At 68.9% G+C, this 40732-nt stretch carries 34 protein-coding genes; 22 read left to right on the forward strand and 12 right to left on the reverse strand.

Features of this window, described 5'->3' with window-relative positions; all coding sequences use genetic code 11:
• A partial coding sequence (locus tag VGV60_15880; GenBank protein HEV8702750.1) for a hypothetical protein occupies positions 1-788 on the forward strand: 788 nt, incomplete at its 5' end.
• Between the two features lie 44 nt (positions 789-832).
• Positions 833-2026: an FAD-dependent oxidoreductase gene (locus VGV60_15885; protein ID HEV8702751.1), complete on the forward strand. Its 1194-nt coding sequence runs from the start codon at positions 833-835 to the stop codon at positions 2024-2026.
• Here VGV60_15885 and VGV60_15890 read toward each other — a convergent pair whose 3' ends face one another.
• Both VGV60_15890 and VGV60_15895 read right to left on the reverse strand, forming a co-directional pair.
• Positions 2027-4084 carry a cation:proton antiporter gene (locus VGV60_15890; protein ID HEV8702752.1) on the reverse strand — a complete coding sequence of 686 codons (2058 nt, stop codon included), beginning with the start codon at positions 4082-4084 and terminating at the stop codon, positions 2027-2029. It abuts the gene before it with no gap.
• A 240-nt stretch (positions 4085-4324) separates the two neighbouring features.
• Positions 4325-7789 carry a kelch repeat-containing protein gene (locus VGV60_15895; GenBank protein ID HEV8702753.1) on the reverse strand — a complete coding sequence of 1155 codons (3465 nt, stop codon included), beginning with the start codon at positions 7787-7789 and terminating at the stop codon, positions 4325-4327.
• Between the two features lie 242 nt (positions 7790-8031).
• Between VGV60_15895 and VGV60_15900 the strand changes: the two genes are divergently transcribed.
• The 5 genes from VGV60_15900 (at position 8032) to VGV60_15920 (ending at position 12313) form a co-directional block, all read left to right on the forward strand.
• A complete protein-coding gene (locus VGV60_15900; GenBank protein HEV8702754.1) occupies positions 8032-8181 on the forward strand; it encodes a hypothetical protein in 150 nt (49 codons plus the stop codon).
• 61 nt (positions 8182-8242) lie between these two features.
• The gene (locus VGV60_15905) at positions 8243-8404 is read left to right on the forward strand and encodes a hypothetical protein (protein ID HEV8702755.1); all 162 of its coding nucleotides are present in this window, start codon (positions 8243-8245) and stop codon (positions 8402-8404) included.
• Positions 8405-8504: 100 nt separating this feature from the next.
• Complete coding sequence (locus VGV60_15910; protein HEV8702756.1) at positions 8505-8669, forward strand: hypothetical protein; 165 nt, start codon at positions 8505-8507, stop codon at positions 8667-8669.
• A 51-nt stretch (positions 8670-8720) separates the two neighbouring features.
• The gene (locus VGV60_15915) at positions 8721-10967 is read left to right on the forward strand and encodes an efflux RND transporter periplasmic adaptor subunit (GenBank protein ID HEV8702757.1); all 2247 of its coding nucleotides are present in this window, start codon (positions 8721-8723) and stop codon (positions 10965-10967) included.
• Between the two features lie 251 nt (positions 10968-11218).
• Positions 11219-12313, forward strand: coding sequence for a hypothetical protein (locus VGV60_15920; GenBank protein HEV8702758.1), 1095 nt, complete (start codon positions 11219-11221; stop codon positions 12311-12313).
• A 32-nt stretch (positions 12314-12345) separates the two neighbouring features.
• On the opposite strand, the gene VGV60_15925 is transcribed toward VGV60_15920, so the two are convergent.
• On the reverse strand, positions 12346-14046 hold the full coding sequence (locus tag VGV60_15925) for a hypothetical protein (GenBank protein ID HEV8702759.1): 1701 nt from the start codon (positions 14044-14046) through the stop codon (positions 12346-12348).
• A 473-nt stretch (positions 14047-14519) separates the two neighbouring features.
• Between VGV60_15925 and VGV60_15930 the strand changes: the two genes are divergently transcribed.
• On the forward strand, positions 14520-16424 hold the full coding sequence (locus VGV60_15930; protein ID HEV8702760.1) for a PQQ-binding-like beta-propeller repeat protein: 1905 nt from the start codon (positions 14520-14522) through the stop codon (positions 16422-16424).
• Between the two features lie 552 nt (positions 16425-16976).
• On the opposite strand, the gene VGV60_15935 is transcribed toward VGV60_15930, so the two are convergent.
• The gene (locus VGV60_15935) at positions 16977-19052 is read right to left on the reverse strand and encodes an alkaline phosphatase D family protein (GenBank protein ID HEV8702761.1); all 2076 of its coding nucleotides are present in this window, start codon (positions 19050-19052) and stop codon (positions 16977-16979) included.
• A gap of 120 nt (positions 19053-19172) precedes the next feature.
• Complete coding sequence (locus VGV60_15940) at positions 19173-22499, reverse strand: amidohydrolase family protein (GenBank protein HEV8702762.1); 3327 nt, start codon at positions 22497-22499, stop codon at positions 19173-19175.
• Between the two features lie 491 nt (positions 22500-22990).
• On the opposite strand from VGV60_15940, the gene VGV60_15945 reads away from it, so the two are divergent.
• From VGV60_15945 to VGV60_15960, 4 genes are all read left to right on the forward strand, one after another.
• Positions 22991-24346 carry a GDSL-type esterase/lipase family protein gene (locus tag VGV60_15945; GenBank protein ID HEV8702763.1) on the forward strand — a complete coding sequence of 452 codons (1356 nt, stop codon included), beginning with the start codon at positions 22991-22993 and terminating at the stop codon, positions 24344-24346.
• Between the two features lie 115 nt (positions 24347-24461).
• Positions 24462-24689: a hypothetical protein gene (locus VGV60_15950; GenBank protein ID HEV8702764.1), complete on the forward strand. Its 228-nt coding sequence runs from the start codon at positions 24462-24464 to the stop codon at positions 24687-24689.
• Complete coding sequence (locus tag VGV60_15955) at positions 24686-25768, forward strand: PAS domain S-box protein (protein HEV8702765.1); 1083 nt, start codon at positions 24686-24688, stop codon at positions 25766-25768. The genes VGV60_15950 and VGV60_15955 overlap by 4 nt, the downstream gene beginning before the upstream one ends.
• A gap of 82 nt (positions 25769-25850) precedes the next feature.
• The gene (locus VGV60_15960) at positions 25851-26516 is read left to right on the forward strand and encodes an NYN domain-containing protein (protein HEV8702766.1); all 666 of its coding nucleotides are present in this window, start codon (positions 25851-25853) and stop codon (positions 26514-26516) included.
• 23 nt (positions 26517-26539) lie between these two features.
• Here the strand turns inward: VGV60_15960 and VGV60_15965 are convergent, their stop codons facing one another.
• On the reverse strand, positions 26540-27553 hold the full coding sequence (locus tag VGV60_15965; GenBank protein ID HEV8702767.1) for a fatty acid desaturase: 1014 nt from the start codon (positions 27551-27553) through the stop codon (positions 26540-26542).
• A 156-nt stretch (positions 27554-27709) separates the two neighbouring features.
• On the opposite strand from VGV60_15965, the gene VGV60_15970 reads away from it, so the two are divergent.
• Positions 27710-28138 carry a hypothetical protein gene (locus VGV60_15970; GenBank protein ID HEV8702768.1) on the forward strand — a complete coding sequence of 143 codons (429 nt, stop codon included), beginning with the start codon at positions 27710-27712 and terminating at the stop codon, positions 28136-28138.
• Positions 28139-28146: 8 nt separating this feature from the next.
• Here VGV60_15970 and VGV60_15975 read toward each other — a convergent pair whose 3' ends face one another.
• From VGV60_15975 to VGV60_15990, 4 genes are all read right to left on the reverse strand, one after another.
• Positions 28147-28743, reverse strand: coding sequence for a hypothetical protein (locus VGV60_15975; GenBank protein ID HEV8702769.1), 597 nt, complete (start codon positions 28741-28743; stop codon positions 28147-28149).
• Positions 28743-29585: a zf-HC2 domain-containing protein gene (locus tag VGV60_15980; GenBank protein HEV8702770.1), complete on the reverse strand. Its 843-nt coding sequence runs from the start codon at positions 29583-29585 to the stop codon at positions 28743-28745. Before VGV60_15980 ends, VGV60_15975 begins: the two co-directional genes overlap by 1 nt.
• A 30-nt stretch (positions 29586-29615) precedes the next feature.
• Positions 29616-30179, reverse strand: coding sequence for a sigma-70 family RNA polymerase sigma factor (locus VGV60_15985; protein HEV8702771.1), 564 nt, complete (start codon positions 30177-30179; stop codon positions 29616-29618).
• Positions 30180-30328: 149 nt separating this feature from the next.
• The gene (locus VGV60_15990; GenBank protein ID HEV8702772.1) at positions 30329-30781 is read right to left on the reverse strand and encodes a hypothetical protein; all 453 of its coding nucleotides are present in this window, start codon (positions 30779-30781) and stop codon (positions 30329-30331) included.
• A 263-nt stretch (positions 30782-31044) separates the two neighbouring features.
• Between VGV60_15990 and VGV60_15995 the strand changes: the two genes are divergently transcribed.
• From VGV60_15995 to VGV60_16015, 5 genes are all read left to right on the forward strand, one after another.
• A complete protein-coding gene (locus VGV60_15995; GenBank protein ID HEV8702773.1) occupies positions 31045-31704 on the forward strand; it encodes a peroxiredoxin in 660 nt (219 codons plus the stop codon).
• Positions 31705-31782: 78 nt separating this feature from the next.
• The gene (locus VGV60_16000) at positions 31783-32436 is read left to right on the forward strand and encodes a TlpA disulfide reductase family protein (protein HEV8702774.1); all 654 of its coding nucleotides are present in this window, start codon (positions 31783-31785) and stop codon (positions 32434-32436) included.
• A 156-nt stretch (positions 32437-32592) separates the two neighbouring features.
• Positions 32593-32991, forward strand: coding sequence for a hypothetical protein (locus VGV60_16005; GenBank protein ID HEV8702775.1), 399 nt, complete (start codon positions 32593-32595; stop codon positions 32989-32991).
• A gap of 314 nt (positions 32992-33305) precedes the next feature.
• Positions 33306-33653: a hypothetical protein gene (locus VGV60_16010; GenBank protein HEV8702776.1), complete on the forward strand. Its 348-nt coding sequence runs from the start codon at positions 33306-33308 to the stop codon at positions 33651-33653.
• A 7-nt stretch (positions 33654-33660) separates the two neighbouring features.
• The gene (locus tag VGV60_16015; protein HEV8702777.1) at positions 33661-34896 is read left to right on the forward strand and encodes an FAD-dependent monooxygenase; all 1236 of its coding nucleotides are present in this window, start codon (positions 33661-33663) and stop codon (positions 34894-34896) included.
• A gap of 6 nt (positions 34897-34902) precedes the next feature.
• On the opposite strand, the gene VGV60_16020 is transcribed toward VGV60_16015, so the two are convergent.
• A complete protein-coding gene (locus tag VGV60_16020; protein HEV8702778.1) occupies positions 34903-35688 on the reverse strand; it encodes a dienelactone hydrolase family protein in 786 nt (261 codons plus the stop codon).
• A 135-nt stretch (positions 35689-35823) separates the two neighbouring features.
• On the opposite strand from VGV60_16020, the gene VGV60_16025 reads away from it, so the two are divergent.
• The 3 genes from VGV60_16025 to VGV60_16035 all read left to right on the forward strand — a co-directional run bounded on the left by VGV60_16025 (position 35824) and on the right by VGV60_16035 (position 37782).
• Positions 35824-36156, forward strand: coding sequence for an arsenosugar biosynthesis-associated peroxidase-like protein (locus tag VGV60_16025; protein ID HEV8702779.1), 333 nt, complete (start codon positions 35824-35826; stop codon positions 36154-36156).
• Between the two features lie 9 nt (positions 36157-36165).
• Positions 36166-37212 (forward strand): arsenosugar biosynthesis radical SAM (seleno)protein ArsS, encoded by a 1047-nt coding sequence (gene arsS, locus VGV60_16030; GenBank protein HEV8702780.1) that lies wholly within the window; start codon positions 36166-36168, stop codon positions 37210-37212.
• A 63-nt stretch (positions 37213-37275) separates the two neighbouring features.
• Positions 37276-37782: a hypothetical protein gene (locus VGV60_16035; protein HEV8702781.1), complete on the forward strand. Its 507-nt coding sequence runs from the start codon at positions 37276-37278 to the stop codon at positions 37780-37782.
• Positions 37783-37786: 4 nt separating this feature from the next.
• On the opposite strand, the gene VGV60_16040 is transcribed toward VGV60_16035, so the two are convergent.
• Complete coding sequence (locus VGV60_16040; GenBank protein HEV8702782.1) at positions 37787-39763, reverse strand: vanadium-dependent haloperoxidase; 1977 nt, start codon at positions 39761-39763, stop codon at positions 37787-37789.
• Between the two features lie 157 nt (positions 39764-39920).
• Here VGV60_16040 and VGV60_16045 point away from each other — a divergent pair.
• A partial coding sequence (locus VGV60_16045; protein HEV8702783.1) for an MFS transporter occupies positions 39921-40732 on the forward strand: 812 nt, incomplete at its 3' end.

The raw sequence follows: 40732 nt of genomic DNA on the forward strand, positions 1-40732 counted from the left end.
TCAATGTGGGCGCCATCGTAGGTCTCTCACCGAACCTGAAGCCCGTGGCCGATCTCCTGGGAGTGGACGAGGCGACTGTCCAGACGGTCCTCGCGAGCTGGGGGCCCGGCAAGTTCGACGCCGAGCTGTTTCTCGACGGCAAGGCGTTCCAGCCCGACGGCCGGAGCGCGGCAACGCTGATCCCACCGGCGTTCGGCCTCGCCGGCGTCAATCTGCACACATGGACCGGCTATGGATCGGTCACGTACTGGAACACCTTCGTCGCCAACCTCGAGATGCACGGAAAGGGGACGTTCTACGACCCGCGCCTCGACGACGCGGTTCAGTTCCCCGTCGCGGCGCGGGCGGGATTCGGCAACGTGCGCAACGATCCCGATCTGATCACGCCAAAGCTCGCTCCCCTGCACCTGTACCAACTCGCGATCCCCGCTCCTTCACCTCGCAAGGGCAGCTTTGACCGCGAGGCTGCCACGCGCGGCCGGGTCGTGTTCAACGGCCCGGGTCGGTGCGCTTCGTGCCACGTTCCGCCGTTGTTCACCGAGCCTGGCTGGAACATGCACACCCCGGAAGAGATCGGCATCGATGCGTTCCAGGCCGAGCGGGCGCCCGACCGGCGTTACCGCACCGCCCCGCTCAAGGGACTGTGGACGCATACGAAAGGTGGCTTCTTCCATGACGGCCGTTTCGCGACGCTCGGGGATGTCGTCAATCACTATGACGGATTTCTTCGGCTCGGACTGAGCGACGGGCAGAAGCACGACCTGATCGAATACCTGAAGTCCCTCTAGAGGGCTATGATCTCGCGGTTTCCCGGTCGAGGAGGCAGAGGACCATGCCGAACACCAAATACCTGATCGTCGGGGGCGGCATGGCCGCGGACGCCGCCCTCCACGGAATCCGCGAGCGCGATCGCAGCGGCTCGATCGGTCTGATCGGCTCCGAGCCGCATCCTCCCTACAACCGCCCGCCGCTGTCCAAGGGTCTTTGGAAAGACAGGCCCCTGGAGAGCATCTGGCGCAAGAACGACGATCTGGGTGTGACGTTCCACCTGGGGCGGCGAGCCCGGCAGCTGGATGTCCAGACCAAGGGGGTCACCGATGACCAGGGGACCGTCCATACCTTCGACAAGCTGCTGCTGGCCATGGGCGCCACACCGCGCCGTTTGTCGTTCGGTGCCGAGCAGGTCATCTACTTTCGCACCCTGGACGATTACCGACGGCTGCGCGACCTGACGGAGCAGGGCCGACGGTTCGCGATCATTGGCGGCGGGTTCATCGGCTCCGAGGTGGCGGCCGCGCTGGCGATGAACGGCAAGGAAGTCGTGCTCGCCTTTCCCGGCGAGGGCATCGGCAGCCGTGTGTTTCCGTCCGATCTCGCCAGATTCTTGAACGACTACTACAGCCAGAAGGGGGTCGAGGTCCTGGCCGGGACGTCCGTGGTCGGCATGGAAGCGCGCCAGGAAAGGTCCATGCTGAGAATTCGCAACGCTCAGGACGGGAGCGAGCGGGAAGTCCGGGTCGAGGGCGTAGTGGCCGGGATCGGCGTCCAGCCTAACATCGAGCTCGCCCAGGCGGCCGGGCTGAAGGTTGAAAACGGCATTCGGGTGGATGCTTCCCTGCGCAGCAGCCATCCGGACATCTACGCGGCGGGAGACGTGGCCAGCTTTCATAATCCCGCGCTGGGCCAGTGGCTGCGCGTCGAGCACGAGGATAATGCCAATACGATGGGCGGAATGGCAGGCCGGGCCATGGCGGGCGAGACGGTCTCTTATGACCACCTCCCGTCGTTTTATTCGGATCTCTTCGAGCTCGGATACGAAGCCGTCGGTGAAGTTGACGCGCGTTTGGAGACGGTGGCGGACTGGAAAGAGCCCTACCGTGAGGGCGTGATCTACTATCTGAGAGCCGGCCGGGTGAGAGGCGTGCTCCTGTGGAACGTCTGGGAGCAAGTAGACGCGGCCCGGCGGCTCATCGCAGAGCCTGGCCCGTTCGTGGCCGCGGACCTCAAGGGGCGGCTGCCGGCCTAATCAGCCACCGGTACCCGGGGTCGATCGAGGCGGCGTGCTCGTTGCAAGAAGTTCCCGGGCGCTCTTCCGCTGGAAGGCGTCTCCCAGGAGGAAGACGTCGTCACCGGCCTGCAGCTCTTCGTCGGGAGAGGGGTTCACGACCCGCTGCCCTCCGCGCCCGATGGCGACGACGCTCGCCCCGGTGCGGCTGCGGATCTCGAGCTCGCGGATGCGCCGACCGAGCGCACGCGCCGCGGCCGGGATCGAGACTCTTTCGAGTTCCATCTCGTGTGGCAGGTCGTAAAGCGGTGCGGGCTGGTCTCCATGCTGAGCGGCGATGGAGTCGATGGGGGCATGGAACGCCAGGGCGGCCCGTTCGTAGAGTGCGGCGACGGGTCGCCACGCGAACACCGTGGCTCCCGTGAGCACCAGCAGCAGGGCCACCAGCGCGGGCCAAGGTGGGAGGATGGCGGAGCTGAGCAGCAGGACGACGATCGTGATGCCGATGCTGCCGGCAAGAATCACCGTGGTAGAGATGATCGCCCGGCTCGTGTCGGCCTGCTCGTGGGGCTCGCGCCGGGGAACGCTCATTCCGGCCAGGACCGTGCCCAGGGCCCTCAGGTTGCGGAACGCCACCACCAGAACGGGCAGGCTCAGGACGAGCGCCGATCCCCAGAGGAACGTCCGCTCCCCTCCGAGCCAGTCTGGAAATCGCGCGAGCGAGACACTCATCTTCGGCCAGGCGGCCCGGGCCGAAAGGAACACGGCCATGATGATGCCCATGTTCATGAGCAGTCGCAGGGCGAGGCGGCGGAGCAGACGGGCGCCGGCGGGAGGTTCGGTCGACTCCCCCAGGCGCCGGACGTGTGTGCCATAGAGCTCGATGGCGGCGAGGACGCTCCTCGGGGCGGTGCGTTGGAGCGCTCCGGCGAACGGGTCGGACCAGCGCATCATGTACGGCGTGAGAAACGTCGTGATCGCCGAGACGCAGACCACGATCGGGTAGAGGAACTCTCCCGTCACGCGCAGCGAGATGCCCAGGGCGGCGATGATGAACGAGAACTCGCCGATCTGCGCCAGCCCCATCCCCACACGCAGAGACGTCCGGATGTCGCGCCCGCAGAGCAGGGCGCCCAGGGCGCACGTGAGGACCTTCCCCACCACGATCGCCAGGCTGATGGCCACGATGGGAACGGCGTGGGTGCCGATCAGGCGGGGATCGATCAGCAGCCCGATCGCCACGAAGAACACGGCGCTGAACATGTGACGGATCGGCTCGGTGAGGCCCTGCACCCGGCCGCTCTCCCGGGACTCCGCGATGAGCGCGCCGATGATGAAGGCGCCCAGAGCGACGCTGTAGCCGAGCTTGGCGGAGAGCAGCGACACGCCGAAACAGAGACCGAGCACCGAGATGAGGAGCATCTCATCGCGCCGAAGTCGGGCGATGGCGCTCAGCAGAAGCGGAACGATCAGCAAACCCGGAAGCACCAGGATCCCCACGAAGGCGGCCAGGCGGCCGATGGTCAGCAGGATCTCCGCCGGATCGACGCGCCCCGACGTGGCGAAGCCGGTCAGGAAGGCAATCATGGCGATCCCGACCAGGTCCTCGACGATCAGGATGCCGAAGATGAGCTGGGAGGCCTCTTCCTTCGTCCGGCCGAGCTCCTGAAGGGCCTTGACGATGATCGTCGTGGAGGAAATGGCGATCATGGCCCCCAGGAACATGCTGTCGATCTCGCTCCATCCGAAGGCCCGCCCTATCGCGTACCCGGCGCCCAGCATCATCACGATCTCGAGCAGGGCCGCGAGCAGGGAGGCGACGCCCACGCGCCGCAGGCGACGCAGGCTGAATTCGAGACCGAGGGAGAACATGAGGAAGATGATCCCCAGCTCCGCCAGAGTCTCGATCGCCTTCTGGTCGGTGATCAGCGGAAAGGGAGGCGTGTGGGGCCCGATGATGATGCCGGCGATCATGTAGCCGAGCACCACGGGCTGCCGCAGCTTCTGGAAGACGACCGTCACGACACCCGCGACGATCATGACGACGGCGAGATCTTCCAGGAAGGTCAGCGTGTGCATAGGTCGTGTGCCCCTGTGGCCAGTCAGGTTGGCTGCGAGTCCACTTTAGGGGGCGCCGGCAGGATCCGTCAACGGGCCCTGTCGCGAGCGCATGCGCCGTCAGGGGTCGGGCTTGGCGAGGATGTGGGGGTGCGAGGCTTCAGATGACCCGGGCAGTCTCGCGATTCCGGTTTCCAACCAGTCTCGAGTTCGAGGGATTCGATCACGTGCGGTCGGGACTCTCTCGGTCCCCGCGCCAGGTCAGGGCGGGGTCGGGCACGGCGCCCCGTTCGGGATCGCCACTCCGGACGACGCGAACCCGGGCGGGCTCTCGGCGCAGTCGGACTCTCCGCTGACCAGGTAGAAGAACGCTCTCCCCGGAGCGGGCGCCGCCGGGTCGGTGCTCGTCTGCGCCCCGTCCCCCGCCGCGTCGGCGCTCTCGAAGCAGATCGTGTCGTACACGGCGCCGGGCAACCGGCTGGCGAGCATCTGCGCCGGGATCGTCCCGCGGTAGGTGTTGGAATGGGTGGCGCCCGCACCCCCGCTCCCCGACCACGACAGGACCGCCTGGCTCGTGAACAGGATCGGGTCGGGAGCGCCCGGCACCGGAACGGTGTGGGTGCACCCCAGGGCGCCGCAGAGATCGATCGTGCAGGCGTCGCCGTCGTCGCAGGTCACGGGTGGGAAGCGGCACTGGTGCGTCGCCTCGTCGCACACGTCTTCCGTGCACGGATCGCCGTCGTCGCACGCCCCCGGGCAGCCGCCGCCCGCGGCGGCGGCGAGGTTCCAAAGGCTCGCGCGCGAGGTCAGCACGGCGATGGCGACGTCGCCGGTGCCCCCGACGTAGCCGCGCGACGCGACGCACGGATCGGGCGAGGCGACGCCCGGGACGCCTGAGCAGTCGGGCACGAGCACCGGCGCGCCGCCGTCCTCCGAGCGGAAGACGGCGATCGACGCGGGCGTCAGCCCGGCAACCAGCGACGCGTCGATGGTGAAGGTGATCGCGAGCGGGTTGGCGGCGGTCGTTCCCGCCGTGGCGGTGATCTCCACTTGCTGGCCGAGGAACTGATATCCGGACGGCGCCGACGCCGACGCGGTGCTCTCGGCGATCGTCACCTCGCCGCCGCCCGCGCCGGGTGGCACCGCGACCGTGGTCTCGACGGGATCGGCGGCGGTGGGGCCGGCGGACGCCGGGTCGGTCGTCGCGGTGCCGCCGGCCGGACCCAGGGAGACCGACGTCGCGTCGGGCGCGGCGGCGCCCCCCTGCGGGACGGCGACGTGCGAGGGATACGACCACAGGCCCGCGCCCAGTGCATTCCTCGCCCTCACGGTGAAGGTGTACGGCACCCCGTTGACCAGGCCGTCGAGCGGCACCGTCGTGAGCGACGCGCTGACCCCGATCTGGATGGCGCCGGGCTCCGCCTGGACGGTGTACTGGGTGACGGGGCTGCCGCCGTTCCATGCGGGCGGCGTCCACGACACGAGCGCCATCTGATCGCCGGCCGCGGCGACGACGTTGCGCGGCTGGCCCGGAGGCCCCGGCGGGAGCGTGAGGATCTCGGCGCCCTGCAGGCTGGCGCTCCCGCTGAACCCTCCGGCGACCAGCACCCGCGCGTCCAGTAACGTCGTCGCCGTGTGCCCGTCGCGCGTGACGCTCAGGTTGGCCGTCGGCGTCCAGGTGTACGCGATCGGGTCGAAGATTTCGGCGCTCGCCATCCGCCCGCTGCCGCTGTGCCCACCGGCAAGCAGCACGCGGCCGTCGAGCAGGAGCGTCGCGGTATGCCGGACGCGCGGCCAAATCGTCGAGCCGGCGGAGGCGAACCCGTCGTTCGCCGGCTCGTAGACCTCGGCGGTCCTGAGAACGTCGGACTCTCCATACCCGCCGACGATCAGCACGTGGCCGTCGTACAGGAGCGTGGCGGTGTGCCCGGCGCGCGCGATGGCCATGGAGCCGGTCGGGCTCCACGCCCCGGTTTTCGGGTCGTAGATCTCGGCGCTGGCGAGCGGCTCGAAGGTCGTCTCGTCCCAGCCGCCGGTCACCAGGATCTTGCCGTCCAGGAGGAGCGTCGCGGTGTGGGAATCGCGGCCGGTGGCGAGGCTGCCGGTCGGCGCCCAGGCCCCGGCCGCCGGCGCATACAGCTCCGACCCGGTGAGCGAGACGTACGGCCCCTGATCGAGCCCGGCGGCGACGAGGACGCGGCCGTCGTCGAGGAGGGTCGACGTGTGCGAGTCGCGCGCCTCGGACATCGGCCCGGCGGCCGACCAGTGCCCGGCGGCGGGGCTGAACAGGCGTGCGTCCGCGATCGAGGTCCCCGCCGCGTCGCTGTACCCGCCCGTGACCAGCACCCGCCCGTCGGCGAGCCGCGTCGCGGCGTGCGACATCCGCCCCTCGGTCATGTCCCCCGCCGCCGTCCAGCCGTTGCTCGAGGGCGTGTACCTCTCGGCAGCGGCGGTGGTGCCGCCGAGGAGCGCGCTGTCGCCGCCTGCGACGAGGACGTCGCCCGTGCCGAGGAGCGTCGCGGTGTGGTACGAACGGTCGGCCGCCATGTTGGCGGCCGGCGACCACGACTCGGGAAACGCGCCATACAGGTCCGCGGTGGCCTCGAATCGGCCGCCGGCGGCCAGGACCGAGCCGTCGGCGAGGAGCGTCGCGGCGTGATCGGCCCGGCCGCCGCCCAGGCTGCCCGCCGGCGACCACGCGCCGGTCGCCGGGTCGTACAGCAGCGTCGTCGCCAGCGGCGGGCCGCTGATCGGCGCACCGCCGGCGGCGAGCACCCGGCCGTCCGGCCGCAGCGTCGCGGTCAGGCCGTAGCACGCCGTCCCCAACCCGCCGGTCGGGGACCACTGGTTCGTCGCCGGGTCGTAGATCTCGGCGGACTGCAGGGGCGCCCCCTGCCCGTAGCCCCCCGCGACCAGGACCCGCCCGTCGGCCAGGAGCGTCATGGCGTGGTGGTAGCGGCCGTTGGCCATCGTCCCCGCGGCGGACCATGTGCCGGTGGTTGGGTTGAACACCTCCGCCGAGGCCAGAGGGATTCCCGCCCCGGGGCCGCCGGAGACCAGGACCCGGCCGTCGTCGAGCAGGACGGCGCGGTGGTAGGTGCGCGCCGTCGCCATGTTCCCGACCGACTGCCACAGCCCGGTCGCCGGGTCGTACACCTCCGACGACGCGAGCTGACCGGTGTTGCCGTTGCCGCCGCACACCAGGACGCGCCCGTCGAGGAGCCGCACGGCGGCGTGCCCGTTGCGCGCCGCGACCATGCTCGCCCCCGGCGACCAGGAGCCGCTCGCCGGGTCGTACAGCTCGACGGTGGCGTAGCGACCAGGAAGCGCGCTGTTGAACCCGCCCGTGACCAGCACCCGCCCGTCGGCCAGGAGGGTCGCCGTGTGCTCGGACCGCGCCGACGCCAGGCTGCCGGTCGCCGCCCACGAGCGCGACGCCGGGTCGTACGCCTCGGCGGTCGCCGTCGTCGTCTGCGGGCCGTCCCTGCCGCCGGTCGCGAGCGCCCGTCCGTCGGCGAGGGTGGTCAGCGTGAAGTACGCCCGGGCGGAGACCATCCTTTTGGTGCCGCCCCAGGCGTCGGCGGCGAGCGCGGGCGCCGCGGCGGCGGAGAGGGAGAGCACCGCGAGCGCGACGCGCGCGGCGGCCGCGGCAGGGGCGGCACGCCGGGAGGCGTGCGCGGGCGTGGGGCCGGAGCCGAGGGCAATGGACGGGGTGGCGGACTGCATGTTTGGCACCATGCCGAATAGTACGCATTCGGGACCCCGGAGGGGTCAGGGCGGTTTCACTGGGTGGACCGCGGTCCGGCCCGGTCCCGATCGCCCTCCGGCGGGTGGGGCGGTCACCAGCACCCGCGCGCTCCTATCGAGCCTCGTTCCGTGGTTCCCCTCGTCGCGATTCAGGAGATCTCCGGATAGGCGGCGCTTCCGGTCGGGTCTAGGCTGCCAGCAGGTGAAAGGAGGTGATTCGAATGGCGAAGAAGATCCATCTCGAGATCGAGGTGCTCGAGGAGCGGATCGCGCCGAGCGGTCTCGGCAACCCGGGCAACAACAACCCGCCGCTCAACAACACGAACAATCCGGGCAACGAGGGCACGGGCGGTCAGGTTTCGACTCCCTGAAGCGCGCAACGCTTCCAGCGAATTCTGACGAATGACCGTGGAGCAAGAAAGGAGAGACACGATGGATCTTCACGATCTGAAAGTCGAAGAACTCGAGGAACGGATCGCGCCCGACAGCATCAACGGTGTTCCCGGCGAGAGCAACGGAAATCCCGGGAACGAAGTATCCAACGGTTCCTCGCCGCAGCCGTCGAGCCACACGGCGGACTCGCACGGCAACTGAAGCAGAAGGGCGACGGCTCGTCGCGACGCGCGGCGGGCCGCCGCCCGCATCATGCCGCCCGGCCGTCGTGCCGGGTGGTCGCCAAGGGAGGTGACGGAGAATGGAATTGACGATCGAAGTCCTGGAGGAGCGGATCGCGCCGAGCGTCACGGGCACCGGAGGGTACGACGGCCAGCCCGGGAATCAGTGCAACGCCGGGCAGAATCCCTCGGGCAGCGCCAATCCCGAGGGAAGCGCGAACCCGGAAGGGAGCGCCAACCCGTAGGAGCAGGCTTGGTAATCCGGCCCCGTGGCCGGCCACCGGGCGGTTGAGGCGGTGGCCGGCGCGGGACGCGAGGCGATCATGGAGATGCAACCCGCGCGGCTCAGAGACGACCTCGTCTTCAGCACCCAGGAGACGCCCGAAGGGCTCTTCCACATCGTCAAGGATCCTTCGACGGGCCGGTTCTTCCGATTCCGCGAAGCCGAGTTTTTCATCCTCAAGCACCTCGAGAGCGCGGCCGACCCCGGGACCATCCGCGCGAAGCTGGAAACGGAGTGCGCCGCCGCGGTGCCTCCCGGCGCGGTCGAGCGGTTCATCGACAGGATCCGATCGCTCGGCCTCATCGCGGGGCTGGAGACGGGAACGGGCCGGCCCGCGGAAAGCCGCGGCAGGATCCGCGGCAATCCCCTCTATCTGAGGGTCAAGGTCTGCGATCCGGATCGGCTCTTCGGCGCTCTCGCCCCGAGACTCGGGTTCTTCTTCACACCGGCCTTCCTGCTGAGCGCGACGGTCCTGATCCTCGCCACGATCGGGTGGAGCGTCGCGCACACTCAGGAGCTCGCCCAGGATCTCGGCCGGCTCCTGCAGCCGCCGGTCCTTCTGTTCGCCTGGTTGATGGTGTTCGCAGTCACAATCCTGCACGAATCGGCTCACGGAATCACGTGCAAACGGTTCGGCGGCGGCGTGCACGAGGTGGGGGTCATGCTGATCTACCTGCAGCTCGCGTTCTACTGCAACGTCAGCGATGCCTGGCTCTTTCCGCAGAAGGCGAAGAGGCTCTGGGTCACTTTCTCCGGAGCGTTCTTCGAGCTGTTCCTGTGGGCCCTGGCGACGGTGACTTGGCGCATCACGGAGCCGGACACGTGGTTGCACCTGGCGGCCCTGGTCGTGATGGCGACCTCGGGAGTGAAGTGCCTGTTCAACCTCAATCCGTTGATCAAGCTGGACGGCTACTACCTCCTGAGCGATTTCCTGGACGTCCCGAACCTCAGGTCCAAGGCGTTCGCGTATCTCGGGAACTTCTTCGGGCGGCTGTGGGGCCGCCCGCCCTCGGGGACGGGCAACGCGACGCCGCGCGAGAAACGGATCTTCATCGTCTACGGTCTGCTGGCTTCCGTGTTCTCCTTCCTGATGCTCGGGCTGATCCTGCTGCACATCCAGGATCGCCTCGTGGCGCGTTACCAGGGTATCGGGTTCCTCATCTTCGCCGCGATCGTCGCGATCCTCTTTCGCAACCCCCTTCGCCGGCTCCTGTCCCGGCCGGTCGCCGCGCTCGCGCCCACCGGCGCCGCGTCGATCTGGAAACGCCGTCCCGTGAGAGCGTCACTTCTCCTGGCGGCGGTTTTCGCGGCCGCCTGCTTCGGGCGCATGCCCCTCAAGGTCTCCGGTGAGTTCAAGATCATGCCTTCGCAGAACGCCGACATCGTCGCCCTGACGGACGGCGTCATCGAGGAGGTGCCGGTGGAGGAAGGGGCTCGAGTCGGGCCGGGCGATCTGATCGCGCGCATCTCCGACCGTGACTGGCGGGCGGAGCTCGAGAAGACCGAGGCGGAAATCCAGGAAAGACGGGCCACGCTCCGGGTGCTCCAGGAAAGGAGGGTGAGCGCCGGGGCCGCCGTCGAGAAGGGTCAGGAACGTCTCAAATACGGACGTGTCGCCTACCGCAGGCTGCAGACCCTGAGCAAACAGGGGCTGGTGTCGGCCAGGGAATTCGATGAAGCCGCGGAGCAGGTCGCGGTGAGGGGCAAGGAGCTGGACGAGTCCCGTTCCGCACTCAAGGGGGCCGGCGACGACGTCGAGGCGAACGAGGCGGCCGTGGCCCGCCTGGAGACGCAGCGCGAGTATATCGAAGGGCAGATTCGCCTCCTGGGGCTCGTGACGCCGCACGCCGGCGTGGTCGCCACCCCCCGGATGAAGGAAAAGATCGGCCAGTACGTGAAGAAGGGAGATCTGGTCGCCAAGGTTCTCGAGCTCAGCACGGTCACGGCCGAGATCGAGATTCCCGAGAGGGAGATCGCCGACGTGCGCGTGGGTCAGAGCGTCCTTCTGAAGGCGCGCGCGCTGGCGGGGCGGACATTCTCGGGGACGGTGACCGCCATCGCTCCGGCCGTCGCGTCGGCGGAAGGGCAGCCGTGGCTCAAGGTCGTCCGCGTCACTACGGCCCTGGACAACGCCGACCAACTCCTCAAGGCGGAGATGACCGGGACCGCGAAGATCATCTGCGGCCGGAGGTCGGTCCTCGACCTCCTGACACGCCGGCTGGCGCGCTATTTCCGCGTCGAATTCTGGTCGTGGTGGTGAACCTCCGGGCTCCCGCGGTCCGATCTGGGGGGGGGAGACGGAATATCGTATTCTCGAGGTTGCATTTTGGCCGCCGGAGCGTACTCTTCGGGGAGTCGAGGAAACAGGCTGCCCGACCGGTACTTGGAGGCGTCGCCATGCGAACCGCTCTCTCGTGTGCTTTGCTGTTCGTTCTCGCATCACGGATTCCCGCAGGCGCCCAGGATTGCTTGCCGCACTGGGACGCGAGCCAGCTGGTGGGGACCCCGGGGATGCCGGCTGAAGTCCGGAGTCTGGTGGAGTTCGACGACGGGTCCGGCGCGGGGCTGTACGCCGGCGGTTTCTTCCTCACGGCGGGCGGCCTCCCCGCCGCCCACATCGCCCGCTGGGACGGGCAATCCTGGTCCGAGGTGGGCGGCGGCACCGACGGGGCCGTCCTCGCCACGGCGGTCTTCGACGATGGCCGCGGTCCGGCGCTGTATGCCGCAGGGAACTTCCTCGAGGCGGGCGGGGTCCCGGCCAACCGCATCGCCCGGTGGGACGGACGGCAGTGGTCGCCGCTCGGGGATGGCCTCAACGGCGAAGTCCGGGCCCTCGCGACCTTCGACGGGCCGGATGGTCCGGCGTTATACGCCGGCGGACTGTTCACCGCGGCGGGAGGGACGGTCGCGCTGGGAGTCGCCAGATGGGACGGGACCTCCTGGTCCGCGCTCGATAACGGAGGCGTCAACGGATACGTCCTGGCGCTGAAGGTATACCAGGAGCGCGGCCGTCCCGCCCTGTTCGTCGGCGGGAGCTTTCTCTTCGCAGGCCGCGTCTCGGCCAACAACATCGCCCGCTGGAACGGCCGCGTGTGGTCCGCGGTCGGCGGCGGATTGTTCGGCTACGGACCCGATCTTTCCGAGGTCCGCGCCCTGGAAGTGTTCGACGCCGGCGCCGGGCCGGAGCTGTACGCCGGTGGCATCCTGGCCACGGCCGGCAGGCCGAAGGGAATCAGCACCGTCACCATCGCCCGGTGGGACGGAAAAGCCTGGTCCGGCGTCGGAGGCGGCCTGTTCTATGGCGGCATTCCGGCGACGGCGCGGGCGATGGCGGTCTTCGACGACGGATCCGGAAAGGCGCTGTACGTCGGCGGCCAGTTCACCAGCGCGGGAGGCCTCGCCGTCGGGAGAATCGCCCGATGGGACGGGACCGCATGGTCGGGGCTGGACGGCGGTGTCAGCGGCGGCCCCGGCGGGATCCCGGCGGTCGACGCGCTGGCGGTCTTCAACGACGGCGTTCAGGAATCGCTGTTCGTCGGCGGCAGCTTCACCCAGGTCGGCGACGTCCTCGCAAACGATATCGCGACGTGGCGCGGCTGTCCGTGACACGCAATCTCCCTGGGCCGCCCGAACTGGCTTCATGGCCCCTCTCCACCAGCCCGACGGAGGAGCTCGTAGACGTCGACGCCGGCCCGGTCGTCGCCCCCCAGCCAGCGCAGCCGCCCGCCGCCGGGGCCGGAGAGCACGCGCCCGCGCTCGAGGTGGCGCCGCGAGACGAGGACGACGCGGGCGCCCGCGGTCTCGAGCCCGTCCAGGCAAGCGGCCTCGGGGAACGCCAGGCAGCGCCGCCACAGATCGTAGTAACGCGTGGGGAAAAAGCCCGAGTAGCCGTTCAAGAGCGGCCGCCCATGGGCGCGCGCCAGCAGCATCTGCTCGGTGACCGCGACGTGATCGGCGAAGTCGAGGCTCGCGGGGAAGGGAATATAGACGGCGGGGCCGGCTGGAGCGATGCGAGCGACGATGTCCAGCCAGCCACGATGGTCCTCCGTTCGCGGGGGCGCCGCAAAGCCCTGGTCGCGCGGCCAGATCTCGATCACGGACGCGCAGGCCAGCGCGGCCAGGAGCGCCGGCCGGTGCCACTTCGCTCTCCATCGCATGCCGCGCAGGCGCTCACCGAGCATCCACAGGCCGTCGGCCGCCAGCAACACGAGGGCCAGGTCCACGAAGAAGCCGGCCCGATGCAGGTTGCGAACCTCTCCGAAGCCGGGAACAACGGCGGACAGCAGTGCGTGAAGTGAGACGGGCCCGAGGTGAGCGCGCGGGCCGAAGCTGACGACCAGGGCGGCGCCCGCGAACATCAGGCAGAAGCGCGTCCACCGCCGATCGCGCGACCAGCGGATGGCTGCCAGGCCCAGCAGCAGCTTCAGCGTTCCGACGAAATACGCGCGATGTCCGTTGTCGGGCACGCGAACGCCGGGAAGCGGGACGAGCTGCGGCCACGCCACGCGCGCGTAGCGCTCGGCGCCGGCCGAGAGCCTTTCCAAATGGACGGCCGGGCGCGACAGCGCGTGCGCCTTTCGCGCGGCGATCTGACCGGCGGCCAGCGGGGCGATGAGGACCGCGAACGCGAGCCCGCCCGCGGCGAGGCCTGCCACCGCCCGCCGGGACCACACCCGGCGATCGCACAGCGCCCAGCCGGCCAGGAGCAGCACGACGGCCACCAGGACACCGTACTGGCCGCACAGCACGTACGTCACGCCGAGCGCCACGCCGAGCGCGAGGCCGCGCCGCAGCCCGGGCTCGCCCCCGAAGCGCTCGACCGCCGCCAGCGTCGCGAGGACGCCGGCCAAAGTCACCAGCGGCAGCACGTCGAGGTTCGCGTGCACCGGCGGCAGCATCACCAGCATGGCGCCGCCCGCCAGCGCGACCGGCCAGGGCCTGCCCAGGCGCTGCAGCAGCCGGCTGCCCGCCAACCCTGTGGCCACGAGAGAGGCAAGGAGCACCACGTTGTAGGCCGTCACCAGCGAACCGCCCGCGAAGGTCACAGGCGCCGCGGCGATCCCTTGCAGAGGCATCGGCTCGGACAGCGCGAACGTATAGGGCGCAGGGTAGAGGATCGGGGCGTTCCAATAGCCGGCGAAGAGATGGGGCAGCCGGTCGAGGTTCCAGCCCAGCTCCCACAAGCAGAAGAACGCCACCGTCGGGGCGCGGTCGCCACCGAACGGCACCGTGTCCCCCAAGCGCAACACGAGCGGCCAGGTGGACGCGACCGCCAGCGCGCCGAACACGGCGGCCTCGACGAGCATCCGGCGCAGCATCGCGGCGGCCGGCGCGTTCATTCGCCGACTTCGCCGCGATCGCCGCTCTTCACGAGGACCTTCGAGGGGGACGCGCTCTACGGACGCCCGGAGCCAGTGTGAACGAACCTGCACTGGTTGGAACTTCCGCTCGGAGCATTCGCGTTCTCTGTGGTGATCATACTCCGAGACGGAACCGTTCTCACGCGCGCATTCTTCGGCGCCGCGATCCGCAGGCGGGATGGCGCCGCGCCCGACAGTCGCGCATGCGGCGTCACCATCTTGACGGTGAGTCGGGGGATGAACACCGAAGCTTGCACTTGCGCAGGCCGGCCACCAACTTGTTTGGGGTGGACCGATGTCACCACCAGGTCCACGGGAGGATCGCCATGGCCGCCGCATCCGTTCGTCGCACGCTCCTGTCGCTCTCGCTGGTCGCCGCGGTCTGCGCGGCGGCCCATGCCCAGGCCGTTGCGCCCGCTCCGTCCGGAGCGACCCCGGCGTGGACGCTCAAGGTGAAGGGAGACATCCGCTGGCAGCAGGTCACGCCGGCGGGCGCGCTCCTCGTCTCGACCGACGCCGCGCTCGCGGCCGTCGATATCGAGCGCGGGCAGATCGCGTGGGAGAAGCCCGAGCTCGGCGGGCTGCCGGCCGACAGCGTCCGCACGATCGAGGGGTCGCTCCTCATCGAGGCGGAGCGTCCGGGATTGCTGCTCGTCTTCGACCCGGTGACCGGCGCGGTCGTCTTCGATTCCCGGCGCCTGAACGTGACCCAGGTCACCACCCGTCGTGTGCTGCCGCAGAGCGGCACCCTGCTCGTCCACGGTCGGCGCGCGGCGGGACCGCCGATCGTGGCGCTGTACGATCTCTCGGCCGGCACGCAGCGCTGGGCCAGTGAATCGCTCTTCCAGCAAGGCGAGCCCAGGCGAACCGGGTTGGCCGGGCTCATGCAGAACGTGGTTCGCGCGGCCTCGGGATCCACCGCGCTGGAGATCCTGCAGGCGGGGCCGGACATGATCGTCGTGCACACGCTGACGGGACTGCGGGCGCTCGACGCGCGCACCGGCACTGTGCGCTGGTCCGCCGTGCTGCCCACCGCCCGCGCCGGCAACCCCGCGCGGCACGTGCGGCTCTACCCGTCGCGCAAGAAGCACGATCGCCTGTACGTGAGCTTCGACGACCGGCTCATGGCCTACGCCCTCGCCGACGGCCGGGCGCTCTGGGCCAGGCCCGCGCTGGTGGAGGGCTGGGTGCACGACATCGTGCAGCACCCGGATGGCATCGTCATCCTCCCGGAATCACCCCCGGCAGGCGAGGCGACGGGCAGCGTGCGGATCGTGAACGGTATTGTGCAGACGGGGCTGAACGTCGCGCGCTACGAAGATGGGACAACGATCGCCGCCAAGCCGCTGCGCATGCGCGGCACCGTGATGGACGCGATGATCGCCGGTGGCTCGGTCGTGCTCGCGGTGGACGCCGAGTCGCGCACGTTCGTGAACGTGCTGGACGTGGCGACGGCCACCGTGCGCCTGAAAAAGGATGTGAAGATCAAGGGCCGGCTCGACTACGCCGAGCTCACGCCTGCAGGGTTGCTCTACATCTCGCGGCCCGACGCCGCGACCAATGCCGAGGTGAACATCATCGATCTCGCGAGCGGCGAGCCCCGCTTCAAGGACGCCATCGAGAGCGGCAGGCCGTTGAGCTCGGGCGACTACAACGCCGCGCGCTACTCCCTGCATCATGCCGTGGAAGGACGAACGCTCTATGTGTTCGCCAGCCGCGACCACCGGCTGTACGCCGTCGATCGCGACAGCGGCACCTTCAAGGCGCTCGGCGGCGAGATCGAGATGCAGGGGGGCGAAGATCCGACCGACATGGAGATCCGGCCCTCGGGGCTCATCCTCATCGCGCCGCAGAACCTCGTGGTCGTGGCGCGGGATGGGCAGGTGAAGCATCAGACCTATTACCCGGCGCCGCGGCTTCCGGGGCTGCTGCGCGCGCTCTACGGGATCGAAGCCGTGCGGGCCGGACTGTACGGCGCCGCCGCCTCGGCTTACGGCGACGCCTTCGCCCAGGCATCGCGCACCGCCACGGATTCCAACACGCAACGCGCCGCCGGGGAGCTGGCGACGGCATTCACGCAGGGCGGAGCAGAGCTCACCGGCTATTCGCGCCAGGCGGCGGCGCTCGCCTCAAAGCGCTTCCGGGCGTCGCTCACCGTCCCGGGATCGGTCTTCATGTTGACGCCGGCGCCCGAGGGGAAAGGCAACGTGCTGCTTCAGGTCGCCAAGGACACCGCGCAGCCTCGGGCGCTAGTGGATCTGGGCAAGGAGCGCGAGCCGGTGTACGCCGTGGACGACGTCGCCGGCATGCTCTTCCTGCAGACTTCGCCGGGGACGCTGGTTGGATACCGGCTGTAACACGTGATGGTCTGTCCATAGGTCTCGCGCACGGGGTGCTCGCAGCACGCTCCTCCGCATTCCAGCTCCCTCGGGCGGTCAACAGGCCGTGGAGGTGCAGTGCCCGCCGCTCTTGGAACAGTTATAAGTCAGAGAAGTCGCGAGGCACGCTGCGGGCTTGCTTCCCTTGGGCTTATCGCAAATCTGCATGGAGCATCCGGGCGCAGCGTGCGCCATGCTCGCACCGAAGATCGAGAGAGCCGACTTGTAGGGCGTGCTACCCGACTTCAAACCGGCCGCGGGAGACATCGCGGCGAGAATCAGTACAACGACGGCGAATCGTGCCATTGAGCGCCTCGATGGGAACATGGTCTTGTCCTCCTTGCCGTTTCCTGTATCACGAACGCCGCATGGACGCAATGGGTGGAGGCGGGCGGCGTGATGCGGCGAAGATGCGGCCGGCGCTTGCCGTGAGGCCGGACAGCGTAACGGGAGGGACGGTCGGCACCGAGGACATGAGTGCCGCCGCGTGGAAGGCGTGTCAACAGGAATCGGCGGGATGACGGCCGGCTCCTAGACCGACAGCTCCGGATCCCCCTCGACGATACGCTGCTCGAGCCGCGGGCGCTCGCCCCTGGTCCAGAGCGGCGCCCGATGCACGACTCGATACCGCAGCGGGCCGCCGTCGGCGCCTTCGGAACGTTCGAGCGGTCGCGGAATGCACACGAACTCGCTCTCGATGGCATCGCTCGCGACCCGGACCGTCGCGTAGCCGTGGCCGCCCATGTCGACGAAGGAAAGGTGCGGTGCGAGATCGGGATTCGAGAGCTTGCGCGCCTTCTCGGCGCCGCCGGTCCTTCCGTATTCGAGGCACGTCCGCACGCCGTGCCGCAGCAGCAGGTTGATGGCCGCCTGCGGCCTGGCCCCGCCCGGCTGGTCGGCCAGAAACAGCGGACGCAACGGATGGTCCTTCGGAAAGCGGTGCTCGAAGGCTTCGACCAGGCCCGGCGCGGAGATCGAGCCGGTGATGAAGGCTACGCCCACCGGCTCGAATTGTGCCGGCGGCAGGGCTTTCGCCGCAAGCCCCGCCCAGAAGCTGTGACGATCCCCGGACACGGTCGCGAAGCCCGTGATGCCCGCGTCCCGGACGAAATCGTAGATCTCCGCGCGCTCCACGTAGGCGCCGCTGTGATCGCCGCCGCCGAAACCGGCGTAGCCGGCTCCGGGCCATGGCGTCGTGAGCCCGGCGGGAAGATTCTGCGGATCGGCGCGCCAGTCCAGAGTGCCGAGCGAGTTGGCCCATATCTTCCACGTCGCCTTCGAGGTGCGCAGGCGATTCAGGAACCAGGCCTTCTGTTCGGAGCCGAGAATGGTCTGCGGCGGGTCGTGCATGCGGAAGTTCGGCACGTCGGCCTCCCCGAAGCGGATCGTCGCCGGGGGGTGGCCGCCCGCGTACTCGCGGCCCGCGTCGAGGATCTCCTGAGCCTCCTGCGGAATGAGGTTCGGGAAATCATCGCTCGACAGGCGTTCGGCCTCGGGACGGTCGGTCGGCTCCTCCGATCGGTAGCTGTGCTGATCGGTGATGACGAGGTCCATGTTGCGGCCCCAGCGCAGGGCGCGATAGCCCGTGAGGCTGGCGATCGCGGCGAGATTGTTGGGCTCCTGCCCGAGGCCATGCGCGTCGAAGCGCGCGATCGGCGTATCGACGACGTGCGGCGGATCGAAGCGTTCGAGTGTCGTACCGCCCGGCTTCTTGATGCGGGCCGGCTGGTATTCGAACCACGCCTGATTGGCCGCGACCTTGCGCGTCTGCGCCGGGCGCGTCTGGCCGCCGAGCTTCAGCAGCGATTGCCATCCGAGCCAGGAAAACTCGTGGTTGTCCCACATGGCGACGAACGGCCAGCGGGCACGCGCGTCCTGCAGATCGGGATCGTGCAGGTAGGCCCGGTACACGGCGCGATAGTCGTCGACCGTCGTCGGGACGTGGAAGTCGGCGACCTTCTCCCCGTTCGCGTAACGGACGACGTCGCGAAGACGACGATCGTACATGCCCTGCGGCCGGTCCTCCGGGTACCAGACAATCTCGTAGATGAAGTCACCCAGATGGAGCACGAAGAAGAGGCGCTCCGCCTCCGGCGCACGTTGATCCTCGTCGATCATCCGGCGGTACGCGTTCTGCGCACCCTGATTGACGTTCTGACAGCTCACGAACGCGAAGCGCACCGGGCGCGTGTCATGGGCGCCGGGCGCGGTGATCGTGCGCCCGATACGGCTCCCCGATCCTGCCTCGTCGGTGAAGCGATACCAGTACGTGCGTGCGGGTTTCAATCCACCGGCGAGCACGCGGCACGTCCAGTCCGACGCGGCGCTGACCGTGGCGAGCGCCGTGGCGACGATGCGCGTGAAGGCCTCGTCCTCGGAGACTTCAACCGTCAGGCGGGCCTGGGTCGATCCGTCGCTCCTGGGATAACGCGTCCAGAACAGCACGCTGTCGGACTGCGGGTCCCCGGAGGCGACTCCTTCCGGAAAAAGGTCGCGCCGCTCACGCCATGGGACGCGCGATCGCCTGGCGTAGGCGCCGCCCCAGGCCAGCGACGCTCCGAGCGCCGCGGCGGCGGCGAAAAATTCTCTCCGGCTGAGCTTCACCATGGCCCGTCCTTCGGATCCCGCGCGGCAGCGCTCCAGGCTGGCCCGTCCCCCTCCGGCCCTCAGAACGAAGCATAGTATGCCCGCCCGGGTGGATGCCGCCAGCCCGGGGTGGCATTCCGGTCAGGGCCGGGGGTCCCAGAAGTCGTCGGGGCGGTCGTCCGACTGCAGGGCTTCCGGTCGCACCCAGTAATAGTCGCCGAATGGCTTGCGCTGCGGCCACACTTCGTCCAGCGTCGCGGCGTCATACAGGACGCCGTCCTGCATCACGTAGAGCGCGTCGGTGGTGTTGCGGATGTTGTCGAGCGGATTCGAGTTCAGCACCAGGAGGTCGGCCAGCTTGCCCGGCAGGAGCGAGCCGAGGTCCCGGTCGGCGCCGAGGAAGTGCGCCGGCTGGATGGTGGCCACCTCGAGCGCTCCCATCGGTCCCAGCCCCTCGGCGGCCATCCAGATGTCGAAGTGCGTGTCCATGCCGATGAACTGGCCATGCCCCCCGACCGCGCCGTATCCCCCCTCGGTGATGATGTCGGCCAGCGCCTGGGCGTACATCGCCGAGCCGTAGTCGCTGGCGGGACGCAGCATACGGCGGCGCGTGCGCGCCATGAGATCCCACGAAGGCAGGAAGCGCCGCAGTTTTTCGTCCTTCCAGAGGTCGCGCTCTGCGTAGAAGTACTGGTCGTCCCAGGGGCCGGGGCCGCTGGCGCAGAAGGTCGCGGAGTAGGTGGCCCGGGCCTGTCCCACGAACCGTGCGGCGTCGCGGTAGAGGGGAAGGGCCAGGATCTCATGCTCCCACCCGGGCTGGCCGTCCATCAGCATGCCGAGCTCGTGCTCGAACGAGCCCGACTCCCCCGTCACCATCACGCCTTTCTTCCTCGCCGCCTCCACGATCCACTGCCTTTGATCGCGCCGTGGGTTCATGTACTGCTTGATGGAAGAGGCCCCCCACGCGACCAGCCGGTTGACCTCGTGCTCGGCCGCATCGTAGCTCGCGATTTGCCTCGAGCGCTCCGACTCGAGCGACGCCGGGGTCACCTCGTCCGGATTCTCCCCGGCGATGGAGTCGCCAATCGCCTCGCCGGTGCTGAACATGCGCGGCCCGAGGGCGAGCCCTGCGCGGATCAGCTCGGCGTTGCTGAACACCGTGGTCGAGGTGGCGGACGGATCGAGGGCGGTGGTGACGCCGTAGGCGAGATAGATCACCGACTCGAAGTTATGGGGCGGGATGACGATCGCCTTCCGGTCGTTGAAATGCGCGTGCATGTCGATCAGCCCGGGGATGATCGTCTTGCCGGCCACGTCGATCACGCGGTCGGCCCCTGCGGTGTCGCACTCCCCGACGCAGAGGACCCGATTGCGCCGGACCACCACGTCTCCTCGTTCGAGGACCTTGCGGCCATCCATCGTGAGGATGCGGGCGCCCTTGAGGGCGATCGTCCCCTGGGGGAGAGCGCGCGGCACCTTCAGGCGGATGGGGGTGACGGAGGTCTTCCCTGACGGGCGGTGATGCACCAGGTAGAGGTTGCCGCTCCCGAACTCGAGCGAGTCGTTGTCGCGCCAGCGCGGGAACAGGCCGCCTTCCTCGGAGATCGTCCGCACCGGGAGCGCCGGGTTTTTCCTGTCCAGGATCACCGGAGAGGCGCCGCTCCCCAGCCATGGCAGCGGCGCGAGGTGAACGTTCATGTCGGACTGAAACGCGACCCAGCGTCCGTCGGGCGAGACCACCGCCTCGGTTTCGTAGGGGAACCGCAGGTGGACGCGCCGGTCGCCGCCGTCGGCCCCGAGCGAGACGAGGTCGGTCATGGTCTTCGTCGGTCCCGCCTCCTCCACGATGCTCTGCTCGAAGTAGAAGATCCTCCCATCCGGCCCGAAGCTCGCGCGCACGATCTGCACGGGATCGACGGGGGGCCGGACCCGGGTCACGACCGTGGCCGGGCCGCCCGCCGCCGGCAGCGACACCAGGTCGTACCATCGGTTCTCCGGCCAGGTGCGGCCGTGCGCGGTGGCGCCCGATCCGCGGGCGGCCACGATGCGCCTGCCGTCGGGGCTCCACTCCGGATTCAGGTACTCGCCGGTCTCGGTGGTGATCCTGCGCGGCGTCCCGCCCCGCGACGGGACCGTCCAGAGCTCGCCGCGGGCTTTTTCGTCCCAGGAGGCGAAGACGATCGACCGGCCATCACGAGACCAGGCCGGCGAGAGCTCGAACGGGGTGAAGCTCTCCGGCGTGAGGCGGCGCGGCGCTCCGTCCGGGAGATCCACGATCCAGACCTTGCCGACGGCATGGAACGCCACCCGCCGACCGTCCGGCGAGGAGGTCGGCCAGCGCAGCATGCGCGCCTCGAACGGATCGTCGGCGATGCGGAACGGCGTGTGCGCCATCTGCGAGATCGTCCGGTGCACGCGCGCCGTGAACGGAATCGTGGCGACCTTGCCGGTGCCGACGTCGAGGCGGCGCAGCCGGCCGCCCTGGGACAGGACGATGGAGCTGCCATCTCCGGCCCAGGCGTACCGGGGGAGCGCCCGCACGGAGAAGCGCACGCCCTCGGCGTTGTCGGCGTCGATCGGGTCCATCACCCGGCGCTCGGCGCCGCTCTCGAGATCGCGCACCCAGAGCGCCGTCCGCGGCCCGAATCGCCTGCCGTTCCGGGAGAGCGTGCTGTCGGGGATGCGGCGCGCGAAGGCGAGCGTCCGGCCGTCCGGTGAGATGTCCGGCGCGAAACCGCCGTCTCCGGGCCCTCCCGTCAGGCTGTCGGTCCGCCCCGTCTGCAGATCCATGCGCTCGATCTGCAGGCACCCCTGCGTCGCCTCGCCGAAGTGGCCCGCGCAGGCGTTGGACTGGAAGTAGACGAACTTGCCGTCGGGTGAGAGGGACGGCCCGCTGACCCCGGTCTTTTCCATGAGTCGCACACCGTCGCCGCCGTCGCGGTGATACATCCACAGGGTGGAGTAGTAGAGCCCCCGATGGCAGACGAGCTGCCTGCGAACGATGATGTACTGCCCATCCGGAGTCCAGACCGGCTCCTCGGAGCAGGCATCGGGATCAGTGAACACGGGCCGCGGGTTCGAGCCGTCCGCCTCCATGATCCACACGTTGTTCTGGCCTTTACGATCGGAGATGAAGGCGATCGACTTCCCGTCCGGGGAGTAGCGCGGCCCGTAGTTCAGGGCGATGCCGCTGTCCTGGGTGAGGCACTCGGCCTTCCCGCCGTCCGCCGGGACCCGATAGATGTGCGCCAGCAGGTCGAACACGATCCAGCGGCCGTCCGGGGAGATGTCCACGGACATCTTGGTCCCCACGTCGATCGAGAAGTCGATCTCGCGGGTCGCCCCTCGCGGACGCGTCACGTCCCAGGCCTCCTCGGCCCGTGGCGCGACCGCCGACGCCGCGAGAAGCGATACAGCGAGCCATGCGGTCAGGAGACGCATGGATCGGATGAGGGGGGTGACCGGCATCGATTTCGTCCCGTGGGACCGACGAGTCCGCTCTCTGGGGTTGCGAGTATACCTGAGGCGGACCAGGGGGCGGGACATGGCGAGTCCCCAGCCAGGCACTCGGCACTCTGATAGAATCCCGCCCTCGTCGTCGTCAACTCTCACGTCGCGGAGCCTCCCGATGGACCGACTTCTCAAGAACATCGCCTTCTGGACCCTGATCGCGTCACCGTCGAGTTTCACTACCCCCGTGAGTCCTCGATACTGACGACGGTTCTCTCCTGGATACCGATGCTCGTCCTCATCGGGGTCTGGATCTATTTCATGCGTGCGATGCAGGCCGCGCGCCGGAGATCGGGGAGCCAGCCCGGAACTCCGATCGGACCCTAGCACCATCGTTCCCAGCCAGTCGCCGCCCTCGGGATTCGGCGCGTCCGCGCGCTACCCGTCACGCAGGCCACATTGCGCGGGTAGACAAAAGGGCTAGAATCGTGGCGCGAAAGAGGGAATCTTTGAGCAAGGAGCGCTGGTTTGCAAACCTGGTCCTTCTGGCCGCTTCGGCAGCGAGCGCGGGGGCGGGCCTGCTGGCCTTTGGAACCGCCCGGAGCTTCCAGGTCGGGATGGCTCGGCAGGCGCTTCTCGTCGGCGGACCGTTCTGCCTGAGCGTCGCGCTTCTAGCCTGCATTCGGCTGCCGCTCCCCCAACGAGTGGCGCTGGCCATGACCCTTCTCTCGATTGCTGCGGCTGCCTACATCGCCGAGGCCTACCTCCGTGAGTTGCCGTTCCTGCGGGTCCGGCTGGCTGCCAGGCGGTTCGGTATTTCGTACGATGCTCGCAGTCAATTCGAGGTCGTGCGTGATTTCCGAGAACATGGCGACGACGCCTACCCGGCCGCCTTTCCCGCCTGGCAGGGATTGCCGTCCGAAGCGACGGCTCTTCTGCCTCTGGGTGGAATCGCGGGCGTGACGACCGTCCTGTGCAACGAAATGGGGCAGTACCTCGTGTACCGAAGCGACGAGCATGGGTTTCATAATCCGGAGGGAGTCTGGTCGTCGAGCCGGTTCGACGTGGCCGCGCTGGGCGACTCCTTCACACAGGGAGCCTGCGTCCCGACGGAACAGAATTTCGCGGAGCTGATTCGCCGAGAGCACCCCGCGACCCTCAACCTGGGCATGGTGGGGAACGGGCCGCTGCTGATGCTCGCCGGACTGAAAGAATTCCTCACGGAGGTCAAACCGCGAATCGTCCTCTGGGACTACATGGAAGGGAACGACGCAACGTTTGATCTGAACCGCGAGAAGCGCTTCGCCCGCCTGTCGGACTATCTGGTTTCCGGCCATCGCCAAGGCTTGCTCGACCGACAGCCCGAGTGCGATGCCTTACTGCGAGAGTTGGTTGGCCGGGAGTACGCCTCGACGCAGGCCGGCACGATGCACATGTCGAGACCGGGCCGGTATTGGCGACTCTGGTCTCTGCGGCAGGCTCTGGGGCTCCAGGTCGGGGAGACCCTTATGGACCCCGCCCAGGTCGATTTCCCGCTCTTCCGGCGAATCCTCGAAGAAGCACGGGAGACCACCCGGGGATGGGGAGGAACGCTCTATTTCGTCTACCTACCCGCCGAATCCCGGTATCACGAGGAAAAGTACCGCCGTGCGCATGATTCGATCCGCAGTCGGGTCCTCTCGATCGTCGAGGACTTGCAGCTCCCGCTGATCGATCTCCACCCCCCCATGTCGCGGCAACCGGACATCGCGGAGATGTACGCCTATCCCGGCGCGCATTACAGCCCGGCCGGGAACCGCCTCGTGGCCGAGACGATTCTCGAAGCTCTCCATTCGTCCGCGAGCGCCCCGCGATCGCGAGAGTGACCGGACCCCCGTCACCCCATTGACGGCGCTTCTTGACTACCCCCCTCGGGAAATATATTGCCTCCATACATCTGGTGCTCGGTCCTCTGTCCCGGCGTGGGGCCATGAAATGATGATGGATTTCCTGAGAAAGCTCTTCGCCACCGACTTCATGCCTCACGGACACTGCTATTTCTGGCAGCCGGAGATCGTCTGGCTGCACGTCGTGTCGGACAGCCTGATCACGCTGGCCTACTATTCGATCCCCGTCGCGCTGGTCTGTTTTCTGCGCAAGCGAAAGGACAGGAGGTCCTGGAGCGCCGGCGCGCCGAGACGGAGCTCTCCCGCGCGGCAGCGGAGCTGACGCGCTCCGAGGCCCAGACTCGCTCCATCCTCGAGACGGCCTTCGAGGCGTTCATTTCGATGGACTCACTGGGACGGATCACGGGCTGGAATGCCCAGGCCGTAACGAGCTTCGGCTGGAGCCGCGCCGAGGCGATCGGCCGGCCCCTCGCCGAGACCATCATTCCACCGCGCCACCGCGAGGCTCATCTCCGCGGACCGGCCCGCTTCCTTCACGCAGGAGAGGGCCCTGCCCTTAACAAGCGCATGGAGCTCACCGCGCTCCACCGGGACGGCCGCGAGATCCCGGTGGAAATCGTGATTTTCCCGCTGCGGCTGGGCGACACGCCGACCTTCAACGCGTTCCTCCACGACATCACCGAGCGCAAATCGGCCGAAGCGCAGCTCCTGCGCACGAAGGAGCAGGCGGAGTCGTCCAACCGGGAGCTCGAGGCCTTCAGCTACTCCGTGTCCCACGACCTGCGCGCCCCCCTCCGGACCATCGACGGTTTCAGCCAGGCGCTCATGGAGGATTGCGCCGACGAGCTCAGCGAGCGCGGACGCCAGCACCTCGAGCGCGTCCGTTCCGCCACCCAGCGCATGGGCCAGCTCATCGACGACCTGCTGAGCCTGTCGCACATCGCGCGTGTCGAGATGCGACGCACGGCCTTCAATCTCAGCGACCTCGCACGGCGCGTCGCGGATGAGCTTCAGAAGGGCCAGCCGGAACGCCGCGTCGAGGTCGCCATCGCAGAGGGCGTGGTCGCCGACGGGGACGGCCGGCTCCTGAAGGTCGCCCTGGAGAACCTCCTCCGCAATGCCTGGAAGTTCACGAGCAAGCGCCCCGTCGCGCACATCGAGTTCGGGGCCACGCAGGGGAACGGCGGCCGGTCCTTCTTCGTCCGCGACGACGGCGCCGGCTTCGACATGGAGTACGCCGGCAAGCTCTTCGGCGCCTTCCAGCGTCTGCATTCGGCCAAGGACTTCGAGGGAACGGGAATCGGCCTGGCCACGGTCGCGCGCATCGTCCAGCGCCACGGCGGCCGCGTCTGGGCCGAAGGCGCGGTGGACCAGGGCGCGACGTTCCATTTCACCCTCTGAGCCGTCACCCGGGGGGGTCCTCTCCCCGGGATCGCCGGCCGGCCGCGCAGCCGCCGGGCCGACCTGGCGTAGGATTCTCCGCATGGCCCCAAGGCGCATCTGGATCATGGATGGCCACAACATGATCTTCGCGATCCCACCGCTGCAGCGGCTGCAGGTCTCCGACCGTCGCGAGGAGGCGCGCGGGGCCCTGGCGGACAGCCTGGAGCGTTTCGCGCTCGCGCGCGGGGAGAAGGTCCTCATCGTCTTCGATGGCCGCGAGCTGCCGCCGAGCTCCTTCGCCATCCGCAAGCCGTTGCTCGAGATCATCTACGCGCGGGGCGGCGAAGGGGCGGCGGACGTCCGCATCCTCCACGAGGCGAGGCTGCTCCTGGAGCGGGGATCCCCGGTCACCGTCGTGACCGACGACGTGAGCACCCTGGCCAGGGAGCTGCCGCGAGGAGCGCTTCACATGGGCGTGCGGGCGTTCTGGCTGAAGCACATCCAGATCGAGCCCGGCGAGGAGGGCAAGCGTGTCGAAGGGGACTTCTCGGATGTGGAACGCGAGATGATCCGGACCGCCATGACCGAGCCGATCCCCGGGCCCCGCCGCCTAGTCCCCGTGCACCAGGCCGGCGTGCCGCCGGGCCAGCTTGCCCGTGCTCCCGAGGAGACGAATCCCGAGCGGATTCGCCGGAAACGGGAGAAGGGGCGCCTTCGCCAGGAGCGCCGGCTCAAGCGGCGCGCGAAGCCCGGGCCGCGCCGCTGACCGTCGGGGCGCTGAACAGCGACTTAAGGAAGATGACGAGGCGCCGGTCGCTGCTGCCGGAGAAGCTCGCGCAGCCGGCGGTAGCCGACGAGCCGGCCGCGCTGCTCATCCCACAACCGGTAGGTGAACGACTTCATGCTGCCGAGCAGGGTGATCGGCCGCACGGTCTGAAAGAGCGGATCGGCCCGGTGGCATCGCTCGAGGTTGTAGTTCGGGATGCGCGGGCTCAGGTGGTGGATGTGGTGGAAGCCGATGTTTCCCGAGAACCACTGCAGGACCCTGGGCAGCTTGTAGAAGGAGCTTCCGTTGAGGGCCGCTTCCGCGAAGCCCCAGTTCTTGCGCCTCTGCCAGTACACTCCCTCGAACTGATGCTGCACGTAGAACAGCCAGAGGCCCACCGTCCCGGTGATCATCATCAAGGGAAGCTGGATCATCATGTACGCCTTGATCCCGATGGTCAGGCTCATCACGACCGCGATGGCCAGAAGCGCTCCGTTCGTCCAGTGCACCCCCAGCCGCTCCCGCCTGCCGACCGTGGGCGAGGGGAACCTCTGGTGGATCAGGAACAGGTACAAAGGGGCCACCACGAACAGCACGAAGGGATTGCGGAAGACCCGGTATCCGAAGCGCTTCCAGCGGGGCGCATCGACGTACTCCTGAACCGTGAGCGTCCAGATGTCACCGGTGCCGCGTCCGTCCAGATCTCCGGAGGTGGCGTGGTGCAGGGCGTGCTTCTGCCGCCACTGGTGATACGGCGTGAACGTCAGCACCCCCGTGACGAACCCCAGGACGTGATTGGCTCGCTGCGACCTGAAGAACGAGCCGTGCCCGCAATCGTGAAAGATGATGAAGATGCGAATCATGAAACCGGCTGCGGCGACGGCGACCGCGAGGGTCAGCCAGTAGGAAAGACCGAGCGTCCAGATCGCCAGGCCGTAGAGAGCCAGGAATGGGACGAGGCTGTTGACGATCTGCCAGATGCTCTTGGCGAGCCTCGGATCCTGATGCTTGGTGATGGCTTGTTTCCAGGACAGCATGTGCGCCGGCGCTCCTTGGTCTGCCCCTGTGAAACTCATGATGGAGGAGGGGTTTCGCCTGCTCCCATACTAGCATGGTTCCGGCCTTGAATCGGGTCAAGCCGAGCACCATATTGAAACTCCGGAAACATCGATGGCCCCAAGGAGGGACATGTGATGCTGAAGCAGGTCGCCCGAGTCGGAATCCCGCTCCTCGTCCTCCTGATGCTGGCCACACCCGCGCTGGCCAAGAAGAGGAAGGGCCCCCTCGAGTACGGCACGTGGAAGGTCCGGATCACCCCGGATGCCGAGGCCGCCAAGCGCGGGGAGAAGGCGTCCGAGGACACCCTGGTGCTGCTGCAGGGGATCTTCCGGTCGGATGGCTGGTCTCTCTACGGCTTCGCCCCGGTCGGCTACACCATCAAGGACAACGCGTTCGTCGCCGACGTCGAGAGCGGCAAGAGCGGCCGTCTGCGCTGGACCGGAATCATCAACGGCGACGCGATCGCCGGACGGCTGGACTGGACCATGAAGGACGGCACCTTGCTGACCTACACCTATTCGGGGTCGCGGGCCGAATCCGAAGCCGCCAAGAAGAAGCGTTAGGAGCCCGGCTACCGGGAGCCCCCCGCCTGCGAGGCCCGTCGCTCCAGGATGGCGCGCCCCAGCAGGTAGGCGCCCAAAATCATCGGGGCGAGCGGCCACCAGTCCTCCACCCAGTCCAGGGAGACTCCGAAGCGGGTGTGCAGGAGCATGATGAACCCGACGGTGACGAGGGTGGCGCCCCCGAAGATGGAGCCGCGGATCCCCGGCGCCTTGAAATCCTCCGGCAGGTCGATGGAGGGGTTTCCGGCGAGGGCATCGTTGTAGAGGGACGCGCGGCGCGCCGCGTCGATGATGTTGTAGAGCCAGAAGAACGCCATGAAGAGCGCCAGGAGCGGGACGAGCTTTTCGACCGCCCCCGAGGAGATGATGGTGATCAGGCTGGCGACCACCCCCGCGTGCACGAACCCTCGCTGGTAGTAGCCGACGTACACCTGTCCCAGCCCGGGCATCGCCGAGAGGATTGCGGCGAAGGCCGGCGACTTGCTCCGCGCGTCCCGCATCCGGAACGGCGCCGCGACCAGCGGCGGCGCCTGGGGATAGCCGGGCGCCTGTCCGGTCTCTGGCTGGCGCGAGTAGGGCGTTGGCGATTCCTGCGTGGCGTTCATCAGCGTTCTCCTTCGTCGTCTTGGGCGTCCACCGTTCCGTTCGTGTCCTTCGTCGCTTCCTGAGACGCAACCCGGTCCCACACGGTTCCAAGATCCTGCATGAGCCGGTCCCAGGTCCTCGACGAGCGCCGCTGCACCTCGGCCACCAGGTCGCGCGTTCTGCCCTTCACCCCCGTCCTGGTCTCCTCCCAGCGCGAGCGCACCGCCGTGCGGATCCGGGGGACCTCGTCCCCGAGGGCCGCGGCCGGCGCCGACTCCTGCACCGTCCGGACGAGATCGAGCGCCTTGCCCGGCACGCCCGCGAACGGGGCATTGGGTGTGCCGAACAGGATGAGGAGGGCGATCGATCCCGCGTAGGCCCCCTCCCAGGCGATTCTCGGGCGCCGGGCGAGCCGCCGGCAGGCGTCGCGAAGGCGGGCCCCGAGGCGTGCCGGGAGCGTCTCCCGCCGCGAGGTCCGGGCGAGGACGTCGGCGACGAAGCGGGCGCCCGGCTCGATCTCGGCGAGGGGCGGGAGATCGGTCGCCAGCCGCACGAGGGCCGCCGCCAGCCCGGCGCACTCCCCGCACCCTTCGAGGTGCATTCGGACCAGGTCGTCATCCACCGGCGCGAGAAGCCGGTCGGCGTGGTCGCACAGCCGGCCCTGGGCGCGGCCGCAGGCCGGTCCGCTGGTGCGCGCCAGGACCGCCCCGAGGAGATCCGCGGGGGGCGCGATCGGGGCCCCCTCGTCCCCGGCGAGGTCCCGCAGCGCGCGGCAGTCGCGGCAGGAGAGCAGGTGCTCCTCGGCCTCGTTGCGCGAGGCGGAGTCCAGCCGCCCTTCCAGCAGGTCGTCAAGGCGGTCCATGAATCTCCGGCAGCGGTCGTCGGTCACGCGTCACGCTCCGTAGGAGGGATCGAGCCGCCGCACCCGCGCGGCAAGGTCGAGCCGCGCCCGGTTGCAGCGCGACTTGACCGTCCCGGTCGGAATGTCCAGCAGGGTCGCGATCTCCTCCACTTTCAAGCCCTGGATCTCCTTCAGCATGAGGATCTCCCGGTCGGAATCGCTCATCCGGTCCATGGCGCGGTAGAGCAGGTCGCGCGCCGAGCGGGCCACGGAAGCCTCCTCCGGCGTGGGGGCGGTCGAGGCAACCTGCACCGTCTCCTCGATGACCACGTCGGCCGCGGGGGGACGCGCCTTCCGGCGCCTCAGGGCGTCGATGCAGGCGTTGCGGGACAGGCGCAGCATCCAGGGGAGGAACGCCTCGTCCCCGTGGAAGGTGTCCAGGCGTTCGTAGATGCGGACGAAGATCTCCTGCGCCACATCCCGCGCCTCCTCGGCATTGCGCATGTAGTGACAGGCGATGGCGAACGCCCGCCCCTGGAAGCGGCGCACGAGCGCCTCCCAGGCGAGCTCGTCGCCCTGCCGGCACCGTTCGAGGAGCGTCGCGACGTCCAGCAATCCTGTCTCCCGCCGTGTCCCGAGGCTCCCGGCGGCCTCCGCCACCCCGCCCGCCCGGCCCTCGTGACAAAGAAGACGGATGGTGGCGTCGCCTGGTTCGAAGATTATCCGGCTACCCGGCCCGTTCCGGCCCTCTCACGGGGCCCCGGTCACCGGAGCCAGACCGACGCCTTGCGGGTCCATTCGCTCCCCGGGTACCTGTCCTGGAGCGCCCTGGCCGTGGTGCCGAGGCGCCCGGCGTCCTGGCTCGCCTTGTAGGCGGACACTCCCGCCCAGTAACAGGCCTCGGGGGCGGCCCCGGCGCCGGGAAAGCGCTCGCACGCCGCACGCAGGCGCCTCTCCGCTTCGACGTAGTCCTGCTTCTGAAAGTGGAGTTTCCCCAGGCCGAGCTCGAGCTGGGCCAGGAAGTCGCCGACCGGGAGAAAGCCCTCGATCCGATGCCTCTCGACTCCGTCAGGGTCGAGAATGAGCTGCGTCGGGGTCCACTGGGCGTTGAATCGCTGGAACGTCGGCTTCTGCTCTTTGATGTGCGCCCGGACCGGAACGAACTGATCGGTCACCGTCTTGACGACGCGGGGATCCGGATAGACCTCGGCTTCCAGCCGAGCGCATCCCCCTCACATGGGGGCCGCGGTGAAGTCGAGTAGAACCGGCTTCCCGGCGGCCCTGGACTCGTTGAGGGCGGCGTCAACGTCCTTCAGCCAGCTGATTTCCGGCATGCGAGCCTCCATCGGAATGTGGTCCTGCCTGCTATACACCCGGGCCGAAGCACGTGTCAACGCGCGACCCTGGGGCGCCACCCCGTTGTGCCGCCCGGGGCAACTCGGGTTATGATGACGGCTCAAACCCAAGCAGGAGGTGGACCGTGGCACTACGAATCGGGGACGAAGCACCCAATTTCACGGCTCAGACAACCCAGGGCACCATCAAGTTCCACGAGTGGATCGGGAACGGATGGGCGATCCTGTTCTCGCATCCGAAAGACTTCACGCCGGTGTGCACGACCGAGCTCGGTTACCTGGCCGGCCTGCAGCCGCAGTTCGAGTCGCGCAGCTGCAAGATCATGGGACTGAGCATCGACTCGGTCGAAGACCATGGACGCTGGTCCAAGGACATCGAGGAGACCCAGGGACATCCCGTCAAGTATCCGGTGATCGGCGACTCCGATCTGAACGTCGCGAAGCTCTACGACATGATCCATCCGGAGGCCAGCGGAGAGGCCAAGGGGCGGACCGCCCAGGACAACGCGACCATCCGATCGGTGTTCATCATCGGCCCGGACAAGAAGGTCAAGGCGATGCTGACCTATCCGATGAGCACCGGCCGCAACTTCGACGAGGTGCTGCGACTGCTGGACTCGATCCAGCTCACCGCGAAGCACAAGGTGGCGACGCCGGTCAACTGGAAGCAGGGGCAGGACGTGATCATCGTTCCGGCGGTCAGCGACGACGAAGCCAGGCAGCGTTTCCCGGGCGGCTGGAAGTCGCCGAAGCCGTACCTCCGAATCGTCCCGCAGCCGAAGTGACCGCGTCGCACCCTATCGGGGCGGGCCGCCCTTCACCGGCGGCCCGCCTCGACTCCCCCCTTCCGAATCCCGGGCCCGGTGACTGAATCCCGCATGTCGCGCGTCGCCGCCATCCTCGCCTTGGCGGCCCTCCCCTGGGGCGGAACCGCCGCGGGAACTCCCACTCCCGTCCCTGAAGACGCGCGAGGCGGCTTCGTCGATCGGGAAGGACGCCCGCACGATCTCTCGGAATTCCGCGGCTCCATCGTGGTCGTCAACTTCTGGGCCACCTGGTGCATCCCCTGCCGGCACGAGATGCCCCTGTTCGTCGACCTGGCGGCGCGCCGTGCCCGGGACGGCGTCGTGGTCGTCGGCGCCGCCGCGGACGACCGCGCGAACTTGCCGGAGGTGGAGCGGCTCGCGGGCGATCTCGGAATCCGCTTTCCAATCTGGCTGGGTGCGACGACGGTGGACATGGCACGGCTCGGGCTGGGAAGCGCGCTCCCCGCGACGGCGGTCCTCGACCGCGACGGCGCCGTCGTCCTGCGGGTCGACGGTGTGGTCGACGCGCCGGGGCTCGAGTCCTGGATCGAGTGGCTGCTCGGCGACCGCGCGGCGCCGGCACCGCCCGTGCCGATCGACACCGGCGCAGGGACGCCGGCCCCCGGCCATCACGAGCACGGGCACGACGGCCACGATCATGCTCACGGACCCGCGGTCGGGCTCGACGGCCCGTCCCTGGTCCCCAGCTGACCCCTCTGACCCGGCGAGGGCCGGGCGGTCCGGGGGACCGCCGAAGAGACGAAGCACCGCTGGATTTTCAGCGCGCGCTACATCCACATCGACGTCCCGCGGGCGAGCCGGCGCCTGACGCTGACCTACCGGGTCCTCCCCCGCCTGACGGCGGGCGTGGAGTACAACCCGCGCGCGGACGAGGTGGCGCCGCTTCTGAACTGGCTGGCCGTCCCCGAGACGGCCAGGCAGCCGGCGTTGATGTTCGGCGCCAGCACCGACCGGCTCGGGACCCCCTCGGGCCGCGCCTATTACGCCACCCTGAGCAAGAGCCTGGAGCGCTGGCTCCGGGTGCCCATCGCGCCCTACGCCGGAGCGGCTTACGGCACCTGCGACGACCGCCTGCGCGCCATCGGCGGCGTGAACGTTTCGGTCACCGAGCGACTCTACGCCATGGTGACCTACAACGGGGAGGACATCCATTCGATCGTCAGCCTGTCGCAGGGCCGGCAGACGTTCTCGCTCCTGTATCTGAACGGCGGGGATCTCGGCGCCGCCTGGAACGTGACCTTCTAGAGGACCGCCGCTCCCCTACGCACTTTCCCCCTCCCGGAATACGGTGATCACCTGATGGAGATCGCCGGGCCGATCGTCTATGTGGAGGGTCCAAGGAGGACACATGAGCACACAGCGAGTCCGTCGGGACGGGGCTGTGCCGGTCGCCAGGATCGCCGGGACGCCTCCCGACGAGCTGTCCCTTCTGCTCGACGAAATCGTCGCGAGAAAACTGTCCGACCTTCTGACGGCAGCGCGCGCGCTGTCGACCCGCATGGCGAACGTGGCTTACAGTACGCCGCAACATTCCCGAAGATGGGGACAAGGAGGCTCGCATGACGCTACGAGGCAGGACGCTCACGGGCGTGGTTTGCGTGTCGGCTCTCATGGCATTCCTCCTTCTGGCACTGGGCGCGCCGGCGTCCGGCGTGACCGGTCCGCTCGACAAGGGCGCTCCGCGGCCTGAGCCTGCTGCCTCCGTGTCCGGCCCCGCCGGCTGCGGGCAGGGTGCGACGGTCCCGGACATCGTGATGCTCGAGGGATCCGGAGCCGCCCTGTCGAGCCCGGGCGGAATCGATCTCGGCGGACGGACCTGTCGCTGCAGCTGCGGATACCCCTGCAAGACCGACGCCGATTGCGGCGGCGCGATCGGGTCGTGCCGGGGCGGCATCAGCTGCTGCTGACGGGGCGGTGAACGACCGGACGAAACGGCGCACGGGCGCGTGCATCGTCGGCGGCGGTCCGGCCGGCCTGCTCCTGGGACTGCTCCTCGCCAGGCGCGGGGCCGAGGTCATCGTCCTCGAGGGTCACGAGACCTTCGACCGCGAATTCCGCGGCGAGGTCCTGCAGCCGAGCACGGCGCGCCTGCTCGACCAGCTGGGGCTTCTCCCGTACATCCTGGAGCAGGGGCACCTGAGGCTGACCGAGGGGCGGCTTCTCGTCCACGGCAAGCCGGCCGCCGGATTCCACTTCAAGAGGATCGCCCCGGACTATCCCTACGCCATCTGGATGCCCCAACCGGTGTTCCTCGAGGCCCTCGCCAGGAAGGCGCGCCCCTGCGCCGGCTTCCAGTGCTGGATGGGGGCGCACGTCAACGAGATCGTCGAGGAAGGGGGCGCGGTCGTCGGAGTGCGGGGCGTGCGGCACGGCAAGGAGCCGTTCGAGATCCGCGCCGACGTGGTGGTCGGCGCCGACGGGCGGCACTCCGTCCTCAGGCGGCTGGGCGGCTTCGCGACCGAGTACGAGCACCACGACTTCGACGTGATCTGGTTCGTCGTCGAGCCCCCGCCCGACTGGTCGAAGACGATCTACTTTTCGCTCGGCGGGACGCCGCTCCTCCTGCTGCCGAAGTATCCCGACCTGGTGCAGGCCGGGCTGCTCCTCCGCCCGGACGAGTGGCGCCACTGGCGCCAGGAGGGGGTCGCGGCGGTGGCCGAACGCATCGGCCGCCTGAGCCCGCTGTTCGCGAAGTTCGCCTCCTCCCTGCACGACTTCACGCCGTTCTTCCCCCTGCCGGGGGTCATTCTCCTGGTCCGGGAGTGGGCCCGGGACGGGCTCCTGCTGATCGGCGACGCGGCCCACACCATGAGCCCGGCGGGGGCGATCGGGGTCAACGTGGCGCTCTCCACGGCGGCGATCGCCGCCCAGGAGATTTATCCGCGGCTCGGCCGCGGTCCCCTTCCGAAGAGCGCCCTCGCCCGCGTCCAGGACCTGCGCGTCGGGGACGTGAAGACCCTGCACCGGCTGCAGCGCACCGCCGGCCGTGGCCTGATCGGCTCGGGAAGCGGCAACCCTGTCCTGCGCTGGCTGATCCAGCGCGCGCTGCCTCTCGCTGCCCGCTCGTGGGTCTTCCCGATCGTGCAGCGGCGCCTGTTCTTCGGCGCCCCGCTGCCGCCGCTCGACCCCGCGTTCCGCTTCGAGACTTGACCCGGGTCAGCGAAAGACCTCCTGGAACATCTCGAGCATCTTCGCCCAGGACTTCTGATCGGCGTCCGCGTTGTACGCCAGGGCGGGCATGCCGGCCGCGTCCGCATGGGGGTTGGTGAAGCTGTGCCTGGCGCCCGGGTAGCTGATCACCTCGAACTTCGCGCCGGCGGCCATCATCTCGTTCTTGAAGGCCTCCACCTGGGCCGGCGGGATCATCGGATCGTCCTCGCCCGTGAGCACCAGGATCCGCGCCCTGACCTTCCCCGGCTCCGCGGGGGTCTGGGTGGCGAGCAGCCCGTGGAAGCTCGCGACGGCGGCCAGATCCAGGCCCGATCGCGCCATGCCGAGGACCACGGCGCCGCCGAAGCAGTAGCCGATGGCGGCGATCTTCGCGGGGTCGACCTTGGGGTTCCGTTTGAGCTGGTCGAGGGCCGCGTTGAACCGCGCCGTCAGGACGGAGGCGTCCTTCGTGGCCTCGTTCATGAACGCCTCGGCGTCCTTCGGATGGGTGGTCACCTTTCCCTTGCCGTACAGGTCGAGAGCGAACCCCACGTAACCGGCCGCCGCGAGCCTCTTGGCCTGGTTCCGGGCATGCTCGTTGTGTCCCCACCATTCGTGGACGACGATGACGCCGGGCCGCCTGCCCTTGACCGCATCGTCCCAGGCGAAGAATCCCTGCAGCCTGGTCTCCCCCTGCCGGTATTCGACCTCCCTGGTCCTGATCGCGGCGGAGGCCGCAGTCCCCAACGCCAGCGAGGCGAACGCCACTGCCAAGGCCCGTCCGGTGCGCATGTGTCATCCTCCATTCGGTGCTCCCTGTTTACAACAAAGGCGAGCCCCAAGACAAGAACGGGGAAGGACGCGGGTAAGATGGCTGCGCGAGCAAACCCCGGCCGTTCCGCCGCCACGTTCGAGAGGAGACGACCCATGGACACCTACTACCACCCGAAAGACCTCGCCCATTTCGCCGACCTGGGGAAGGGGAACCCGGCCCTGTGGGAGAAGTTCCAGGCCTACTACGGGGCCGTCTTCGCCCCGGGGGCCCTGACCGAGAGGGAGAAATCGCTCATCGCCCTCGCCGTGGCGCACGCCGTCCAGTGCCCCTACTGCATCGACGCCTACACGCAGGCCAGCCTCGAGAAGGGATCGAACATCGAGGAGATGACCGAGGCGGTGCACGTCGCCTGCGCCATCCGGGGCGGCGCCTCGCTCGTCCACGGCGTCCAGATGCGCAACGCCGCCACGAAGATCTCGATGTAGGATTCCACCATGCCGGTCCAGACCCGAAGCCTCAAGGCCCGCGGCGAGGCACTCTCGTCGGCGGCCGAGCAGGTGCGCCTCCTGCAATCCGGCGGCGGATTCCCGCGCTTCGAGGAGACCCTGGCGCGGGCGTCGCTCGATCCGCTCGGGGCGACCGGCATCGCGGTCTTCCAGATCAACGTCGGGAAGCTCTGCAACCAGACGTGCCGCCACTGCCACGTGGACGCGGGCCCGGACCGCACCGAATCGATGTCGCGCGAGACGGCGGAGATGTGCATGGCCGCCCTGGCGCGGTCCGACATCCCGACCGTCGACATCACCGGCGGGGCGCCCGAGCTGAACCCGAGCTTCCGGTACCTGGTCGTCGAGTCGAGGAGGCTCGGGCGGCACGTGATGGACCGGTGCAACCTGAGCGTGCTGCTCCTTCCTGCCCAGGCGGATCTCGCGGCGTTCCTGGCGGGGCACGCCGTCGAGATCGTGGCGTCTCTTCCGTCGGTGGCCCCTTCGCAGACGGACGCGCAGCGGGGCGCGGGGGTGTTCGGGAAATCGATCGCGGCGCTCCGCGTCCTGAACGATCTGGGGTATGGCCGGGAAGGGAGCGGCCTGGTCCTGAACCTGGTCACGAACCCGGTCGGCGCCTTCCTGCCGCCCTCGCAAGAGTCCCAGGAGGAGCACTTCCGGAGTCGCCTCGCCCGCGACCACGGCGTCGTGTTCAACCGCCTCTACACCATCACCAACATGCCGATCAGCCGCTTCCTCGAGTTCCTGCTCGAATCCGGCAACTACGAGGGCTACATGCGGCGTCTGGTGGACGCCTTCAATCCCGCCGCCGCCCGGTCGGTCATGTGCCGGTCCATGCTGTCGGTCGGCTGGGACGGGCGGCTCTACGATTGCGACTTCAACCAGATGCTCGAGCTGGCCCTCGGGCCCGGCGTGCCGGCCCACGTCCGCGACTTCGATCCGGCCTCCCTGGGAGCGCGGCGCATCGTCACGGGGAACCATTGCTACGGCTGCACCGCCGGCGCAGGCTCCTCCTGCGGCGGGACCACGACCTGACCGGTCCTGGGAGGGAGCCCCCCGCCCTTGCAACCACACCGGCCCGGCCCCATATTGACCCGCGTGAAAACGACTGGAGTCGCCTTCGCCCTGCTCCTCGTCGCCGTGCCCGCCGCCGCCATCGACGTGCCCCAGTCGCGCCAGGAGTTCGTCAAGGCCGTGACCAAGGGCGCCCGTGGCGCCAGCATGGAGACGTTCACGGCCGGGCGCGACTTCGAGACCATCTACCGGCTCGTCGAGAAGAAGGCCGCCGCCTGCCTCGACGTGGAGGTGAAGCGCTCGGCGAACGTCGGCTATTGGGAGAGGAGCTCCTCGGACTACAACCCGACCGTTCGAAGGGCCGGAAACGGCAAAGGGGAATTCGCGCTTCAGGTCATTCACCGGCCTCGCGCCATCGGGGAGAAGACATCAGCGGGGGGTCTCTACATCATGGCGGCCGATATGCAGTCCCTGGGTGGCGGGCGAACGAAGATCGTGTTCTACCAGCCGACGATCGGCCACAAGAAGATCACGAAGAGCGTGAAGTCGTGGCTCTCGGGCGAGGACGCCCCCTGCCCGAAGATGAAATAGGCCTCTACCGGCTGCCCGCACAGGGGCCGGGATGGTCGCCGTGGGCCAGATGCGCGGGGACCGCCGCCGCACCGACCTCGATCGTCTCCGCTCTCGATGCGGACCCCGGGGCATGGCACAGTGTCACCGTTCCCGGACCGTAGAGCTCCCGGGCCCTCGTCCAGGCCTTGGAGCCGATGCGGGAGCCGGCGATGCGCGAAGGATAGTCGTCGTAGTACGGATGGATCCCGCCGAAGCGCCGCGAGATGCCCGCCAGATCGGCCGCGTCATAATAGGTCGCCCACTGCAACTCGACCGTCTGGCTGGGACCCCGCTCGATGGCGAGGTACTGGTTTGCGGCCGCCACGAAGCTCCCGATCCCCCCCGGTAGAAACGGCGTGCCGGTGATCGCCGCCAGCACCTCAGCCGCCGACCGGCTGAAGGTGCTGTGCCCCGATGTGTAGCCGGGGAACGGCGGCGTCACGAAGTTCCTCGGCATGTACGGCAGCCACAGCACGCCGCGCCTCCAGCCGGCGCCGCTCGCCTTAACGGTCGGATCGCCCGGGGGCCCGGCCCAGGCGCGGATGGCGATCTCGCCGCGGTAGGCCGCGAGGCTCTCGTGCCGGCCGCCGGGCTGCGAGGACTCCGCCGTGATGACCTCGATGAGATCCGGAACGAGCGGCAGCCCGGAGGGATGGTACGACGAGAGCGACGGATCGCTCGATTGTCCGAGCCCGGCCATGTAGCGGATGAGGGTGATCGGCCGGGACGAGTCGTAGACGTTCTTGTTCCCCCAGGCCCAGATCGCGGCGTCGTGGACGGCGCCATTGAGCGCCAGGTACACCTTCACGTCCCACTCGAGGTCGTTGACCGCCCTCCCCTTCCCGCCGATGCGCTTGTTGCCGCGCATCAGAGGAAGGTCGGACATGGAGTTGGCGATCACGTTCCAATGCCCCGGCGGCGTCTCCGATCGTGGGCCGTCCGCCCAGAATTCCGTGACCACCCGCTGGAAATCGGCGCGGTTGACGACGTTCGGCGCATACCCCGTGCCGGTGAACGGGTTCTCCGGATGGCCCGTGCCGTCGTCCCTGCCCAGCGAATTGTTGAGAATCGCCCCGGGCGAGATGTCGACCGTCGCTCCCTGCGCCGTATCAATGCGGCTGCTCAGCCTGATCAGCTCCACCATCGCATCCTTCACAATGTCATCCCCGGCGTTCCCCAGGCGGGGCTGAGGACCCGGATCCAGCGGGAGACCGGTCGCCGGGTCCCTGTCCCCGGGCAGCAACGCGAACGGTCGCACGTCGGCCCAGCCGACGCCGACGAAGCCCTGGATGGACCGGCCGATCGGGATGCCGTTCTGCGTGACGAAGAAGTCGAACGCCAGCGGCTGCCAGCGGTTCGGATCGACGATGGGCCCGACGCCCGGGAGCTTGAAGATCAGCTCCGGATTCACGGGGACGTAGCCGGTGTCGTCGGGATGGCAGAGCCCGACCCCCTCGTTCGAGCCGTCGGTCTGGCCGTAGGCGATCACGGCGGCGGCGATCCGGTTCCCGAGAGCCGCCGGCGCCCCCCCCTCGAGCGACGTGAACGCCCGGTCGTAGCCCAGCGCGTCCATCTGGGCGTCGAACGCCGCCTGCGAGGTCGCGGCTTTGGGATGGCACGGCCTGCCCTCGAGATCCAGGTAGCCGGCCGGGAAACGGTACTTCAGGATCCTGTAGGCGGCGTAGCTGATCGCCTCCGCGCGCGCGGCCTCGACATCCGGGGCGCGCTGCTTCTCCCGGACCAGGTAGCCGACCGCCGCGGGGGCGTAGGCCGCCCACGCGTCCCACATCCCCACCGACAGGTGGAACAGGTTGCGGGCATGCACCGGGGGCTTGGGGATGTCGATGCGGATGGCATCGAGCAGCCGCTCGTTCCACAGGCGCGCCACGCTGGGTCCGGAGTCGGCGGAAACCGGCGCCTGGGCGGAGCGGATCGGGGAGGCCGCCGCGGCGAGCACCACGAGCAAGACAGAAAGCGTCCATGACGGCCTGTAGCCCAAGCCGGGGCCCCCCTCGAAGGTTGAGCCTTTTCAGTACGCCGCGCCCGAGGCAAATGCAAGGGAAAAGGGGATCTGTCCGGCTTGCTCCCGAATGCCTGTTCGCGTAGGCTGGCCCGCCATGACCCGCACCCCGGCCGGCAGGAGCGCTGTTCTCTTCATTTTCATGACGGTGCTCGTCGATACCATCGGGTTCGGAATCATCCTTCCCGTCCTGCCCGCCCTGATCGTCCAGCTGACCGGTGAGGGCCTGAGCAAGGCCTCGACGTACGGAGGCTGGCTGTGGTTCGTGTATGCCGTCATGCAGTTCTTCTGCGCCCCCGTGCTCGGGAACCTGAGCGACCACTTCGGGCGCCGGCCGGTGATCCTCTTCGCGGTCTTCGCGCTCGGCGTCGATTACCTCATCATGGGGCTCGCCCCGGGTTTGGCCTGGCTGTTCGTCGGCCGGACGATTGCCGGGATGGCGGGCGCGTCCTTCACGCCTGCGTACGCCTATCTCGCCGATGTCAGCCCCCCTCACCGGCGCGCGCAGAATTTCGGGCTGGTCGGCGCGGCGTTCGGCATGGGGTTCATCATCGGACCGGCGGTCGGCGGCCTGCTCGGAACGTTCGGTCCCAGGGCCCCCTTCTTCGCGGCAGCCGGCCTGTTGCTCCTGAACGTCCTCTTCGGCCTGTTCGCGTTGCCGGAATCGCTGGCGCCGGAATCGCGGCGCCCTTTCGACCTGAAGCGCGCCAACCCGCTGGGCACGCTGATGCACCTGCGCAGGTACCCCACGGTGCTCGGATTGGCGGGAGCCCTGTTCCTCTGGCAGCTCGGCCACCAGGTGCTCCCCAGCACCTGGGCGTTCTACACCATGCTCAAGTTCCACTGGTCGGAGGCGCAGGTCGGGGCCTCGCTGGCTTTCGTCGGGGTCATCATGGCGATCAGCACCGG

This window comes from Candidatus Polarisedimenticolia bacterium, assembly GCA_036001465.1.
GTDB lineage: Bacteria > Acidobacteriota > Polarisedimenticolia > Gp22-AA2 > Gp22-AA2 > Gp22-AA3.

Coding starts and splice junctions, on each gene's coding strand:
- VGV60_15895 (HEV8702753.1), bottom strand. CDS start 7,789: ATGCAGTCCGCCACCCCGTCCATTGCCCTCGGCTCCGGCCCCACGCCC.
- VGV60_15935 (HEV8702761.1), bottom strand. CDS start 19,052: ATGGTGAAGCTCAGCCGGAGAGAATTTTTCGCCGCCGCCGCGGCGCTC.
- VGV60_15890 (HEV8702752.1), bottom strand. CDS start 4,084: ATGCACACGCTGACCTTCCTGGAAGATCTCGCCGTCGTCATGATCGTC.
- VGV60_15920 (HEV8702758.1), top strand. CDS start 11,219: ATGCCGGCTGAAGTCCGGAGTCTGGTGGAGTTCGACGACGGGTCCGGC.
- VGV60_16025 (HEV8702779.1), top strand. CDS start 35,824: ATGGACACCTACTACCACCCGAAAGACCTCGCCCATTTCGCCGACCTG.
- VGV60_15910 (HEV8702756.1), top strand. CDS start 8,505: ATGGAATTGACGATCGAAGTCCTGGAGGAGCGGATCGCGCCGAGCGTC.
- arsS (HEV8702780.1), top strand. CDS start 36,166: ATGCCGGTCCAGACCCGAAGCCTCAAGGCCCGCGGCGAGGCACTCTCG.
- VGV60_15905 (HEV8702755.1), top strand. CDS start 8,243: ATGGATCTTCACGATCTGAAAGTCGAAGAACTCGAGGAACGGATCGCG.
- VGV60_15970 (HEV8702768.1), top strand. CDS start 27,710: ATGCTGAAGCAGGTCGCCCGAGTCGGAATCCCGCTCCTCGTCCTCCTG.
- VGV60_15975 (HEV8702769.1), bottom strand. CDS start 28,743: ATGAACGCCACGCAGGAATCGCCAACGCCCTACTCGCGCCAGCCAGAG.
- VGV60_15940 (HEV8702762.1), bottom strand. CDS start 22,499: ATGCCGGTCACCCCCCTCATCCGATCCATGCGTCTCCTGACCGCATGG.
- VGV60_16010 (HEV8702776.1), top strand. CDS start 33,306: ATGACGCTACGAGGCAGGACGCTCACGGGCGTGGTTTGCGTGTCGGCT.
- VGV60_15980 (HEV8702770.1), bottom strand. CDS start 29,585: ATGGACCGCCTTGACGACCTGCTGGAAGGGCGGCTGGACTCCGCCTCG.
- VGV60_15965 (HEV8702767.1), bottom strand. CDS start 27,553: ATGCTGTCCTGGAAACAAGCCATCACCAAGCATCAGGATCCGAGGCTC.
- VGV60_15950 (HEV8702764.1), top strand. CDS start 24,462: ATGGATTTCCTGAGAAAGCTCTTCGCCACCGACTTCATGCCTCACGGA.
- VGV60_15885 (HEV8702751.1), top strand. CDS start 833: ATGCCGAACACCAAATACCTGATCGTCGGGGGCGGCATGGCCGCGGAC.
- VGV60_15960 (HEV8702766.1), top strand. CDS start 25,851: ATGGCCCCAAGGCGCATCTGGATCATGGATGGCCACAACATGATCTTC.
- VGV60_16020 (HEV8702778.1), bottom strand. CDS start 35,688: ATGCGCACCGGACGGGCCTTGGCAGTGGCGTTCGCCTCGCTGGCGTTG.
- VGV60_15925 (HEV8702759.1), bottom strand. CDS start 14,046: ATGAACGCGCCGGCCGCCGCGATGCTGCGCCGGATGCTCGTCGAGGCC.
- VGV60_15900 (HEV8702754.1), top strand. CDS start 8,032: ATGGCGAAGAAGATCCATCTCGAGATCGAGGTGCTCGAGGAGCGGATC.